This is a genomic window from Actinoplanes sp. NPDC048796, assembly GCF_040650035.1.
Classification (GTDB): Bacteria; Actinomycetota; Actinomycetes; order Mycobacteriales; family Micromonosporaceae; genus Actinoplanes.
Genome location: NZ_JBEZGO010000015.1, coordinates 112,335 through 153,861, shown reverse-complemented (window position 1 = coordinate 153,861; position 41,527 = coordinate 112,335). Strand labels below are relative to the sequence as shown.

Here is a 41,527-nt window from a genome sequence, read left to right as displayed (position 1 = left end):
ACGAGACCGCAACCATCGCCCCGCTGTTACCGTCCCTCAAAGCAGCCTGAAAGGATCAACACATCAACCCTGTCCGTCGAATCGGGTCAGGCCCAATCCCGGTTGAACATGCCATCGCTGAGCACAAGTGGTGGCGCGTACTGCAACGCTTCACCGGCCGCCGCGAACTACGACCCGACACCCTCAACGCCGTCGCCGGACACTTCTCAAAGACACGAAGATCGGCCGGGGTGACAACCTCGGCCAGTGGTAGATCAACGCCAGCGGCGCCGGCCGGCCGTCACCGATGCCGGGTGATCGCACACTGCGGCCATGTGACCGCGGCCGCCCCGGACCGGCTCGGGATCGTCGACGCCACCCGAATTCCCTGCGGCGAAGGAGTGTTGTGGCTGGCCGCCGTCCGAGGCGTGTTCTCGAAAGCGGGTAACCACCGCTTTATCGAACCGGGGGAAGCTCACGGCGCCCCGTGGCATCTCCTGGCCGGGCGGCTCGTCGGATCCGGGAGCGGCCGGCCGGCGGTTCGGGCGGGGTGAACTGCAGGCCGGTGGACAAGTCGTCGACGGTGTGGGCCTGGATGTCGGTGACCGGGCCGTCGGTGACGGCCGCCGCGACGGTGCGGACGTGCTTCTGTGCTGTGGCGGCCAGGCCGTCGTAGACGGCGATGAACAGGTCCCGGGCGGGTTGCCGGGGCCAGCCCGCCGGTAGCAGGTGGAGCGGCAGGCGCGGGTCGAGTATGGGCAGGCGCCGGTAGGTGTCCATCACCTCGGTGCGGAACCGCACCGCCTCGGGGCCGGCCGGCTGCTCGGCGGCGATGTGGGCCGGCACGTGGCGCCAGCGCTGGAGGAATTTCTCGTACTCGTGGGCGATGGCGGCGATGTCCCACGCCTCCACCGGGTTTCGGTCGAGGCCGGCGCCGAGCTCGACGTGCCGGGCGCGGAACACCGTCATGGCGCCGGGAGCGATGAGGGCGAATTTCGCCCTGGCCTTCTCCGTCAGGTCGTGCGGCGAGATCCACAGGCCGTCGTACAGCGGGGCGTATCCCATCCAGCGCAGCCTGTTGCGGAGTTCCTGCCGCTGGGCCCGTGCCGCCTGGGGCAGCGAGAACGCGATCAGCGTCCAGTGCTCGTCCCACGGTTCGGCGCCGGTGGCCGCCGAGGCGATCCAGCTGCCGCCGACGGCGAGGAAGCCGGCCGCCTCGGGGGTGAGGCGGTAGGCGCTCCGCCGCCCGTGCCGCCGTACCTGCAGCACCCCGCGGCGGGCGAGCCGGCTGATGGCGGTGCGGGCACCGGCCGGGCTCACGCCGGCCTCGGCGAGCAGGGCCACGATGGCGGCCGACGGCAGTTCGGCCCGGGTGCGCAGGGTGTAGTCGGCCAGCAGGGTCACCGTCAGGTCCTGCGGCGAGTTGCCGGCCTGGCGGCGCGGCAGGCGCACCGCGTCCGCCGTGTCGTCCGGGAAGATCTCGTCGATGTCGTACGGGCTGGTCACGCGACGGCTCCGGCAGAGTCGAGGGCTGACGACTAGCGAAGATCTTCCCATGCCCGTACCGGGTTGACGAGGGTTGACCAGTGTGGACGGTACGCCACCGGGCCGTCCACACCGGAGCTCATGTCAGCCGGTGGTGCAGGCGGAGCCGTTCAGCGCGTACCCGGTGGGGGCGCCGTTGTTGCCGGAGTGGGTGGCCTGGAAACCGGCCGTGGTCGACGCGCCGGGCGCCAGGCTGCCGTTGTAGCCGACGTTGGTCGCCGTGACCCGCCCCGAGGCCGGTGCGTACGAGGCGCTCCAGCCGCCGGTGATGGTCTGGCCCGAGGGCAGGTCGAAGGCGAGCTGCCAGCCGTTGATCGCGGCGTTGCCGGTGTTGGTGATGGTGAGGTTCGCGGTCAGCCCGTTGTTCCAGGCGTTGACCGCGGCGGTGACCCGGCACGCCGAGGTCGCCGGCGGGCTCGTCGGGGGAGTGGTGGGCGGGGTGGTCGGCGGAGTGGTGGTCGGGGGCGTGGTGGGCGTGGTCAGGCCGAAGAAGGCGACGGCGGCGGCAGCCATCCCGCTGCTGGGCAGGGAGTGACCGGCGCCCTGGATGCTGTACGCCTCGACCTGTACCGTCCCCGTCGCATCGGCCCAGCGGCGGCGGTTCCAGCCCGGCTGCGGAGTGTCGCTGGACGTGGGGGTCGTGCTCAGCCCGAAGACGTTGGTCCACTGCTCGACCGATTCCTGCAGCAGCGAGTACGGCACGAGGGTGTCGCTGGTGCCGTGCCAGAGTTGGATCCGGGGGCGGGCTCCGCTGAAACCGGGGTTCACCTGGCGGACGGCGTCACCCCACTGCTGAGGTGTGCGGTTCATGCTGCCGCCCGTGCACTGGCCGCCCGGCGGGTAGTCGGCCGCGTTGGCGAAGCAGGTGAACGGCACGCCCATGAAGGACGCGCCGGCCTTGAACAGGTCGGGGTACAGGGCGAGCATGTGCTGGGTCATCATGCCGCCGGAGGAGCTGCCGGTGGCGTACACCCGGTTCTGGTCGCCGCCGTAACGCTGACCGGCGTAGGCCACCATGGAGGCGATGGAGACCGGGTCACTGCCGCCGTTGCGCTGTTTGGACGCCGCCGACCACGTGTCGAAGCACTTGCCGAAGCCGGCCTCCTGCATCGCCGACGGGTAGATCACGAGGAACCCGTACCGGTCGGCCAGCGAGGCGAACTCACTGCCCGAGTAGAAGCCGGGTCCGGAACCGCCGCAGCCGTGCATGGCGACCACGATCGCCGGGTTGGCCGGGCGGGAGTCCGGCACGTAGATGTGCATGCGCATGCCGCCCGGGTTGCTGCCGAAGCTGGTCACCTCGGTCAGCGAGGCCGCGAACGCCGCACGGGGCGCCGAGACGGCGAGACCGGCGACGGCCAGAAGGGCGGCCAGGGCGTACAGCAAATTTCGTCTGATCTTCATAGTCGTCACTCCTGGAGCACGCTGGGCCCCGCGCCGGAGATGCCACGCCCGCGCGCGGCCCAAGGGGGAAGACGGGGGATGCCGGCCGAGCCCGACGCCGTTGAGACGTGCGGGTGATCTGCCCTGTCCTCACCCGCACGGGCGCCGTGATCAGCGCCGACCGCCGTGCCACGGCCGTGTCGCGCACCGGCGGACACGCGTCGTATGGCACTTAGCGTGCACCCGGGATTCACAACTGTCAATCGAGCGTCAGGCCGTGGCCGTACCGGAAGAGGGGGTCCTCGGTGTCGTTCGGGACGTCCTCGCGGGAGGCGGCCACGGCCTCCATGGAGCGGGGGAGCTCGAACGGCAGCGTGCCCGACGGCTTGGTGCGGCCGAACAGGATGTCGAACAGAGCCTCGTCCGAGGCGCCGAAGTTGCCGGTCAGGGCGGCCGCCCGGGACGCCAGCGGGGTCAGCACGGCCGGGCGGTCGAGCAGGATGTCGACGACCGTCGGGACCGCGTCGGTGACCTGGAGGACCGGGGCCAGCTCGGACGGTGTGAAGTCGAGGCGGCCGGCGTGGAAGAAGGACTCGAAGCCGGTCGTGCGGGTGTCGTCGTACGGGGCGTGGCGGCGCACGATCGCGATGTCGGCTTCGGCCGGTGTGCCGACCACCTTGGCGTAGCGGGCGGCCACGTCCGGGTCGACGCCGTCGACGTAGACGTTGACGCCCTCGGACAGCGGCAGCACCGACGACTGCAGCACCACGATCGAGCGCCGCTGCGCTTCCAGGCCCGCGGCCACGTACGCCGGGCGGCCGATCTCCGTCGCGGCGTCCGATGTGGAGACGTAGCGGCGGTCGTCGAACAGGCCCAGGCGGAACTTGTCGCGCAGGATGCGCCGGGCCGACTCGTCGATGCGGCTGAGCGGGACCCGCCCCGACGAGACGAGGGAGACGATCAGCTCGGGGCAGTACTCGCCGCCGAGCTGGTCGGCGCCGGCCTCCAGGATGCGGTACACGCGGTCGAGGCGGGACAGGCTTTCCACGCCCCACGCGCGGGCCGGCATCGGCGCGCCGAACACGTCGTCGGCGTCCGTCACCAGGCCCCAGTCGGTGCAGACGACACCGTCGAAGCCGTACCTGCCGCGCAGCAGTCCCTCGATGACGCCCTTGTTGAAACCGAAACCGACCTCCTCGTACGCCGTGCCGACCGGCATCGCGTAGTACGGCATGATCTGGGCCGCGCCCGCCTCGAACGCCGCCTCGAACGGCTTCAGATGCTCGGCGAACCGTCCGCCCGGGTACACCTGCTCACGTCCGTACGGGAAATGGGCGTCCTCGCCGTTCATCTGCGGTCCGGCTCCGGGGAAGTGCTTCACCATCGTGGCGACGCTGTCCGGGCCGAGCGAAGAGCCCTGAAACCCTTCGATGTACGCCTTCAGCAGCTCCGCCACCGTGTCCGGGTCGGAGCCGAGCGTGCCGCTGGTGCGAGCCCAGCGCGGCTCGGTGGCCAGGTCGGCCATCGGGTGCAGGGCGACCCGGATCCCGGCCGCCAGGTACTCGCGACGGGCGATGTCGGCGAACTCGCGTACGAGGGAAGGGTCTTTGGTCGCGCCCAGCCCGATCGGCTCCGGCCAGACCGAGAATCCGCCGGCCGCGGCCGAGGTGGCCGGGTTGTCGATGAAGCCGTGGCGCGGATCGGTCGACACGGTGACCGGAATGCCGAGCCGGGTGTTCGCCGCGAGCTCCTGGATCCGGTTGTGCCACTCGGCGATCTTCGAAGGCGCGACGGGGCCCATCGTCAGGATGTTCACGTGGTTGACGAGCTTGTCCTCGACGAGCCAGCGCGTCGACGGGAACATGCCGCCGTCACCCGAGGGCTCGAAGAGCGTGCCGTCCGCGTTGACCGCGGCCATCGTGTGGAACATGAGGCCGGCCTTCTCCTCGAGGGTCATCCGGCCGATGAGGTCGCTGATCCGGTCCTCTGTCTTCACCGCGGGGTTCTGATACGGGTACATGGGTGCCTCCGGGAACAAGAGATCAGCGGGCGCCGCGGACGAGGCGGACCAGCAGGGAGCCGGCGATCGCGACGATCGCGCCGAGAAGGAAGAGCAGGCCGTAGTTCTCGCCGCCGGAACCGACGGCGAGGATCGGGGCGGCCAGGATCGGCACCAGCGACTGCGGCAGGGCGTTGGCGATGTTCAGCACGCCCATGTCCTTGGCCGCGTCGTCCGGGTTGGGCAGCACCTCGGTGGCCAGGGCCAGGTCGACGGCCAGGTACAGGCCCTCGCCGACGCCGAAGACGAGGACGGAGACCAGGAACAGCGCGAAGCTGTGGCTGACCGCGAGGCCCAGCAGGGAGATCGCGATGACGACGCCGGCGATCAGAACGAAAGGCTTGCGATTTCCCGTACGGTCGGACAGCCACCCGCCGATCGTGGAGCCACCGACCATGCCGGCCGTGGTGAGCAGGGTGGCGATCAGCACGGCGGTGGCGACGTTGCCGGTCGTGTAGCCGAAACGGTCGATCAGCAGGTACGACTGGTAGGTCGTGACGCTGGCGATGCCCATCCAGATGAGGAAGCGGCTGAGCAGGTTCCAGGAGAAGTCGGGAAAGCGGCGCGGGTTCACGTAGAACGTCCGCAGGAACTCCTTGAAGCCGTACCTCTCGTGCTGGCCGGCGTCGGCCGGGCGGTCCTTGAGGATCGAGATGAGCAGCGCCACCGTCAGGGTGCCGATGACGGCCGGCACCATGAACATCGCGAAGGTGTGCCCGGAGAGCAGGGCGGCCAGGGCGGTGCCGGCGAGAATGGCGATCGAGGTCATCAGGCCGAGAACGCCGCCGACGCGGCCCCGCTGATGGGCCGGCACCTGGTCGGGCAGGAGCGCGGTCAGGGTGGCGAGCGTGGCGTTCACGCCGAGCTGCGTGACGGCCCACCCGAGCGTGAGTACGGGGATCGAGCCGCCGGTGGCGACGATCGCGAGACCGAGCAGACCGGCGAGCATGCCGCCGATGAGCCAGGGCCGGCGGCGGCCGAAACGCGACCGGGTGCGGTCGCTCATGGCGCCGAAGAACGGGTTGCCGATCAGAGCGAGCAGCGCGCCCACGGAGAGCACGGCGCTCAGCGCCGACGCCTTGTTGTTCGGGGCGATCTCGGCCACCCGGACCGAGAGGGTCACCACGACCGGCGTCATGATCGTCAGGTACGCGCCGAACTGCGCCAGCGCCATCGCGGTGATCAGGCGCTTCGGGGCGTCCGGTGGCGTCAGCTTCAGCGGGACGCCGCTGATCGGGTTCACCTGGTCGTTCCGGGCGGGTTCGGCGGTTCGCAGGCCGGGCAACTCGGTCATCGCAACCTCCTGGGGTCACGCGAGGAATAGGGACAGGTACCTTGCCGGGCCCGGCTCGTTACGACCTGATATCTCGAAGGTAATGAGCCGATTAACGCCAAACCAGAGGTTGATCGGCCGTACGGAGGCCCTGATTCGTCTTCTTCCTCGGTTATTTTTGTGAGGTTTCGAGGCGGAAGCGTCAGGTGTTGCGGGCCATGGCGCGGTTAACCGAGAAAACGAGCAAAACCCGGGGGTACGCTTCGGCGATGGCGACCCGCCCCGCGCACATCTCCGGACGCGACCTGGTGCTGGCGACCGTCCGCGACGCCGGCCCGATCAGCCGCACGGACCTGATCCGCCGCACCGGCATGGCCCGCGAAACCGTGAACGGCCTGCTCACCAAGCTGCTGGCGGCCGAGGCCCTGTCCGAGTCGGAGCCGGTGGCGGCCGGCCACCAGGGACGCCCGGCCCGGCTGCTGTCGCTGGGCCCGGCCGCGGGCCACGTCGTCGGGGCGATCCTCGACTCGGCCGGCGGCGGCCCCGGGGTGGCCGCGGCACGGGTGGCCGTGGCCGCCCTGACCGGCGAGATCGAGGTGGAGCGCGACCGCGTCCTGACCGGGGTCACGCCGGGGGAGATCCTGGACGAGTTCGCGGCGCTCATCACCGAGTGCGTCCCGCCCGGCCGGCGGGTCTGGCTGACCGTCATCGGCCTGCCGGCACCGGTGGCGGGCGGCGTCGTCCACACCAGCAGCGTGCTGCCCGGCTGGGCCGGATACGCGGCCGGCGCCGAGCTGCGGCGCCGCCTGGGCCACGGGGTGGCGGTGCTGAACGACGCCGACCTGAGCCTGCTCGGCGAGGTCACCCACGGGGTGGCGAGGGGCCGTCGCGACGTCTGCTACCTGCGGATCGCCTCCGGCATCGGCTGCGGCCTGCTGCTCGACGGCGAGGTGCACCGAGGAGCGACCGGCATGGCCGGCGAGATCGGCCACGTCCAGGTCGACGAGACGGGCGCCCTGTGCCGCTGCGGCAACAGGGGCTGCCTGGAGACGATCGCCGCCCCCCGCGAGGTGCTGGCCGCGCTGTCGGCCGGCTACGGCGAGCCGGTGACCGCCGAACGAGCCTTGGAACTGGCCACCCGAGACGCGATAGCCCAGCGCGTCCTGTCCGACGCCGGCCGCATGATCGGCCGAGTGGTGGCCGACCTGGCCAACACGATCAACCCCGCCCTGGTAGTCCTGGACGGCCCCCTGATCACCGAAAGCGGCCCCGTAGTGGCCGGCGTCCGAGAATCCTTGCGCCGCTACGCCCAGCCGGCCGTAGCCGACCACACCGAAATCCACGCCGGCACTCTCGCCGGCCGAGCCGCCCTGCTGGGCGCGGTAGCCACCGCCGTGAGCCGCCTCCCAGCTTCCGCCCCGCCCGCCATGCCACCCTCGTCTCCGACGCCGCCCGCCTCCGGCTCCGCGCTCTCCGCTCCGGCCTCACCTTTCCTGTTCTCTTCGCTTTCCAACGCGTCCAGTTCGCCTTCCGCGCCGGCCTCGTCTTCCGATCTGTCCGTTTCGCCTTCTGCGCCGGCCTCGTCTTCCGATCTGTCCGTTTCGCCTTCCGCGCCGGTTTCGTTTTCCGATCTGTCCGTTTCGCCTTCTGCGCCGGCCTCGTCTTTCGACCTGTCCGTTTCGCCTTCCTTGCCGGCTTCGATTCCCGATCCGTCCGCTTCGCGGTCCGCGCCGGCCGCGTCCTCCGACCCGTCAGCGCTGCCTTCCTTGCCGACCGCGGCCTCCGGACCGTCCGCCTCGCCTTCGGTTCTGGCTTCGTCCTCCGAGCCGTCTGCCTCGCCTCTCATGTCGGACTCGCATTCCGTGCCGTCTGACCCGCCAGTCTCGCTTTCTGTGCTGGTCTCGCCGCCCGATAAAAGCCATAAATCGGAAATGTCCGGCGAGCGCCTTGTCGACGCCCAGGGCATCGCGGGCATCGCGGGCATCGCGGGCGCGGGTGGCGTGGACAACGGCGGCGCGGGTGGCGTGGACAACAGCGGCGCGGGTGGCGTGGACAACGGCGGCGCGGGTGGCGTGGACAACGGCGGCGCGGGCGGCGTGGACAACAGCGGCGCGGGTGGCGTGGACAACAGCGGCGCGGGTGGCGTGGACAACAGCGGCGCGGGTGGCGGGGGCCTCGTGGATGGCGGGGGCGGCGGTGTCGCGGGTGGCGGGGGCGGCCGTGGTGGAGCTGCTAGTGCTGGTGGCGTGAGTGGGGGAGGGCGGCGAGCTGCTGGGCGAGAAGGGGGCGGCAAGCTCAGCGTCTCGCCGCGGCGGCGGGAGCGGGCTGCGCGGCGGGAGCGGATCGCCGGGGTGCTTCGGGCGCATGGGGGGCTGGCCCGCAGTGATGTTGTGCGGCTGACGAAACTGCCTCGGGCCGCCGTTGTCGAACTGCTTGATGAGATGTGGCGGGACGGGACAGTCGAACCCTTCGAGCTGCCGCCCGAGCGGGGGCGGTCGGGGCGGCCGTCGCCCGGGTTTCGGCTTGTCACGCCGAAGGAGTTGTTGGCGGGGGCGGCGATCAGCGCGTACGGGATCCGGGTCGTCGTCGCCGATGGGGCGGGGGCCGTTCTGCATCAGGCCGCCCACCCGGTTCCGATGACGCCGGCCGGGGAGGCGCCGGTGCGGCTGGCCGGGGAGCTTGTCGCGCGGCTGCTCGCCGAGAACGGGCATGCGGTGGGGGATCTGCGGGAGGTCGGGTTGAGTGTTCCGGCACCTGTGGATCCGAGCACCGGGAACTTCGGGACCCGGGGGATTCTGCCCATGTTCTCCGGGTTCGCGCCGGCCGATGTGATCACCGAGGTGCTGGGGGTGCCGTGCCGGGTGGAGAACAACGCCGATCTCGCCGCGCTGGCCGAGACGCGGCGCGGGGCCGCGGCCGGGGCCCGGGATGTGCTCTATCTGCGGGCCGATCAGTTCACCGGGGCCGGGATCGTGGCCGGTGGGCGCGTGTACCGAGGGGCGCTCGGCTACGCCGGCGAGGTCGGTCACCTGAACGTGCGCGAGGTGGGGCCGCTCTGCGTCTGCGGCAGCCGGGGGTGCCTGTCCACGTTTCTGTCGCCCGCTTCGTTCGGGGCCGTGCTCGACGCCGCGCCCTTCGTGCGGGAGTCCGAGGATCCCGAGGAGCGGCTGCTCAAGCTGGCCGGGAGTGGGCATCGGCCGGCGCAGCGGGCCCTGCTCGACGCGGGGCGGCTGATCGGGCGGTCGGTGGCGCCGCTGACCAACATGCTCAACCCGGCCGTGGTGGTCGTCGGCGGGCGCTACGGGGTGGCCGGGCCGCACGTGGAGGAGGGCATCCGGGAGTCGCTTCTGCGGCACTGCACGCAGGCCGTCACCGCTGGTCTGACCGTGGTGCGCAGCGAGCTGACTGTCGACGCCGAGGTGCTGGGCGCTGTCGAATCGCTTCTCGGATGATCAGAGGTCCAGGATCTCCGACAGGCGGCCCAGGTCGGGGTAGCGCGCCGTCTTCAGCAGGCGCACCACCTCATCGCGGGTTCGGGTGGCCGCTTCCCGGTCTCCGGCGTCGCGGTGACACTCGTACAAACCGATCAATGGCTCGATGCGCAGGTCGGCCACCTCGCCGTACAACTCGATGGCCCGCTGGAAAGCGGCGACAGCCGCGGTGAGATCGCCCGTGTGCTGGTGGAAGCGGGCCAGCTGCATCCAGCCGCCGGCGGCGCCGTACGCGTTGCGCCAGCGCTCGTTGATGGCGATGCTCTCGGCGAACAGGCGCCGCGCCTCGGGCCGGCCGTCCGGCTGGTGGGCGTGGTACCAGGCGATCGGGTGCAGGGCGTTCGCCACCTCGACCGCGCCCTGCTCGTCGCCCATCCGCAGGTAGTTGTCGCGGGCCTCGACGGCGTACGGATACGCCGCCTCGGCCTGGGCCCGGGTCGGCACGTCGTGGGCCGACACTATCGAGACGGCAACGCTGAGCAAGCCGTGCGCCACCCGGCCCGGGTCGTCCATCTCGCGGCCGATGGCGATCGCCTTCTCCAGTTCGGCCCGCGCCTGTTCGGGCCGGTTCATCCGCAGCAGGCCGCGGCCCAGGATGTAGTGCAGGTAGCCGGCCCACCAGGGATCGTCCACGAGCCGCTGGGCCTGGGCCGCGAGGGCCAGCGAGTCCGCCAGATGGAAGCGGATGTCCTGTTGGTAGGTCGCGAGCGTCCACACGAAGAGCGGCACCTTCTCGGCGCGGCCGAGCTCCAGCAGGGCGTTGATGTTCTCGTACTCGTCGTCCAGCCACGCCGTGGCCGCCCGCATGTCGGCGAAGTGGACAGCGGAGATCCCCGGTGGCGGCGGGCCCACCATCACCGGGCGACGGTACGGCGTCTGCGCCTGCGCCGCGTTCCGCGACGAATGCAGGTAGAAATCCAGGAGCCGGGTCACGGCGGCGTCGCGCTCTTGCGCCGGGTCGACCCTTCCGGCCGTCTCCTTGGCGTACGCCCGTACGAGATCATGCTGGAGGAAACGCCCCGGCCGGTGTTCGGCGATCAGGTGCGCGTCGGTCAGCCGGCGCAGCAGCATCCGCGCCACCGGCGGTTCGGTGCCGGCCAGCGCGGCCGCCGCCGCCACGCTCAGATCGGGTCCCGGATGCAGCGCGGCGAGCCGGAACATCCGCGCCGCCAACGGCACCAGCCGCCGGTACGACCACGAGAACACCGCCCGCAGGTCGTGTTTGACGCCCGGCACCGCGAAACCGTCGAGCCCCTCGGCGTAGGCCAGCTCGGCGTCGATCTCGGCCAGCGGGAACGCGCCCCGGGCGCAGACCAGCGCCAGCGCCAGGGGCAGCCCGCCGCAGCGTTCCACGATGGCGTCGCGCGCACGCGGGTCGGCGTCGACCACCTCGTCGCCGAGGCGCCGGCGCAGGTAGGCCACGGACTCGGCCGGCCGGAAGGCGTCGAGGCGCATCGGGTAGGCGCCGTCGGTGACGATCAGGTCGATGAGGTGGCTGCGGCTGGTCACCACCACCGCGCAGTCCGGGTTGCCGGGCAGCAGCGGCCGCACCTGGTCGGCGTCGCGGGCGTTGTCGAGGAGCAGCAGCATCCGCCGGGCGGCGAGCACGCTGCGGAACAGGGCGGTCCGCTCCGGCGTCGACGGCGGGATCCGCTGGTCGGGCACGCCCAGCGCGCCCAGGAACGCGGCCAGCACGTCGCCCGGGTCGGCGGCCGCGTCCTCCGGGCCGTAGCCGCGCAGGTCGACGTGGAGCTGCCCGTCGGGGTAGCGGGCGGCCGCCTGGTGCGCCCACCGCACGGCCAGGGTGGTCTTGCCGACGCCGCCGGTCCCGGTCACCACGACCAGGGCCGGTGTGTGCCGGTCGAGGCGGCGCAGCTCGTCGGAGCGCCCGGCGAAGGCCGGCTGCGGGCGCGGCAGCTGGGCCGGGCGGACCGTGGCCGGCCCGGGGCGCAGTGCCGTCTCCAGCACCTCGGCCCGCTGCTCGCGGATGGCCTGCTCGAGGGCGGCCAGCGCCGGGTCGGGGTCGAGGCCGAGCTCGTCGGCGACGATGCGCCGGTGTTCGCCGAGCACGGACAGGGCCTCGCCGGAGCGGCTGGCCGCCCACAGCGCGAGCGCCAGCAGCCGCCACGGTTCGCCGCGCAGCGGGTCCTCGCCGGTGAGGGCCCGGGCGGCCGGGATGGCCTCGTCGGTGCGTTCCAGGCGCAGCAGGGCGTCGGCCGTGCGCTCGCGAGCGGTGTGGTGCAGTTCGGTGAGGCGGGCGATCTCGGCGGCGGCCCACTCGTCGTCGGCGAACTGCTCGTACGGCCGGCCACGCCACAGTTCGAGCGCGGCCCGGAGCCGGTCGAGCGCGCCGGCCGGCGGCAGCCCGTCGGCCGCCCGCAGCGCCTGCTCGAAACGGTCGGCGTCGAGCGACCCGGGCGGCAGCCGCAACGCGTAGCCGGCGGCCTCGCGCACCAGCAACTGGGCGGCGCCGCGGGGTGGCCGGCGCGGTTCCAGCGCGCGCCGCAGCCGGGACACGTGCGACTGCAGCACCGCGGCGGCCCCGGCCGGCGCGGTATCGCCCCACAGATGGTCGATCAGCCGGTCGGTGGCGACCGGGCGGCCGCGGGCGGCGGCCAGGATCGCCAGCACAGCGAGCGGCTGGTTGCCGCGGACGGCGATGGGCTCGCCGTCGAGGAGGACTTCGACCGGACCGAGAACCCGCATCTCGATCACGGTCACGATCCTATGTGGGCGGCAACCCGGGTTGAACTGCCGAGACGGTCGGGTAATCGACATCGAGGATCGTCCGGTTGAGGTTTCGCAGCTCCGGTCCCGGCGCCGCACCCAGTTCCGTGGCGAGTGTGTAACGCACCGTGCGGTAATGGGCCAGGGCCTCGGCCCGGCGGCCCGCGCCGTGCAGGGCGGTCAGCAGCAGGGCGTGCCCCGGCTCGTGATGCGGCCGCTCGGCCACCAGGTCCCGCAGACCCGGGATGGCCTCCTCGTGGCGGCCGGTCTCGACGAGCGCGGCGAGCAGGCGCGTGGCGGCCGTCCGGCACAGCTCGTCGAGGCGTTCCCGCTGCTCGGCGGCGAACGACCCGGTCAACCCTTCCAGCGGTACGCCTCGGCGAAGCGCGACAGCGGCCTCGAGCTCCGCCGTCGCGGCGTCCGGCCCGGCCGCCGCCGCCCGGGCGAGATGGGTGGTCAGCCGGCGGGCGTCGACCGACTCCGAGGGCACGTGCAGCGCGTGGCCGCCACCGAACCAGCCGAGCTGCACCGGGCCGCCGCTGAGCGTGCGGCGCAACCGGTAGACGTACGCGGGAACCTGGGTTTGATCTCCGATCGCCTCGCCGAGCTCGCTCAGGCCGGCGCGGGCGCCCTCGCGGAGCAGCAGGACCGCGAGGATCGTGCGCTGCCGGGAGTCGCCCAGGGGCAGCTCGACGCCGTCCCGCCAGGCGCGCACCGGGCCCAGCAGGGAGAAAGTGACGCCGGCGCTCACCAGGGCTGCGGCTCCCGGAGCCGGGACACGTGCCGTTGGTACTGGTGGCGGCCGATCAGCCACCACGCCATCCGGCCGGTGAGCGGCACCTTGGCCAGGAAGTGGCGGCGCTCGTCGGGGCCGGCCTCCTCCAGGATCGCGCCCAGCGTCAGGGTGGCCAGGCCCCGGCTCGCCACCCGTTCCCACTCGGCCCGGGTCAGATGCTCGGCGATCAGGGGCAGGATCAGCTCCTCCTCGTCGTCGAGGTGTTGCACGAGCGCGGCCCGGTGCGCGGCCAGCTGGTCGCTGAGCTCATCGCGTACGGCCTCGGCCGCATCCAGCTCCCAGCGCGGGAGAAGATCACCGATGGCCAGCAGGGTGTGCTCCAGCCGGCCGTGCTGGGTCTCCATGCGGGCCACGAGCTCGTCGTACAGGCGGGCCCGCTCGCGCACCAGCGGCCACAGCAGCTCATCCTCGGCCCGGTGGTGGCACAGCAGCTCACCGGTGTACCGCCGGACCGCCTCGGCGACCTGCGTGGCGCGCTCGGTGTCACCGGGACGGCACCCGGTGACGAAGCGCGGCAGCAGGGCGGCCTCGCGCCGGAACACCCGGTGGAGGGCCACCAGCTCGTGGTCCATGGTCATGTCGTTCACGATGGCGCAGTCTCGGGCACCTCACTTGCCCGCGACTTGACGGGCCTTAAGCCGGGGCCCCGGCCTGCCGATGCGGAGTGGGACGGAATCGACTCGCTACGGAAGGCGCGCATGTCCACTGATACTCGAACCCGCCTCACGCGGCCGGCCGCCGATCAGGGCTCCGGCCGCTGGTGGGCACTGGTCGTGCTCGCCATGGCCCAGCTCATGGTGGTGCTCGACGCCACCATCGTGAACATCGCGCTGCCCACCGCGCAGGCCGACCTGGCGTTCTCCGACTCCGACCGGCAGTGGGTCGTCACCGGCTACGCCCTCGCCTTCGGCAGCCTGCTGCTGCTCGGCGGGCGCCTGTCCGACTTCTTCGGCCGCAAGAAGATGTTCCTCATCGGCCTGGTCGGCTTCGCGCTGGCCTCGGCCCTCGGCGGTGCCGCCAACGGCCTCGAGATGCTGATCGTGGCCCGCGCCCTGCAGGGCGCGTTCGGCGCGCTGCTCGCCCCGGCCGCCCTGTCGCTGCTGTCCACCACGTTCACCGAGCCGGCCGAGCGCGGCAAGGCGTTCGGCATCTTCGGCGCCATTTCCGGCGCCGGCGGCGCCGTCGGCCTGCTGCTGGGTGGCGTGCTGACCGAGTACGCGTCGTGGCGCTGGTGCCTGTACGTCAACCTGGTCATCGCGGCCATCGCGGTCGTCGGCGGCCTCATGAAGCTGCAGGACGAGCCGGTCGACGGCAAGGGCAAGATCGACATCCCGGGCGTCGTCTCGGTCGTCGTCGGCCTGGTCGGCCTGGTCTACGGCCTCGGCAAGGCGGAGACCGACGGCTGGACGGCCGCGGCCACCCTCATCCCGATCATCGTGGGTGTCGTCTTCCTGATCGCCTTCGTGCTCATCGAGCGCCGGGTCGCGCAGCCGCTGCTGCCGCTGCGCGTGGTGCTCGACCGCAACCGCGGCGGCTCGTACGCCGCGATCGGCATCGCCGGCGCCGGCATGTTCGGCATCTTCCTGTTCCTCACGTACTTCCTGACCGCGGTCCTCGGCTTCACCCCGATCCAGACCGGCCTGGCGTTCCTGCCCATGCTGGCCTGCATCATGGTGTCGGCCACCCTGGCCGGTTCGATCCTCACCCCGAAGGTCGGCCCGCGCCCGCTCGTCCCGGCCGGCGCCCTGATCGCCGCGGTCGGCATGGCCTATCTGACCCGCCTGCAGCTCGACTCGTCGTACGCCGGCGGCGTCCTGCCCGGCCTGCTCATCATCGGCCTCGGCCTGGGCCTGGTCTTCGCGCCGACCCAGAACGCCGCCACCAGCGGCGTGCAGCACCACGACGCGGGCGTCGCCTCGGCGATGATCAACACGGTGCAGCAGATCGGCGGCTCGATCGGCACCGCGCTGCTGAGCTCGTTCGCCGCGACCGCCGCGACGAACTACGCCTCCTCGCACGCCCCGTCGGCCACCCTGGCCGCCGAGGCCCAGCTGCAGAGCTACCACACGGTGTTCTGGTGGTCGTGCGGGTTCTTCCTGGTCTGCGCGGTGGTCTCGGCGCTGATGTTCCGCACCGGCCCGCTCGACGTCGACCCGGACGCGCCGCCCGCGATGGCGCACTGATCGTCCGAGCTTTTTGTCAGGGCCCCGGCCGTTTTGGCCGGGGCCCTTTCACGTGCTTGATCATCTTTCCACCCGGGTGATCCGGATGCGCGGATCATTGGTAATAATGTCCATCAATGAGCGCGGACGAGTGGCAGAGCTGGCGGCACGAGACTTTCGGCGATCCGTCGCCCGGCGGGCCCGGCTTCACCGCCCTGCTCAGCGCCGCCCGCGCCGATCCTCGCACCGTCGAGCGGATGCTCCGGGCCGGGCTGGCCGCCGGTGACCCGCTCGCCGCCCAGTCGTTCAGCGTCCTGGCCGCCGAGGGCCGCGCTCCCGCCGACGCCGTGAGCTATCTGCGCGGCGCCCTGCACGGCGCTTCCGGCGAGATGCGCATCCGCACGGCCGAGGCCCTGTACGCCATCACCGGCGACCCGTCCTGGTCCCGGCCCATCGTCGGCGTGCTGAGCGCGGCCACCAGCGAATTCGCCCGCCTCGACGCGGCCATCGCCCTGGCCCGCTTCCCACCCGACAGCGTCCTGGTGACCGCGCTCGCCGCCGCCGTCGCCGACCCCGAATACCTGGTTCGCTACCACGCCGCCAGCACCCTGCTGCGCTACGCCGGCGACCGGCGCCCGCCGGAGAGCGACCCCACGCTGCACGACCGCCTCACGGCCGCCACCGAGGAGCAGTGGCGCTCGGCCGCCGACGAGTTGGCGGCCCGGGTCAGGAGCGCGTAGCGAGCCCGTCCAGCCGGGCCAGGGCGTCGCCTTCCACGTCGCCTGCGGCCAGGTTCTCGCGCAGGTGGGCGACCGACGAGGTGCCCGGGATGAGCAGGATGTTCGGCGAGCGGCGCAGCAGCCAGGCCAGCGCGGTCTGCTGCGGCGTGGCGCCCAGCTCGGCCGCCACCTCGGTCAGCACCCCCGACTGGATCGGGTTGAAGCCGCCCAGCGGGAAGAACGGCACGAAGCCGATCCCGTCCGCGGCCAGCGCGTCGACCAGGGCGTCGTCGTCACGCAGCACGACGTTGTAGAGGTTCTGCACGAAGACGACCGGCGCGACCGCGCGCGCCTCGGCCACCTGCTCCGCGGTCACGTTCGACAGCCCGAGATGCCGTACGAGACCCTCGCGCCGCATCTCCGCCAGCTCACCGAACCGGTCGGCCACGGCCTCGCCCTTCTCGACGCGCAGGTTGACGCCGTCGAGCGCGTCCAGCCCCAGCCGCTTCAGGTTGTCCTGAACCTGCTCGCGCAGGTTGTGCGGCGAGGGGTTCCAACTGCCGTCCGGACCGCGGCTGTAGCCCACCTTGGTGACGATGCGAAGGCTTTCCGGGTACGGGTGCAGCGCCTCCCGGATGATCTCATTGGTGACGTACGGGCCGTAGTAGTCGCTGGTGTCGATGTGCGTGACGCCGAGCTCGACGGCGGTACGCAAAACCCGTACGGCCTCGGCCCTGTCCCTGGGCGGCCCGAAGGCGCCCGGCCCGGCCAGCTGCATGGCCCCGAACCCGATGCGGGACAGAACGAGGTCGTCGGCGAGCTTCAGTGAGTCGTTCATGCCCACCAGCCTGCCCCGGACGAGGCGGCCCTGGGAGCTACAGCCTGTACCACCCACGGGCGGCGCGCGCGAGGCACCATGGGCCTCATGAATCAGCTCGGCGCCGCCGTGCGGGCCTGGCGCGGCCGGACGGAACCGGCCACCGTCGGCCTGCCCGCCAACTCACCCCGCCGCGTGCCCGGCCTGCGCCGCGGTGAGCTGGCCATGCTGGCCGGCATCTCGGTCGAGTACGTGGTACGCATCGAGCAGGGCCGCGCCCCGACCCCGTCCGCCCAGGTGTGCGCGGCCCTGGCCCGGGCCCTGCGGCTGACCGACGAGGAACAGGCCCACCTGCTGCGCCTGGCCGGCCACGCCGCCGACCCCGACCGGGTGCCGAGGATCATCCCGGAAAGCCTGCAACGCGTCATGGACCAGCTCACGGCCAGCCCCCTGGCCGTCCACGACGCCACCTGGGCCCTGCTGGCCTGGAACCCGCTGTTCGCCGCGGTCTTCGGCGACCCGAGCGCCTACCGCCCCGACGAACGCCACATCCTGATCCGCCAGTTCGAGGGCGGCTTCGGCCGGGCCCGGCAGACCCCGGCCGAGCGGGCCGCGTTCGAGGAGTCCCTGGTGGCCGACCTGCGCGCGACAACCAGCAGGTACCCGAACGACCCGTCCATCGCCGCCCTGATCACCCGGCTGCGCCGAAGCCCTCGCTTCCGCGAGCTGTGGGCGCTGCGCTCGGTCGCCGACCACCACAGCGCGACGAAGGTCATCGAACACCCCGAGGTCGGCGACATAGCGCTGGACTCCAACGTCCTGACCACGCAGGGCTCCAACCTGCGCCTGGTCGTCTACACCCCGCGGGCCGGCACCGACGCCCGCGGCAAACTCGACCTCCTCACGGCGATCGGCCTTCAACAGCTGTCGCGAACGTAGAGCCGCATCGTGGCCGGAGTCCCATCGGCATGCACGTTCGCAGCGTGACCTCCATACGGCGACCTTGCGAACCGCGGGGTGAGCCTGTTCGGTTTGAGCTGTTCGCTAGCCTGCTTCCGTGTGGTGGATCTGGGGGGCCGGTGGCGTCGTGCTGTTCGTCAGCGGATTCGCGGTGGTCGCCGGCCCTCGCCGGCGGCAGCGGGCGACGGAGCGGCGGGTGGCCTGGTCGGCGGCGCGGGCGGCGATCGCCACGGCCGCCGTGAGCCGGGACGCGGCCGGGACGCGGGCCGAGCGGGACGCCGAGGCCACGGAGCTGTTGCGCCGGGCCGAGGCGATCGCGGCCGCGCGCGGTGGCCCGGACGCGGCGCACGAGGCCACCGAGCTGGCCCGGGCCGCCGAGCGGATGTGGCGGGCCGATGATTAAGCAGCTCTTGGGGTGGGTCGCGCTCGCGGTGGCGGCCGTCACCATGGTCGTGTTCCTCACCAGTCAGCAGAGCGACTTCAAGGTCACCTATGCCGGGTCGCCCGGCGGCAGCACGACGCCCAGCGGCGGGCGGGGCTCGGCCACCGTGCCGGACACCGCCGAGCTGACCCGTCTGCTGCGGACGTCACCGGTGGTCCGGCTGCCGGGCGCGATCGCGCAGTGGGACACCACCGCGGTCGGCGCCGCGATCGGCGACAGTGGACTGCGGATCCTGGTCACGCCGCCCGGCCTCGACGACGCCTCCACCCAGCGGGTCCAGCAGCTCAAGGACGCTGATCTGCGGGTCATCGGGACGGCCGTCTCCACCGGGACGTACGCCGTCACTGGTACCGAACTGGCCGACTGGCGGGACCAGTTCGCGACCGGTGACGTGACGAACGACCTGTTGCTGCTGATCGCCCACTTACGCGAGCGGCCGGAGCCCGTACAGAAGCATCTGTTCTCGTGGCGGGCGCCGACCGCGGCCGAGACCGCCGTGGTCGCGGCCGACCTGCGCTCCAGTGGTTTCCACCGGGGCCGAGGGTCGACGGTCACGTCGGCGCCGCGGAGCTCACCGGCTTTTCCGAACGGGCGCGCGCTGTACGTGACGCTCCCGTTGCAACCGTTCGGCCGGCCGGTCCCGGAATACGGTCCCGCCCTGGTGAAGCTGTTCCCGGACACCCCGATCGTGGTCATGTACGGCGCCTGGATCGAGTACTACGGACCGCACGCGGCCGACTTCGCCGAGATCGCGGCGGCCACCTTCTATTCGCAGGCCGAGCGGGTGCTGGATCGTCTGGCGTACTCGCAACAGGGCGTGCTCGACACCTACCTGAACCGGGTCACCGACGTACGGTTCGCCGGCCTGTTCGACCGGCCGCTGCCCTACGAGCCGCCCGACCCGCTGCGGGTCACCCGGCCCGCCCTGCCGTGGGTCTTCGTGGCGTGCGTGGTGTTGTTCGTGGCGTTGTCGCTGCGCCCGATGGTGCGCCCGGTGTGGCGCCGAAGCCGGGCCGTCGCCGCGGGAACGCCGGCCCAACTGGCCGCGCTGACCGCCCTGGCCGTGGAGATGTCGGCGCTGACCGACCGGCGCAGCGAGCCGGCGCTGGCCCGGGCCCTGGTCACCCTGACGGCCGCGCGTGACGCTTCCCGCGACGACCTTCCCGACGAGCACGTACGCGCGTTGCTGCGCGACGCCGAAGCCGAGCTGGACCGGTGCGCGCGGTTGTTGCCGTACCGCGGCTACCGGCCGGCCGAATACCTGAACGGGCGGATCGCATGACCTGGCTCTTTCCGCCGTCGCCGGCCGGCCCGCCGTCCCGGCGCGACCGGTGGCTCACGCGGGCCGCCCAGATCCGCAGGTCGCTGGTGTCGCCGTTCGGGCTGGCCTCGATCGCCTGTCTGGTCCTGGCCGGCTGGGCGCTGTGGACCGGTGGTGTGTTCGAGGGCCCGATGGCCCGGCAGGTCCGCACGTCGTCGGTCTACGCCGCCCCCGGCACCGGCCTGGACGTCGCCGCGGCGGAACGGATCATCGGCAACCGGCGGCTGGTCCTGGTGATCGTGGATCCGGCGGCGGGGCGTCCCGGCCCGATCTGCGACGCTTTGGAACGGGCCGCCGACGGCACTCTGGTGCTGGTGCTGCGGCCCAAGCCGGGCGGGGGCTGGAACAAGTACGGGTGCGCGATGTTCCCCGGCGGCGGCGAGCTGATGGCGATCGAGGGGGCCATCAGCACCGGCATCCAGCAGTTCGGTGACGACCCGCTGTCCATGGTCAAGGTGGTCGCCGTCAACTACGACCGGCTCGTCCGCGCCGGGATCATGACGGACGGCCCGCGCACGATCCACCCCTACCTGCCGCGTTATCTGGCCGCCGGCGCGGCGGTCCTTGCCGTGATCATCGGCTCGCTGGTGCTCTGGGTCGCCGGCCGCCGCACGGCGAAGGCCACCCTCGACCGGCAGGAGCGCCTGCAAGCGGCCACCGACGGCCGTGCCGCCCTGAGCGCCGCCGCGGCCGCGGTGGCGCAGCAGATCATCGACCTCGACGCCAAGTATCGGACCGGCACCCCGCAGTTCCGGCGCCGCTACGTCGCCCTGACCGACGATTACGTGACGTTGCTCGACGACCTGGACGACCGCGCCGCGATGCCGCGGGTGAAGGAACTGCTCGCCCGGGCCCGCCGCCTGGCCGCGTCTGACGCGCGGTGACGCAACTGGCCGGGCGACCGGCTGTACGCCTCTGTGTTACGCGCGGCCCTGCCGGTCGTCGAGTGACGGGGGAGTGGTGAACAGGGCGAGCAGGTCGCCGATGCGTCGGTCGGCCTCGGCCGGGTGCCGGAAGTGGCCGGCCGGGTTGACGGTGTACCGGTTGCGGCGCCCGACGCGGGTGTGCTCGAGGTAACCCGCCTTCTCGAGGTCGGCCACGATGGCTTGGGCGGCGCGTTCGGTGATGCCTACGGTCTCGGCCACCTCGCGCAGCCGGGCGTCGGGTTCGCGCGCGATGGCCAGCAGTACGTGCGCGTGGTTGGTCAGGAAAGTCCAAGCCGCCATCGGTACGCCTCCCCTTGTCATACGAACCATACTTCGTGAATAATGTTTCGTAGTTCGAGGGGGAGTACCCGGCGTGCGACGCGTCGTCGTCAGTACGGGCCGGCCATCCGGCCCCGGCGGCGCGGCCACCTGAAGTGCGGTGGTGCGGGGAGACCTTCGGCCCGTCCGGTCGAAGGGAGTTCCCTGATGTTCGTGCCGTTGTGGGCCTGGGCGCTGGTGATGGGCGCCGTCGCGGTGATGCTGGCCGTCGACCTGTTCCTGCACCGCGACAACCACGTGATCGGCTTCCGGGAGGCGGCGACCTGGTCGGCCGTCTGGATCGGCGCCGGTCTGCTGTTCGGTGTGCTGTTGTGGGGCTGGCAGGGCGGCGACGTGGCCGGCACCTACTACGCGGGCTACCTGATCGAGAAGGCGCTGTCGATCGACAACGTCTTCGTCTTCGCGCTGATCTTCTCGGCGTTCGCCGTGCCGCCCGCGCTGCAGCACAAAGTGCTCTTCTGGGGCGTGGTCGGCGCGCTGGTCATGCGGCTGGTGTTCATCTTCGTCGGCGCCGAACTGCTCGAGACGTTCTTCTGGACGGCGTACGTCTTCGGCGCCTTCCTGATCTGGACCGGCTACCGGATGGCGTTCCGCCACGGTGACCAGAGCCCGCCGGAGAACAACCTGGTCGTTCGCCTCGTGCGCCGCGTCGTGCCAACCGACCCGGCCTACCACGGCGACCGGTTCTTCGCCCGCGTCGACGGCCGCCGGGTGGCGACCCTGCTGTTCGTCGTGCTGATCGCCGTCGAAGCCACCGACCTGATCTTCGCCATCGACTCGGTCGCCGCGGTCCTCGCGATCACGACCAGCACGTTCCTCGTCTGGACGGCGAACGCGTTCGCGCTGCTCGGCCTGCGCAGCCTGTACTTCTGCCTGGCCGGCCTGTTGCGCCGCTTCGTGCACCTGCACTACGGGCTGGCCGTACTGCTGGCCTTCGCCGGCGTCAAGCTGATCCTGTCCGAGACGCCGATCGGCAAGCTCCCGATCCCGGTGACCCTCGGCGTCATCGTCGCGACCATCGCGGTGTCCATCGGCTCGAGCCTGCGCAGCACCGCGTCCGGCAGCACGACCTTGCCGCCGTCGTGACGGCCGGCGATCGCGTCAGCGGCCGCGGTACCGCGCACGACGACGACGGCGAACTCGGCCCGGCGAGGAACCGCAGCCGTAGGCTCTCCGGGCTTGCCTCGCCGTACAGCCGGGCCAGGGCCGCGCGGTCGTCCGGCGGCACCGGCCGGATGGTGATGATCCGCCGTCGGAGGTGAGGGCGTCGAACGCGATGGTGACCTCCTCAGGCCGGTCGCGGCCGGGTGACGTAGACCGGGGCACCGGCGTGGTGCAGCAGCTGCAGGGTGGTCGAGCCGAGGAACGCGCCGGCCAGCAGCCCGTGGCCGCGGTTGCCGACGATGACCAGGCGGGACCGCCGGGATTCGCGTTCGAGCGCGAAGGCGGCGCTCTCGTGGGTCACCACCGTCGTGAACAGCACGTCCGGGTACTTGGCACGCCACGGGGCCAGCTGCTCGTCGAGCCGCTCGTTCTCGGCGGCGTCCTGCTCGGGCGTGTCGACCGTCGGCGGAGCCACGTCGGACAGCCACAGGGGAATCACCGGAAGGTAGGCCCGGACGATGGTGAGCGGGCAGTCGTGTTCGGTCGCGGCGGTGAAGGCGGTCTCCAGCACCAGGTCGGCGGTGGGGGAGTCGTCGACACCGACCGCGATGGGTCCGCCGGCGGTCGTACCGTGGCCGCGAACGACGACGACCGGGCAGGGGGCGTGCGTGGCGACGCGCTGGCTGACCGAGCCGAGCAGCAGGCCGGCGAAACCGCCGCGGCCGCGGCTGCCGAGCACCAGCAGTTCCGCGTCGTGGGCCACCTCGAGCAGCCGCGGAGCGGCGTGCCCGATCAGCGTTTCGGTTGCGATGGTGATGTCGGGTGCGATGTCGCGGGCCTGGTCCCAGGCCGCGGCCACGACGGCCTCGGCGATTTTCCGGGCCAGGTCGACGACCTCGGTGCCGACGTTGTAGCGGGCGCCCTGCCACTCGAAGTCGAAGGCGTGCACGATGCGCAACGGCAAATGGCGGCGCTGGGCCTCGTGGGCCGCCCAGTCGACGGCGATGGTGCTCGGTTCGGTGCCGTCGGTGCCGACGACGATGGGCTTGGTGTTCATGGCCTTGCCCCTTTTCTTCTCTCCCTTCATCGTCGGCTTCATCGATGCGATGGGGCAGGGCGTCAGGTCCTCGCCCGGCGGGCCGAAAGTCCCGCCGGCAAGTCGTGGACGACGCGCAACGCGAGGCCTCGGCAGCTGTCGACCCGCCTGGAGCATTACGGACAACAGCGTTGCCACCACAGCGGACGAGGGAGTGGCCTCGCTCGCCGCGGCCGTATCTCAGAACACCGTGAGCCCATGGCCGCGGAACTGGTCGCGCACTCGACGCAGGAGCTGGTCGTCCGGCGCCGGCGTATCCGCCAGCGGGAATGGCAGGCCTAGAGCGGCGTACTTCTGGGCGCCGAGGCGGTGGAAGGGCAGCACCTCGACGCGTTCGACGGTCGGCACGGAAGCGGCGATCGCGGCGACGGCGTCGACGTTGGTGGGGTCGTCGGTGAGGCCGGGAACGAGCACGAAGCGGACCCAGATGGGCGTGCCGCGGTCGGCGAGGCGGTGCGCGAAGCGGACGGTGGGCGCGAGTCTTCCGGTGCGGGTCACCTTGCCGTACGTCGCGGGATCGCCGGACTTGATGTCGAGCAGCACCAGGTCGGTGGCGTCGAGCAGGGCGTCGTCGGCGCGGTCGCCGAGGAAGCCGCTGGTGTCCAGAGCCGTGTGCAGCCGCAGCTCCTTGCAGCCACGCAGGACCTCGCGCGTGAAGGCCGGTTGTTGCAGCGGTTCGCCGCCGCTGATGGTGACTCCGCCGTGGGCGACTTTCAGGAAACGCTCGTACCGCCGGATCTCGGTGAGCAGGTCCGGCGCTGTCCACCCGGTGCCGTACCGGCGGTACTGGGTGTCCGGGCTGTGGCAGTACTGGCAGCGCAGCGGGCAGCCGGCGAGGAACGCGACGAACCGGGTGCCCGGCCCGTCCACTCCGGTCGAGAGGTCGAAGGAGTGGACGGAACCGGTCACCGGCGCCGTGACGAGGGGGGTCATCACAGCGATCCGTGGAAGGTGCGGGAGATGACGTCGCGCTGCTGCTCGGGGGTGAGCTTGACGAAGTTGACCGCGTAGCCGGAGACCCGGATGGTCAGCTGCGGATAGTTCTCCGGATGTGCCATGGCGTCTTCGAGGGTGGCGCGGTCGAGGACGTTGACGTTCATGTGGAAGCCGCCGCCGTCGGTGTAGCCGTCGAGTACGCCGGCCAGGTTGCCGATGCGCTCGTCGCGAGAGTGGCCGAGGCCGTCGGGGGTGACGGTGATGGTCAGCGAGATGCCGTCGCGGGCGCAGCGGTACGGCAGTTTGGCCACCGACAGCGCGGCGGCGACCATGCCGTGCTTGTCGCGGCCGTTCATCGGGTTGGCCCCCGGCGCGAAGGGCTCGCCGGCGCGGCGGCCGTCGGGCGTGTTGCCGGTGTGCTTGCCGTAGACGACGTTCGAGGTGATGGTCAGAACCGACAGCGACGGCTCGGCGCCACGGTAGGTGGGCTGCCGGCGGATCTTGGCCATGAACCGCTCGACGAGGTCGACGGCGATCGTGTCGGCGCGGTCGTCGTTGTTGCCGAAGGCCGGGAAGTCGCCGTCCACGGCGTAGTCGACGGCCAGCCCGTTCTCGTCCCGCAGCACCTTGACCTGAGCGTGCTTGATGGCGCTGAGGCTGTCGGCGGCGACCGACAGGCCGGCGACGCCGGTGGCCAGGAACCGGTGGACCGGGTAGTCGTGCAGGGCCATCTCGAGGCGTTCGTAGGCGTACTTGTCGTGCATGTAGTGGATGACGTTGAGGGCGTCGACGTACGTCTCGGCGAGCCAGTCGAGGGTCTTGTCGTACGCGGCCATCACGGTCTCGTAGTCGAGGATGTCGTCGGTGATCGGCGTACTCACCAGAACCTGTTCGCCGCTCAGCTCGTCGCGGCCGCCGTTGATCGCGTACAGCAAGGCCTTGGCCAGGTTGGCTCGGGCGCCGAAGAACTGCATGTCCTTGCCGACGCGCATGGCCGAGACGCAGCACGCGATCGCGGTGTCGTCGCTGTAGGCGGGGCGGATCAGTTCGTCGTTCTCGTACTGGATGGAACTGGTGTCGATCGACACCTGGGCGCAGAACCGCTTGAAGCCCTGGGGCAGCGTAGGTGACCAGAGCACGGTCAGGTTGGGCTCGGGGGCCGGGCCGAGGTTGTAGAGGGTCTGCAGGTAGCGGAAGCTGGTGCGGGTCACCAGCGGGCGGCCGTCGCAGCCGATGCCGCCCAGCGACTCGGTCACCCAGGTCGGGTCGCCCGAGAAGAGTTCGTCGTACTCGGGGGTGCGCAGGAAGCGGATGATGCGCAGCTTGATGACGAAGTCGTCGACGAGCTCCTGCGCCTGCTGCTCGGTCAGCGTCCCTTCGGCGATGTCGCGCTGCAGGTAGATGTCGGCGAAGCTCGCCGTGCGGCCGAGTGACATCGCAGCGCCGTTCTGCTCCTTGGTCGCGGCCAGGTAGGCGAAGTACAGCCACTGGATCGCCTCGCGACCCGTCGTCGCCGGGCCGGAGATGTCCTCGCCGTACCGGTCGGCCATGAACCGTAGTTCTTCCAGCGCCTTGATCTGCTCGGCGAGCTCCTCGCGGTCGCGGATCACGTTCTCCGAGGACAGCTGCCCGTCGAGCGACGCCTTGACGGCTCGGCGTTCGGAGATGAGCCGGTCCACGCCGTAGAGGGCGACCCGCCGGTAGTCGCCGATGATCCGGCCGCGGCCGTAGGCGTCGGGCAGCCCGGTGATGATGTGCGAGCGCCGGGCGGCTTTGACGTCGGCCGGGTAGGCGTCGAACACGCCGTCGTTGTGGGTCTTGCGGTACTGGCTGAAGATCGCCTTCACGTGCGGGTCGAGTTCGAACCCGTACGCGGCCAGGCCGTTCTCCACCATGCGCAGGCCACCGTTGGGCATGATCGCCCGGCGCAGCGGCGCGCTGGTCTGCAGACCGACGATGAGCTCGTGGTCGCGGTCGAGGTAGCCGGGCTCGTGCGCGGTGATCGTGGAAGGGGTGTGCGTGTCCACGTCGTAGATCCCGCGCCGGCGCTCCTCGACGAACATCCGCTGCAGCTGCCGCCAGATCCGCTCGGTGCGGTGCGTCGGCCCGGTCAGGAACGACGCGTCACCCTCGTACGGCTCGATGTTGTCGTGGATGAACCCGCCGACGTCGATCGTCTCGCGCCAGCCGGTGCCGCGGAATCCGCGCCAGGCGTCGTGGGATGTGGTGTCCATGACCTCTCCTTCGTCTGTCCTCAGCCTGGCCGAGCGACGACCGGACGGGCAGGGCCAGAGGTCCCGGGCGGCCGGGACCGTCCGAGACCCCGAGCGGTTCACGGAATCAGTACGAGACGTGCCGGCACGCGGCTGGCGAGGACGTCCTCGATGGCGTCGTTGATCTGTTCGAGCGGTCGGGTCTCGTAGAACACCTTGGTACGCCCGGCGGCGTGCAGCCGGAACACCTCGGTCAGGTCGGCGCGGGTACCCACGATCGAACCGATCACCTTGATGCCTTTGAGGACGGTCTGGAAGATCGGCAGCGACATGGCGTTGTCCTTGGGCAGCGACACCAGGATCAGCCGGCCACCGCGTCGCAGCGACGCGTGCGCCTGCTCGAGCACCTTCGGGTCGGCCGCCAGCACCACGGCGACATCGGCGCCGCCGAGCGCCTCGATCGCGGCGACCGGGTCGGTGGTGGCGGCGTTGACGACGTGGGCGGCGCCCAGGTTCTTGGCGAGTTGAAGCTTCTCCTCGGTGACGTCGACCGCGATGGTCTCGCCGCCGAAGATCTGCGCGTACTGCTGGGCGAGGTGGCCCAGCCCGCCGATGCCAAAAATCGCGACGCGATCGCCGGGCGTGACCCCGCCGACCTTGACAGCCTTGTAGGTGGTGACGCCGGCGCAGGTCAGCGGCGCGGCCTCGGCCGGGTCGATGCCGTCCGGCACCGCGACGGCGAAGCGCGCGTCGGCGATCAGGAACTCCGCGTGGCCGCCGTCGATCGCATAGCCGGTGTTCAGCTGAGCCTCGCACAACGTCTCCCAGCCGGTGACGCAGTACTCGCACGAGCCGCAGGCATGTCCGAGCCACGGGATCGCGACGCGGTCACCGGCACGGTGCAGCGTGACGCCCGGACCGACCTTGTCGACGACGCCCACGCCCTCGTGGCCGGGGATGAACGGGGGAGTCGGCTTGACCGGCCAGTCGCCGCGGGCGGCGTGGATGTCGGTGTGGCACAGGCCGCTGGCCTCGATGCGGACCAGGATCTGCCCGTCACCGGGTTGCGGGATCGGGACCTCCTGGACGGCCAGTGGTTCGGTGAAGCTGGTGACGACGGCTGCGCGCATGACGTTCCCTTCTTTCTCTGTGCCTTCAAGGCTCGTCCGGCGCAAGTCGCGGTAGTAGGGCCACTCGTCCCTGATACGCAGGACCGTCAGCGTTCCTCCGTGAGGCGGTGCGCACGCAAGAGACGGGCCCACCACGGTCTCGCAGTTCCACCTGCCCTCAGCGCCGGCCGCGCACTGTGCTTGAGGCTGACCCAGCCGCCGGGACCCATCGTCACCGTGCCGATCGCGGGCCGCCGGCGCAGCGCGAGGCCGACGGACACGCTCGCGGTGGCCACCGCCGCAGTGGCCAGCGCGGCCAAAGCGACGGTGGTCGCATCCACGGCGGGGATGAACCGGCCGTCGACGTAGGCGCCGATCTCCCGGTCACCGCGCCGGACCGGCGTCACCGTGGTCGTCATCGTGACCTCCTCATCGGCTGTCCGAGCCGGCCGCCGCGCTCGCGGCGCGTCCGGCCTCGAGCCGGGCGATCGGCACGCGGAACGGCGAGCACGACACGTAGTCCAGGCCGGTGTCGTGGAAGAAGCGGACCGAGGCCGGATCGCCGCCGTGCTCGCCGCAGACCCCGACGGTCAGGCCGGGCCGGCTCGCGCGGCCCCGTTCGACGGCGATGCGGACGAGCTCACCCACGCCGTCGCTGTCGATGGTCTCGAACGGCGACGCCGCGAAGATGCCGAGCTGTAGGTAGCGCCCGAAGAACGCGCCTTCGACGTCGTCGCGGGAGAAGCCCCACGTCAGCTGGGTCAGGTCGTTGGTGCCGAACGAGAAGAACTCGGCCGCGCCGGCGATCTGCCCGGCGGTCAGCGCGGCCCGGGGAACCTCGATCATCGTTCCGATCCGGATCGGCGGCGCGCCCAGCACGCTCGCCAGCACCGCCTCCGCCTCCGCTCGTACGGTCTCCAGCTCCTGCACCGCGCCGACCAGCGGGACCATGATCTCCGGCCGTGGGTCGCCGCCCGCGGCAACCCGTGCGGCGGCGGCCTCGGCGATCGCGCGGACCTGCATGGCGAACAGGCCGGGGATCACCAGGCCGAGGCGGACCCCGCGCAGGCCGAGCATCGGGTTCTGCTCGTGCATCCGGCGCACGGCCGTGAGCAGCGTGCCGTCGCGACCGGGATCCTGACCGAGCGCCTCGGCCCGGGCGACCCGCGCGGTCAGCTCCTCCAGCGGCGGCAGGAACTCGTGCAGCGGCGGGTCGATCAGCCGCACGGTGACCGGCATACCGTCCATCGCGGTGAACAGCTCCTCGAAGTCGGCGCGCTGCAGCGGCAGCAGCTCGGCCAGGGCGCCGTCGTCGCCGAGGATCAACCGCTCGATCAGTACGCGGCGGTCGCCGAGGAACATGTGCTCGGTCCGGCACAGCCCCACACCGGTGGCGCCGAAGCGGCGGGCGCGGGCGGCATCGGCGCCGGTGTCGGCGTTCGCGTGCACGGCGAGCCGCGCCGTGTGGTCCGCGTGGATCATGAGCCGTTCCACCGCGGCGAGCAGGGGGTCGCCGTGGGCGGTGAGCTCGCCTTCGAAGTAGCGCACGACGCGGGAGGGCCGTACGGCTACGGCGCCGGGGTACACCTTGCCGGTGGTGCCGTCGAGGGAGATCACGTCCCCGGCGTGCAGCGTGCGTCCGGCCACGGTGACCGAGTCCTCGTCGATGACGAGTTGCTCGGCGCCGCAGACGCAGGTCTTGCCCATGCCGCGCGCGACGACGGCGGCGTGCGAGGTCTTGCCGCCGCGCGAGGTGAGGATGCCCTGGGCGGCGATCATGCCGGGCAGGTCGTCGGGGTTGGTCTCGCGGCGCACCAGGATGACCGGCTCGGTGGCTTCTGCGGCGGCGTCGGAGTCGAAGACGATCATGCCGACGGCCGCTCCGGGCGAGGCGGGCACGCCGGTGGTCAGCGGTTCGGGTGCGGCGGCGGTGTCGAAGCTGGGGAACATCAGCTGGGCCAGCTGTTCGCCGGTGACGCGCTGCAGGGCCTCGTCGAGGGTGATGGTGCCCTCGTCGACGAGCTGGGCGGCGATGACGAACGCGGCGGCCGGGGTGCGCTTGCCGACGCGGGTCTGCAGCATCCACAGCTTGCCGTTCTCGATGGTGAACTCGATGTCGCACAGGTCGCGGTAGCGCTGCTCGAGCCGCTGCATGATCGAGAGCAGCTGCCGGTGGCTCACCGGGTCGATGGTGGCGAGCTCGGCGAGGCTCATCGTGTTGCGGATGCCGGCGACGACGTCCTCGCCCTGGGCGTTGCGCAGGTAGTCGCCGTAGACGCCGCGCCGTCCGGTGGCCGGGTCGCGGGTGAAGGCGACGCCGGTGCCGGAGTCCTCGCCGCGGTTGCCGAAGACCATCGCCATCACGTTGACCGCGGTGCCCAGGTCCTGCGGGATGCGTTCCTGTCGCCGGTAGAGGGTGGCGCGCTCGGCGTTCCACGACCGGAACACCGCGCCGATCGCGAGGAACAGCTGCTCGTGCGACGCCTGCGGAAAGTCACGGCCGGTGTGGGCGTGGAAGACCTTCTTGTACGCGAGGACGAGGTCTTGCAGCTGGGCCACGCTCAGGTCGGCGCCGATGCCGCCGGCTGCCGCGAGCTCGTCGTCGAACGCCTCACCGGGCACGTCGAAGACGGTCTTGCCGAACATCTGGATCAGGCGCCGGTAGGAATCCCAGGCGAAGCGCTCGTCCCCGGTCTGCCGGCCGAGGCCGGCGACGCTCGTATCGCTCAGGCCGATGTCGAGGATGGTCTCCATCATCCCGGGCATGGAGAACTTGGCGCCGGAGCGTACGGAGAGCAGCAGCGGATCCTCGGGGTCGCCGAAGGTCTTGCCGATCTGGTTCTGCACCATCCGCAGGTGATGCTCGACCTCGCCCAGAAGGCCGGTGGGCATCGTGCCGGTGCGCAGGTATTCGCGGCAGGCGTCGGTGGTGACGGTGAAGCCGGGCGGCACCGGCAGACCCATCCGGGTCATCTCGGCCAGGTTGGCGCCCTTGCCACCGAGCAGGTCCTTGAGGTCCTTGTTGCCCTCGACGAAGTCGTAGACGTATCTGGTCACGGCCTTACTCCTCGCTGTCTCGGCGGTGGCTCCTTCCTCGTTGGTAAGCCCTGCGGGTGGTCGGGTTGTAGGGCCGGACGTCCCGATCCGACGGGCTCCCTCGCTTCTCCTGTTGCGCTCCCGCGACAGGGCCGGATGTCCCTACCCCTTCGGCAGTTGGACGACGAGCGTGGAGGGGACGACACCGAAGGGAGAGAGTCATGAAAGGCCTCGTGTACGGCGGTCCCGGAACACGATCGTGGACCGAGGTCCCCGACCCGCGGATCCAGGATCCGAAGGACGCGATCATCCGGATCGACGCCGTTACCACCTGCGGCACCGACCTGCACATCCTCGGTGGGGACGACTCGCCCTCGCACATCGTCGTCATCGACAAGGCGGAGAGCCGGTTGCAGGCGGCGAAGATGTTCGGCGCCGACATCACGGTCGTGGCCGGCGCGGACGACCCGCTCGGCACGGTCCGGGAGCTGACCGGCGGCCTCGGCGCCGACGTGGCGATGGAGGCGGTCGGCACCCCACAGACGTTCGAGCTGTGCGCCGCACTCGTGCGGCCGGGCGGACGAGTCGCCAACATCGGCGTGCACGGCAAACCCGCCACCCTGCACCTCGAGGACCTGTGGATCCGCAACGTCACCATCACCACGGGCCTGGTCGACACGTCCTCGACGCCGGCGCTGCTCGACATGCTCGTGGCCGGGCAACTCGACCCCGGCCCCATGGTCACGCACCGGTTCGGCCTGGACGAGTTCATGGCGGCGTACGACGTCTTCGCCGACTCGGCCCACTCCGGCGCGCTGAAGGTGGTGCTGTCGCGATGAAGGCCGCATTCCTGATCGCCGGCGCCGGCTTGGCGGTGGCCGTCTCCCCGTGGGCGCGCCGCCGGTACGTCACGTGGGGCGCCACACCGGAGGAGGTCGCCGGCGCCCTTCTTGGCGACGACCTGCTGCCGGACGCCGGCCTCATCTCCACCCGTGCGGTGACCATCGACGCCGTCCCATCGGCGATCTGGCCGTGGCTGGTGCAGATGGGCAGCGGTCGCGGCGGCGCCTACACGTACGACTGGATCGAGAACCTGTTCGGGCTGAACATGCACAGCGCCGACGAGATCCAGCCGCAGTTCCAAGATCTGGCCGTCGGTGACACTCTGCCGCTCGGCTCGAACGGGCCCGCCATGCGGGTGGAGATATGCGAGGCCGAACGCACTCTGGCGTTCCGCTCCGAGGACGGCGCCTGGGTATGGATCTTCCACCTGTGCCCGGACGGAGCCCGGACCCGGCTGATCAGCCGCAACCGCATCACCCCGCCGGGCGGCAACCGAGCGGTCCGAGCTCTGTACGACGCGGTGATGGCGCCCGGCAGCCTGATCATGGAACGCCGGATGCTGCAGGGCATCAGGCAGCGCGCCGAGGGCCTTTCGGCCCTGCCCGACCCGGTTTCCGCCTCGTAGCGTCGGCAGATGAGAAGCGAGGAGGCTGCCATGACAGCGTGGAAAGTGGACGACGTGATGACCAAGGCGGTCGTGTCGGTGGAGCCGGCCGCCTCCTACCGCGAAGTGGTTGACCTCCTGATCGGTCACCGCTTCAGCGCCGTGCCGGTTGTGGACGAATACCAGCATGTGACCGGCGTGATCTCCGAGACGGACCTCCTGCGCAAGATCGAGTACGCGGGCGACGAGCAGCCCCGGCTCTTCGAGGGCCGCCGCCGCCGGGGTGAGCGAGCCAAGGCGTACGCGGGCACCGCCGCCGATCTGATGAGCAGCCCACCGGTCGTGGTGCTCAGCAAGACGCCCATCGCCGCCGCGGCGCGGCTCATGGATGCCGAGAACGTCAAGCGGCTGCCGGTCGTCGACGACCTCGGCCGGCTGATCGGCATCGTCTCCCGCGGCGACCTGCTCAAGGTCCACCTGCGCCCGGACGGCGAGATCAGCGCGGACATCAACGAGAGCGTCCTCGACGCGCTGCTGCACGAGGGCGCCGACCAGGTGAGCGCCGCCGTCGACGGCGGCGTGGTGCGGCTGACCGGGGAGGTCGACCGCCGTTCCACCGCCAACCTGGCCGTCCGCCTCGCCCGGCAGGTGCCCGGCGTCGTCGAGGTGATCGACAAGCTTCAGGTCGCCTTCGAAGACACCGACACCACTGGCGCCGGCGTCTTCTACGTCGCCTGATCATCGCGCGGAGCCCGGCCGCCACCGGGCTCCGCGCCCTCTGCGGGGAGGTTTCATGCTGAGTGTCTTCGACCTGCTCGCCCTGAACGACTTCGTCGCTGACCTTCCAGCCGGCTGGCTGCAGCGGCTCGCGGTGGCCGGGCGACCGGTGTTCCACGGCGTCGGGCACCGGCTGTGCCGCGAGGATGCGCACGCCGACCGCTTCTGGCTGATCAGCTCCGGAGCGGTCGCGATCGACTTCTACGTACCCGGACGAGGCGACATCACGGTCGACCGGGCCGGGCCGGGCGCACCGGTCGGCTGGTCGTGGATGCGACCGCCGTTCCGCTGGCAGTTCGGTGCCGTGGTGGCCGACGACGTGCATGCCGTCGAGTTCGACGCCGCGCGGGTGCGTGCGCTGATCGCTGAGGACGCCGACCTCGGGCGTGAGCTGACCGGCCGGATGCTCGACGTCGTGTCGCACCGGCTGCAGGCTGCCCGTCACCGGCTGATCGAGCTCTACGCGTACCCGGAGGCGCCGGCATGCTGATCGGGAGCCCGTTGAAGCGTTGGATGTACCGCGGCGGACGCCCGCACGGTCTGGCCCGCCTGCTCAACCGCATCTCCGCCGCCCAGTTCCGGGCCGGATTCCTTGTGCCGCAGACCTGGGTCACGCTCGAGGTGCCAGGACGTCGCACCGGCCGGACGGTTTCCTGCCCACTCGTGGTCGTGCGGCTCCAGGGTCGTGAGTATCTGGTGTCGATGCTGGGAAACGACGCCAACTGGGTCGCCAACGTGCGAGCCGCCGGAGGCGACGCGGTCCTGGGCCACGGCCGTCGCGAGCGGATCCACCTCAGCGAGGTGCCCGTCGACCAGCGACCGCCGATCTTGCGCCTGTACCTCGCCAAGGCGCCCGGGGCGCGACCGCACATCCCGGTCGACCGGCACGCTCCGCTCGAGGCCTTTGCAGCGGTCGCGGCTGGCTATCCGGTGTTTCTGGTTACCCGCCTCGAAAGTCCTGCCCCGTAGGGTCGAAGGTCCCTTCGGCCGCGGCTTGCGGCCCTACGGGACCAGGCGACCGCCGCCTTACGGTGGATCCGACGACAAAGATCCGCTGAAGGGAATCGCCGTGACCGCGGTTGTGTCCGACCTGCTGCAGACTCTCGCCGAACCTGACGAGGCCGAACTGGCCCGCCTCGACGCCTGGTGGCGCGCGGCCAACTACCTCACCATCGGCCAGATCTACCTCAAGGCCAACCCGCTGCTGCGCAAGGCGCTGACCGCCGAGCACATCAAGCCCCGCCTGCTCGGTCACTGGGGCACCAGCCCGGGCCTGTCGCTGATCTACGCCCACGTGTCGCGGCTGATCCGGCACACCGGTCAGCAGGCGATCTACCTGGCCGGTCCTGGCCACGGCGGGCCCGCGCTCGTCGCCGCCGGCTACCTGGAGGGCACGTACTCGGAGATCTACCCGCAGATCAGCCAGGACGCCGAGGGCATGCGGAAGCTGTTCCGCCAGTTCTCCAGCCCCGGCGGTATCCCGAGCCACGTCTCGGTCACCACGCCGGGTTCCATTCACGAGGGCGGCGAGCTGGGCTACGTGCTCGTCCACGCGTTCGGCGCGGTGATGGACAACCCGGACCTGCTCGCGATCGCGGTGGTCGGCGACGGTGAGGCCGAGACCGGCCCGTTGGAGGGTTCGTGGAAGGGCGTGTCGTTCCTCAACCCGGCCCGCGACGGCGCGGTGCTGCCGATCCTGCATCTGAACGACGCGAAGATCTCCGGCCCGACCGTGCTCGGTCGCAAGCATGCCGACGAGGTGCAGGAGTTGCTGCGCGGCCACGGCTACGACGTCATCGAGGTGGCCGGGCAGGACCTGCCTGGCATGCACGTCCGCTTCGCCGCCGCCCTCGCTCAGGCGTGGGGGCGTATTCGCGAGATCCAGACCGCGGCCCGTACCGGGACGTGGGACGGCACCAGGCCGGTCTGGCCGTTGATCGTGCTTCGTTCGCCGAAGGGCTGGACCGGGCCGGCCGAGGTCGACGGGGTACAGGTCACCGGCACGTGGCGGTCGCACCAGGTGCCCCTGTCCGGTTTCCGGGACAACCCCGCACACCTCGCCCTCCTCGAGCAGTGGCTCAAATCGTACCGGCCCGAGGAACTCTTCGACGACACCGGCGCGCCCATCGGCCTGATCCGTGAGCAGGCACCCGAGGGCGATCTGCGCATGAGCGCGTCGCCACACGCCAACGGCGGCGTCCTGACCCGCGACCTCGACCTGCCCGACTTCCGCGACTACGCCGTCGAGGTGGCCGCGCCGGCCACCGGACGGGCCGAATCGACGCGCCGGCTCGGCGAGATGATGCGCGACATCTACGCCCGCAACGACGACCGGTTCCGGCTGTTCTGCCCCGACGAGACCAACAGCAACCGGCTCGGCGCCGTCTTCGAGGTTTCCGACCGGGCCTTCATGGAGCGCGTGATGCCGAGCGACGTCGCGCTCAGCCGCGACGGCCGGGTCATGGAGGTGCTCTCCGAGCACAACTGCCACGGCTGGCTCGAAGGCTACAACCTGACCGGCCGGCACGGCCTGTTCGCCACGTACGAGGCGTTCGCGATGGTCAGCGCCTCGCAGACCGTGCAGCACGGCAAGTGGCTGCAGGAGGCCACGAAGCTGCCGTGGCGGGCGAGGGTGCCCAGCTTCAACGTGCTGCTGACCTCGACCGCCTGGCGCAATGACCACAACGGCTTCTCCCACCAGGGTCCCGGTCTCATCCAGACCGTGCTCACCCAGCGCGGCGATGTCGCCCGGGTGTACCTGCCGCCGGACGCGAACACGCTGCTGTCGGTGGCCGACCACTGCTTCCGGTCGCGCTCGTACATCAACTTGATCGTCATCGACAAGCAGCCGCAACTGCAGTACCTGACCATGGACGAGGCGATCGAACACTGCGCCCGCGGCGCCGGCATCTGGGAGTGGGCCGGCACCGACGACGACACCAGCGACCCTGACATCGTGCTCGCCTGCGCCGGCGACGTGGTCACCATGGAGACCGTCGCCGCGGCCCAGATCCTGCGCGACCGGCTGCCCGGCTTCAAGGTCCGCGTTGTCAACGTCGTCGACCTGATGACGCTGCCGCGCCCCAAGGACCACCCGCACGGCATGAGCGAGACCCAGTTCACCGAGCTGTTCACCGACACCGTCGACGTGGTCTTCGCGTTCCACGGCTACCCCGGCGCGATCCACCAGCTGGTGCACGGCCGGCCCGACGCCGATCGGTTCCGCGTGCGCGGGTTCATCGAGCAGGGCACCACGACCACCCCGTTCGACATGACGGTCCGCAACCGGGCGTCGCGATACCACCTCGTGATGGACGCCATCAACAACGCCCACCGGCTGCCCCGTGGTGCCGCCGACCTCAAGGCTTGGTGCGAGGCGCAGCTGCGCCGTCACGAGGCCTACGTGGTCGAGCATCTGGAGGACATGCCCGAGGTTCGTGACTGGTCCCTCGACGGCGGAGCGAAGTAACCACAGCGCATCTCCGACGGCGGTTCCGCGTTGCGGAGCCGCCGTCAGGCGCTGGCTTCACTCCTGTTGGTGCGCTCAGCTCGCCGACGTCGGTTCGCCGTACGGCGGCGGCCATCTGCGCAGGTCAGAGGCGATGTCCAGGTGTCGGACGTTGCCGCGTGACAGCGCTTGATGTGGCCCGCTCAGCAGAGGCCGAGGGCAACGTCGTCGGGGTCGTCCGCGAGGCGTGACGATGCCGGCAACGGTCCTCACGATCCGGTCAGTCCTCGATCCGGATCACGTCGGTGGGCAGGCGGCGTGGCGTGGGAGGCACTGTGCCCGGCGCCTCGACATAGCCGAGCCGCACGATCAGGTAGGGCTCGCCCACCCCGGAAAGCAGTCGGCTCAGCAGACGCCGAGGCCAGGCCACCTCGACGGCCTCGCTGATGGGCGCGGTGGCCAGCCCTTCGGCGGTGGCCTGCAGCAGCAGGGCCGACATGGCCTCGCCGCCGCGCAGCAGATCGACCGGCTTGTCGCTGGTCCCAAAGATGATCACATACGCGGCGCCCTCGTCGTGGTCGGCGCCGGGAAGCATGCCGGGGGAACCGTCCGGGAGGAAGTTCCGGACGGGTACCCGGCGCAAGCTGGGCTGCACGGCGGTGGTGGCGGGTACGCCGTCCTCAGCCCAGGCCGGGCGATGCGTCCACTTGGTCAGTTCGCTGTGATGGGCGGGGTCGAAGTAGTTGGCGTCTGCGGCCTCGTCGACCGAGATGGCGAGCTCGGGCACCCGGTCATCCGGCACCACGTGCAGATAGGCGCCCTGAGCTTCGACAAGCCGGCGCAGGCGGTCCAGGGTCTGTTCGGTCACCGGCCGGTCGCCGAACGCGCGGCGATCGGTGCGACGCTGATGAATGACGGCGACCAGTTCCTTGGCCTGCGTGTCAGCCGTGGCGCGACCGACGACCCGGATGCGAGCCAGCAGGTCGGGACGCTGCTCGTCCGGAAAACGCCGCACCTCGGCGCGCCACCCGGCGGCGGCCAGCGACACCCGCGCATGATGCAGGGCGCCGCCGCAGCTGATCAGCAACAGACGGCCCTCGGCGTCCGTGACGCCGAGCCGGCGGGTCGGATCGGAGGACAGCTCCAGCGTGTCGCCGGTGAGGCGCCATTTCCACGGCTGGGTGTTGAAGACCGATGGCGCTCGCAGTGACTCCCGGGCCGCCACCTCGAGAGCGGTGCGCGCCTCGGCGCGGGTCACGTGTTCCTCGGAGCTGGTCATGGCAACCTCCGGACTCGTCCGACTTTCTCCACCGTCGCAAGCGAGAGCCCGAGCGGGTCAGGGCCGAAAGACCCGAATGGCGCCGGTCGACCGGAAACCAGATCGCGTCGGTTCACGGCGACGAGACCTGCCAGCCACATCAACGCTCCGGCACCGACCAGCACCAGGAGCGCCATCGGCGTGGAGTCAGCCGCCGCGACGTCGGGGACGTGCCCGAACAGACCGAGGTCCTGGATCCTCGGAGGCACCTTCAGCAGATCGCCGAGGAGTGCCGCTCCGGCGAGCAGAACGGTGCAGCCGGTGATCGCGGCAGCGGCCGGCCATGGGCCGGCGGTGTAGAGCAAGGCGCGGGCGGCGATGTCGTCTCCCTCGACGACCGCCGGCGCGATGAGAGCAGTCGATGCTGTCGGCCAGCCCGGCCTCGGTGAGTTTCTCGTACACCATGGCCGACTCGACGGGCATGTCACCGCGGTAGAACGCCAGCTCATGAAGTCCCGCTCCTGGCGGATGACCCGCCGCGTCGTCTCGTCGGCTGCTCGGGCCTCCACGCGGTCGTAGAACGACACCATCGCCGGTGGCATCGGCGACAGGTGCCCGTCCCGCTCGACGCCGGCGATCAGCCGCTGCATACGGTCGCGTTGACCCTGAAGCTCGAGCAGCTGGTGATCCAACGCGTCGACTCCGGCTCGCAGATCGGCCAGGACCGATTCCCGGCGAAGGTCCGGCGGCGCGGCGGCCGTTGGCGTGTGGCCGCCCAGCATTCCGGCGACGGCGGCCAGCGGGATGCCAGCTTGCGCGAGCCAGCGTGTCTCCGCTGTGACGGAACGTCACAGTCAAGGCCGGCACGTCAGCGCATCGTCGCGTGGGTCTTCTCCATCTCGTGGCACCGGCCGCATCTGCGGAACTGCGGCGAGTTGTACTCCCAGTTCGAGTACCGCCACGGACCCCAGTCGTGCTCGTCTCGGGAGTCCGTCGTGCCGCACCGTTCGCAGCGGCGAATCTGTTCGCAACGACGTTCCTCGACGTAGGCGAACTGGCCCCAGGTGTGGTGGGTCTCTTCGCTCGTCTTGCCGCATGCGGTGCAGACACGCACGCTCTCGCACCGGACACCGGGAAGAGACCATTGCCCCGTGTGCAGACCGGTCGCGCAGAGCAGCTTTCTGAGGACGTTCATCTCGGCTCCCGAATGAGGAGAACGGCCGTAGCCCTCAAGGCCAACGTAGGGCGCCGTTGAGCGGCCGCGGCAGGGCCGAAAGACCCGGGACGACAAGGAATACCGAATCGGGACGCAGGTCCTCCGACTCTGCTGCCGGCCCGGTGGATGCGGTGTTCTGAAGGTGTCACCACAGCACGTACTCAGGAGGAGGGCCATCATGTCGAAGCGCCACCTGATAGCGGCCGGGTACGCCGTGCTGCTGCCGATCTCCAGTACGGTCGTTGTCGTTCTGTTCGCCGCCGGCGTCGAGGGTGCCGTCTCCGGTGTGCGGCGTCTGGTCCATCGCTGACCGACGCTGCTGCGATGACGACCCGTCAACTGGGCAGTGCGCACTCCGCCCCTCCGATGGTCCGGCTCCTTCGGACGCCGATCCGTCACGTGCTGCCCAGATCCGTTCTGTTGCTCCGCTACGTCTCAGCGGCCGGCGCCACGATCATCCTGCCCATCCAGGCCGCCCAGGATGACAAGCTGCTCGTCGTACTTGCCGGACATGCGGAAGACAAGCGCTGGTGGCGGCACTTCCGCGACGCGGCACCCGCGCAAGTCTGGCTGGATGGCGAGTGGCACGAGGTCATCGGCCACGTTGCGGCAGCCGACAGCGAGGCGGCGTCGCTGTATCGCCGCCGCTTTCCCCGAGCCCCGGTGCAGGACTCCGCGACCTTCGTCGAGTTCCGCGGTGGCCCCGGCATTCCTGCGAGCCTGCGGGGCCGGTCACTGTTCATGAGGTGGCTGACAACCGTGACGGCGGGGGAGTTCACCGGCTTCGCCGTGCCCGCGGTCACCGGGGCGCTCACCGCCCGAGCGTCGGTCACCACGGGCATCGTGGCGATCCTGACAGCCGGCTCGGTGGAGGGCACCGTGCTCGGACTTTCCCAGGCGGCCGTTCTCAGACACGCGCTCCCGAGCCTGCCCGCGCGCCGCTGGGTGGCGGCCACCGCCATAGGCGGTGTTCTGGCGTACGTGATGGGGATGTTGCCCTCGTCGACGGCGGACCGGTGGACTGATTGGCCACCCGCCGTGCTCGCTCTCGCCGGGTCGGTCGTCGGTGTGGCGTTGCTGGCGTCCATCGGAACGGCTCAGTGGCTGGTGCTGCGCACGGCCCTGCCGTGGTCGGCGAGCTGGATAGCGACCACGGCCTTGGCCTGGCTCATCGGCCTCGGCGTGTTCCTCGGCTTCGCGACGCCGTTGTGGCAGCCGGGGCAACCGCTGGCGCTGATCGTGGCGATCGGAGCCGGAGGCGGTCTGTTGATGGCAGCGGCAACGTCGGCGATCACCGGCCTCGCACTGTGGCGGCGCCTGCCCTGATCGGTCAGACGGCGCGAACCGTGCTCACGATGCGACGCCGGAAGCGAGGTCACCGAGGACGACCCGCGCTCACCGCCGAGTTCGCCAGACGTCGGGCCGCGTATAGTCTCCTCGCCGTCGAGGAGGTGTCCCCATGGGAGGTACGGCGTTGACGATCCTCGTGGTCGATGACGACGACGCGGACGCCCTGATGATCGAAGAGGCGTTGCTGGGTGCCGCTGTGCCGCCGGTGGTGCATCGAGTCGCTGACGGGCTCGAGGCGCTCGAGTTTCTGCGGCGCCAGGGTGGCTACGGCGACGCCGTACGTCCGGACCTGGTGTTGCTGGATCTGAACATGCCGCGCATGGACGGCCGTGAGGTGCTGGCGGAGCTGAAAGCCGACGACGGCCTGAAATCCATCCCGGTGGTCGTGTTGACCACCTCCGGGGAGAGCACCGACATCACCGCCAGCTATGTCCGCCATGCCAACGCCTTCGTGACCAAGCCGATGGAGCTCGACGCTTTCGTGGCGGCCGTGCAGCAGATCGACCGCTTCTACCGTGATATCGCCATGCTGCCCCGGCCTGGCGGCACGGCGACGGGCTGAACGGCGACCAGTTCACCGGGCCGCGCTGGTCATCAGCGAGCTGGTCACCAATGCGGTGCAGCACGGCGGTGGCTCGGTGCGGTTGGACATCGAGGCCCACGACACGCAGGTGGTCCTTTCGGTGGCCGACGGCTCCTCGGTCATTCCCCGCCGGCGGGAACCGGACGGCCGTGGCGGGCGCGGGTTGACGCTGGTCGAGGCCTGCACGGTGCGCTGGTATGTCGAGGACTTCCGCGGCGGCAAACGGGTACGGGCTCACCTTCTTCCCTACCCGGGCTCTCCAGGGTTCCGACACCGCCTGAGGGTCATCAGGCCGTCAATGGCCACAGTGGCATCGTGAATTGCGCCCACACGTGTTTGACCTGTTCATCGGTGTACCACCCGGTGAGGTCGGCGAGTCCGTCGACAATACGCAGGCCCCAACCGTCGGTCGGGCCGGTGACGGGCACAGGGAACCGATGGATGTCGGCATCGGTCACGTCGACGATGAAAGCGCCGGCGTGACGCCGCAGGCTCACCCGGGTCGGCGGAGCACCGTGACACAGCGCGTTCGTGGCCAGCTCGCTGGCCGCCGTACTCATCTTGTCCGGAACGGCGTCAAGCATCCGCGCAGCGGGAATCCGCTGGCCGGCGAGCACGTCAGCCACGTCGGCGCGCAGCCGGCGCAGATCGTGGCTGCCAGCCAGCGTCCAGTCCGTCAGCAGCACGCTGCCCGGCGGCGGGAGGGAGGTTCGGTCGAACGGCACGACATGCGGGTGCCCGTTATTGCCCCATTCATGCGGCCCGTCGGGCGCTACAGGCTGGTACTGGGGCCGTCCTCGGTAAGCAACCCCAGCAACTCGCTGATCTCGAGCACCTGCCGAACGGGGCCTTTGGCGCCGGTCACCACGAACGTACAAGCCCGCGCCTCGGCCGCCTGCTTGGCCTCTACCAACACGCGTAAGCCGGCCGAACCGAGAAACGACACGGCCGCCAAGTCGACGCGCACCGCATCGGTGCCGGAAGCGTCGATCTCAAGCAGGAGCACGGCCAGTAC

The 41,527-nt window shown here is 71.1% G+C and carries 38 protein-coding genes (1 of these 38 running past the window's edge); 18 read left to right on the top strand and 20 right to left on the bottom strand.

The window, feature by feature from the left end; genetic code table 11:
* Positions 1 to 435 precede the first annotated feature (435 nt).
* From AB0C26_RS39135 to AB0C26_RS39120, 4 genes are all read right to left on the bottom strand, one after another.
* Positions 436 to 1,485 carry a PaaX family transcriptional regulator C-terminal domain-containing protein gene (locus AB0C26_RS39135; protein ID WP_360258275.1) on the bottom strand — a complete coding sequence of 350 codons (1,050 nt, stop codon included), beginning with the start codon at positions 1,483 to 1,485 and terminating at the stop codon, positions 436 to 438.
* Positions 1,486 to 1,608: 123 nt separating this feature from the next.
* The gene (locus AB0C26_RS39130; protein WP_360258273.1) at positions 1,609 to 2,928 is read right to left on the bottom strand and encodes a PHB depolymerase family esterase; all 1,320 of its coding nucleotides are present in this window, start codon (positions 2,926 to 2,928) and stop codon (positions 1,609 to 1,611) included.
* Between the two features lie 238 nt (positions 2,929 to 3,166).
* Positions 3,167 to 4,903, bottom strand: a complete 1,737-nt coding sequence (locus AB0C26_RS39125; protein ID WP_360258272.1) for a glycoside hydrolase family 3 N-terminal domain-containing protein — start codon at positions 4,901 to 4,903, stop codon at positions 3,167 to 3,169.
* A 46-nt stretch (positions 4,904 to 4,949) separates the two neighbouring features.
* Complete coding sequence (locus AB0C26_RS39120) at positions 4,950 to 6,260, bottom strand: MFS transporter (RefSeq protein WP_360258271.1); 1,311 nt, start codon at positions 6,258 to 6,260, stop codon at positions 4,950 to 4,952.
* Positions 6,261 to 6,508: 248 nt separating this feature from the next.
* Here AB0C26_RS39120 and AB0C26_RS39115 point away from each other — a divergent pair, with 248 nt between their 5' ends.
* Complete coding sequence (locus tag AB0C26_RS39115) at positions 6,509 to 9,691, top strand: ROK family protein (protein ID WP_360258270.1); 3,183 nt, start codon at positions 6,509 to 6,511, stop codon at positions 9,689 to 9,691.
* Here the strand turns inward: AB0C26_RS39115 and AB0C26_RS39110 are convergent, their stop codons facing one another.
* Genes AB0C26_RS39110 through AB0C26_RS39100 form a run of 3 tightly spaced genes read right to left on the bottom strand, consistent with a single transcriptional unit; the run spans position 9,692 to position 13,831 of the window.
* Positions 9,692 to 12,436 (bottom strand): BTAD domain-containing putative transcriptional regulator, encoded by a 2,745-nt coding sequence (locus tag AB0C26_RS39110; protein ID WP_360258277.1) that lies wholly within the window; start codon positions 12,434 to 12,436, stop codon positions 9,692 to 9,694.
* A 19-nt stretch (positions 12,437 to 12,455) separates the two neighbouring features.
* Positions 12,456 to 13,208 (bottom strand): bacterial transcriptional activator domain-containing protein, encoded by a 753-nt coding sequence (locus AB0C26_RS39105; protein WP_360258268.1) that lies wholly within the window; start codon positions 13,206 to 13,208, stop codon positions 12,456 to 12,458.
* The gene (locus tag AB0C26_RS39100) at positions 13,205 to 13,831 is read right to left on the bottom strand and encodes a hemerythrin domain-containing protein (RefSeq protein WP_360258267.1); all 627 of its coding nucleotides are present in this window, start codon (positions 13,829 to 13,831) and stop codon (positions 13,205 to 13,207) included. Before AB0C26_RS39100 ends, AB0C26_RS39105 begins: the two co-directional genes overlap by 4 nt.
* 120 nt (positions 13,832 to 13,951) lie before the next feature.
* Between AB0C26_RS39100 and AB0C26_RS39095 the strand changes: the two genes are divergently transcribed.
* Positions 13,952 to 15,436, top strand: a complete 1,485-nt coding sequence (locus AB0C26_RS39095) for an MFS transporter (RefSeq protein ID WP_360258265.1) — start codon at positions 13,952 to 13,954, stop codon at positions 15,434 to 15,436.
* Between the two features lie 116 nt (positions 15,437 to 15,552).
* Positions 15,553 to 16,155, top strand: coding sequence for a hypothetical protein (locus tag AB0C26_RS39090; RefSeq protein ID WP_360258262.1), 603 nt, complete (start codon positions 15,553 to 15,555; stop codon positions 16,153 to 16,155).
* Here the strand turns inward: AB0C26_RS39090 and AB0C26_RS39085 are convergent.
* Positions 16,142 to 16,972 carry an oxidoreductase gene (locus tag AB0C26_RS39085; RefSeq protein ID WP_360258260.1) on the bottom strand — a complete coding sequence of 277 codons (831 nt, stop codon included), beginning with the start codon at positions 16,970 to 16,972 and terminating at the stop codon, positions 16,142 to 16,144. The two genes, AB0C26_RS39090 and AB0C26_RS39085, sit on opposite strands and share 14 nt — an antisense overlap.
* Before the next feature lie 87 nt (positions 16,973 to 17,059).
* Between AB0C26_RS39085 and AB0C26_RS39080 the strand changes: the two genes are divergently transcribed.
* The 4 genes from AB0C26_RS39080 (at position 17,060) to AB0C26_RS39065 (ending at position 20,558) form a co-directional block, all read left to right on the top strand.
* Positions 17,060 to 17,890, top strand: a complete 831-nt coding sequence (locus AB0C26_RS39080) for a helix-turn-helix transcriptional regulator (protein WP_360258258.1) — start codon at positions 17,060 to 17,062, stop codon at positions 17,888 to 17,890.
* Between the two features lie 118 nt (positions 17,891 to 18,008).
* Positions 18,009 to 18,314: a DUF6403 family protein gene (locus AB0C26_RS39075; protein WP_360258256.1), complete on the top strand. Its 306-nt coding sequence runs from the start codon at positions 18,009 to 18,011 to the stop codon at positions 18,312 to 18,314.
* Positions 18,307 to 19,635 carry a hypothetical protein gene (locus AB0C26_RS39070; RefSeq protein WP_360258254.1) on the top strand — a complete coding sequence of 443 codons (1,329 nt, stop codon included), beginning with the start codon at positions 18,307 to 18,309 and terminating at the stop codon, positions 19,633 to 19,635. The genes AB0C26_RS39075 and AB0C26_RS39070 overlap by 8 nt, the downstream gene beginning before the upstream one ends.
* Positions 19,632 to 20,558 carry a hypothetical protein gene (locus AB0C26_RS39065; protein ID WP_360258252.1) on the top strand — a complete coding sequence of 309 codons (927 nt, stop codon included), beginning with the start codon at positions 19,632 to 19,634 and terminating at the stop codon, positions 20,556 to 20,558. Before AB0C26_RS39070 ends, AB0C26_RS39065 begins: the two co-directional genes overlap by 4 nt.
* Positions 20,559 to 20,594: 36 nt before the next feature.
* Here the strand turns inward: AB0C26_RS39065 and AB0C26_RS39060 are convergent, their stop codons facing one another.
* The gene (locus AB0C26_RS39060; protein ID WP_360258249.1) at positions 20,595 to 20,900 is read right to left on the bottom strand and encodes a helix-turn-helix domain-containing protein; all 306 of its coding nucleotides are present in this window, start codon (positions 20,898 to 20,900) and stop codon (positions 20,595 to 20,597) included.
* A gap of 186 nt (positions 20,901 to 21,086) precedes the next feature.
* Here AB0C26_RS39060 and AB0C26_RS39055 point away from each other — a divergent pair, with 186 nt between their 5' ends.
* Entirely contained in the window at positions 21,087 to 22,025 is a 939-nt protein-coding gene (locus AB0C26_RS39055; RefSeq protein WP_360258247.1) for a TerC family protein, read from the top strand.
* A 202-nt stretch (positions 22,026 to 22,227) separates the two neighbouring features.
* Here the strand turns inward: AB0C26_RS39055 and AB0C26_RS39050 are convergent, their stop codons facing one another.
* From AB0C26_RS39050 to ppdK, 6 genes are all read right to left on the bottom strand, one after another.
* Positions 22,228 to 23,100, bottom strand: a complete 873-nt coding sequence (locus tag AB0C26_RS39050; protein WP_360258245.1) for a universal stress protein — start codon at positions 23,098 to 23,100, stop codon at positions 22,228 to 22,230.
* Positions 23,101 to 23,319: 219 nt separating this feature from the next.
* Positions 23,320 to 24,072 carry a pyruvate formate-lyase-activating protein gene (gene pflA / locus AB0C26_RS39045; protein ID WP_360258243.1) on the bottom strand — a complete coding sequence of 251 codons (753 nt, stop codon included), beginning with the start codon at positions 24,070 to 24,072 and terminating at the stop codon, positions 23,320 to 23,322.
* Positions 24,072 to 26,309, bottom strand: a complete 2,238-nt coding sequence (gene pflB, locus AB0C26_RS39040) for a formate C-acetyltransferase (RefSeq protein WP_360258241.1) — start codon at positions 26,307 to 26,309, stop codon at positions 24,072 to 24,074. Before pflB ends, pflA begins: the two co-directional genes overlap by 1 nt.
* 98 nt (positions 26,310 to 26,407) lie before the next feature.
* Positions 26,408 to 27,418, bottom strand: coding sequence for an alcohol dehydrogenase AdhP (gene adhP, locus AB0C26_RS39035; RefSeq protein ID WP_360258238.1), 1,011 nt, complete (start codon positions 27,416 to 27,418; stop codon positions 26,408 to 26,410).
* 86 nt (positions 27,419 to 27,504) lie between these two features.
* On the bottom strand, positions 27,505 to 27,816 hold the full coding sequence (locus AB0C26_RS39030) for a hypothetical protein (protein ID WP_360258236.1): 312 nt from the start codon (positions 27,814 to 27,816) through the stop codon (positions 27,505 to 27,507).
* 10 nt (positions 27,817 to 27,826) lie between these two features.
* A complete protein-coding gene (gene ppdK, locus AB0C26_RS39025) occupies positions 27,827 to 30,454 on the bottom strand; it encodes a pyruvate, phosphate dikinase (RefSeq protein ID WP_360258234.1) in 2,628 nt (875 codons plus the stop codon).
* A gap of 200 nt (positions 30,455 to 30,654) precedes the next feature.
* On the opposite strand from ppdK, the gene AB0C26_RS39020 reads away from it, so the two are divergent.
* The 6 genes from AB0C26_RS39020 to AB0C26_RS38995 all read left to right on the top strand — a co-directional run bounded on the left by AB0C26_RS39020 (position 30,655) and on the right by AB0C26_RS38995 (position 36,126).
* On the top strand, positions 30,655 to 31,272 hold the full coding sequence (locus tag AB0C26_RS39020) for a zinc-binding dehydrogenase (RefSeq protein WP_360258232.1): 618 nt from the start codon (positions 30,655 to 30,657) through the stop codon (positions 31,270 to 31,272).
* On the top strand, positions 31,269 to 31,901 hold the full coding sequence (locus tag AB0C26_RS39015; RefSeq protein WP_360258230.1) for an SRPBCC family protein: 633 nt from the start codon (positions 31,269 to 31,271) through the stop codon (positions 31,899 to 31,901). Before AB0C26_RS39020 ends, AB0C26_RS39015 begins: the two co-directional genes overlap by 4 nt.
* A gap of 30 nt (positions 31,902 to 31,931) precedes the next feature.
* Positions 31,932 to 32,618 (top strand): CBS domain-containing protein, encoded by a 687-nt coding sequence (locus tag AB0C26_RS39010; protein ID WP_360258228.1) that lies wholly within the window; start codon positions 31,932 to 31,934, stop codon positions 32,616 to 32,618.
* A gap of 55 nt (positions 32,619 to 32,673) precedes the next feature.
* Positions 32,674 to 33,147, top strand: coding sequence for a Crp/Fnr family transcriptional regulator (locus AB0C26_RS39005; RefSeq protein ID WP_360258226.1), 474 nt, complete (start codon positions 32,674 to 32,676; stop codon positions 33,145 to 33,147).
* Positions 33,141 to 33,626, top strand: coding sequence for a nitroreductase/quinone reductase family protein (locus AB0C26_RS39000; protein ID WP_360258224.1), 486 nt, complete (start codon positions 33,141 to 33,143; stop codon positions 33,624 to 33,626). Before AB0C26_RS39005 ends, AB0C26_RS39000 begins: the two co-directional genes overlap by 7 nt.
* Before the next feature lie 100 nt (positions 33,627 to 33,726).
* Positions 33,727 to 36,126: a phosphoketolase family protein gene (locus AB0C26_RS38995; protein ID WP_360258222.1), complete on the top strand. Its 2,400-nt coding sequence runs from the start codon at positions 33,727 to 33,729 to the stop codon at positions 36,124 to 36,126.
* Positions 36,127 to 36,385: 259 nt separating this feature from the next.
* On the opposite strand, the gene AB0C26_RS38990 is transcribed toward AB0C26_RS38995, so the two are convergent.
* The 3 genes from AB0C26_RS38990 to AB0C26_RS38980 all read right to left on the bottom strand — a co-directional run bounded on the left by AB0C26_RS38990 (position 36,386) and on the right by AB0C26_RS38980 (position 38,558).
* Entirely contained in the window at positions 36,386 to 37,384 is a 999-nt protein-coding gene (locus AB0C26_RS38990) for an Acg family FMN-binding oxidoreductase (RefSeq protein ID WP_360258219.1), read from the bottom strand.
* Positions 37,381 to 38,145, bottom strand: coding sequence for a hypothetical protein (locus AB0C26_RS38985; RefSeq protein ID WP_360258217.1), 765 nt, complete (start codon positions 38,143 to 38,145; stop codon positions 37,381 to 37,383). Before AB0C26_RS38985 ends, AB0C26_RS38990 begins: the two co-directional genes overlap by 4 nt.
* Before the next feature lie 86 nt (positions 38,146 to 38,231).
* A complete protein-coding gene (locus AB0C26_RS38980) occupies positions 38,232 to 38,558 on the bottom strand; it encodes a hypothetical protein (protein ID WP_360258214.1) in 327 nt (108 codons plus the stop codon).
* 199 nt (positions 38,559 to 38,757) lie between these two features.
* Between AB0C26_RS38980 and AB0C26_RS38975 the strand changes: the two genes are divergently transcribed.
* From AB0C26_RS38975 to AB0C26_RS38960, 4 genes are all read left to right on the top strand, one after another.
* Entirely contained in the window at positions 38,758 to 38,889 is a 132-nt protein-coding gene (locus AB0C26_RS38975) for a hypothetical protein (protein WP_360258212.1), read from the top strand.
* A gap of 14 nt (positions 38,890 to 38,903) precedes the next feature.
* On the top strand, positions 38,904 to 39,905 hold the full coding sequence (locus AB0C26_RS38970; RefSeq protein WP_360258209.1) for a hypothetical protein: 1,002 nt from the start codon (positions 38,904 to 38,906) through the stop codon (positions 39,903 to 39,905).
* Positions 39,906 to 40,038: 133 nt separating this feature from the next.
* Positions 40,039 to 40,491, top strand: coding sequence for a response regulator (locus AB0C26_RS38965; protein ID WP_360258207.1), 453 nt, complete (start codon positions 40,039 to 40,041; stop codon positions 40,489 to 40,491).
* Positions 40,445 to 40,831 carry an ATP-binding protein gene (locus AB0C26_RS38960; RefSeq protein WP_360258205.1) on the top strand — a complete coding sequence of 129 codons (387 nt, stop codon included), beginning with the start codon at positions 40,445 to 40,447 and terminating at the stop codon, positions 40,829 to 40,831. The genes AB0C26_RS38965 and AB0C26_RS38960 overlap by 47 nt, the downstream gene beginning before the upstream one ends.
* On the opposite strand, the gene AB0C26_RS38955 is transcribed toward AB0C26_RS38960, so the two are convergent.
* Both AB0C26_RS38955 and AB0C26_RS38950 read right to left on the bottom strand, forming a co-directional pair.
* Complete coding sequence (locus tag AB0C26_RS38955; protein ID WP_360258202.1) at positions 40,800 to 41,237, bottom strand: ATP-binding protein; 438 nt, start codon at positions 41,235 to 41,237, stop codon at positions 40,800 to 40,802. The genes AB0C26_RS38960 and AB0C26_RS38955 overlap by 32 nt on opposite strands.
* A 47-nt stretch (positions 41,238 to 41,284) precedes the next feature.
* On the bottom strand, positions 41,285 to 41,527 hold the 3' portion of the coding sequence (locus tag AB0C26_RS38950) for an STAS domain-containing protein (protein ID WP_360258200.1). It continues 99 nt past the right edge of the window; only the last 243 of its 342 coding nucleotides appear in the window; the start codon falls outside the window, past its right edge — the gene reads right to left on this strand; the stop codon is at positions 41,285 to 41,287.

What these genes read in the sequence shown, in the direction of transcription:
- AB0C26_RS39130 (WP_360258273.1), bottom strand. Translation starts at nt 2,928, where the DNA reads ATGAAGATCAGACGAAATTTGCTGTACGCCCTGGCCGCCCTTCTGGCC.
- AB0C26_RS39120 (WP_360258271.1), bottom strand. Translation starts at nt 6,260, where the DNA reads ATGACCGAGTTGCCCGGCCTGCGAACCGCCGAACCCGCCCGGAACGAC.
- AB0C26_RS39115 (WP_360258270.1), top strand. Translation starts at nt 6,509, where the DNA reads ATGGCGACCCGCCCCGCGCACATCTCCGGACGCGACCTGGTGCTGGCG.
- AB0C26_RS39110 (WP_360258277.1), bottom strand. Translation starts at nt 12,436, where the DNA reads ATGCGGGTTCTCGGTCCGGTCGAAGTCCTCCTCGACGGCGAGCCCATC.
- AB0C26_RS39100 (WP_360258267.1), bottom strand. Translation starts at nt 13,831, where the DNA reads ATGACCATGGACCACGAGCTGGTGGCCCTCCACCGGGTGTTCCGGCGC.
- AB0C26_RS39095 (WP_360258265.1), top strand. Translation starts at nt 13,952, where the DNA reads ATGTCCACTGATACTCGAACCCGCCTCACGCGGCCGGCCGCCGATCAG.
- AB0C26_RS39090 (WP_360258262.1), top strand. Translation starts at nt 15,553, where the DNA reads ATGAGCGCGGACGAGTGGCAGAGCTGGCGGCACGAGACTTTCGGCGAT.
- AB0C26_RS39085 (WP_360258260.1), bottom strand. Translation starts at nt 16,972, where the DNA reads ATGAACGACTCACTGAAGCTCGCCGACGACCTCGTTCTGTCCCGCATC.
- AB0C26_RS39080 (WP_360258258.1), top strand. Translation starts at nt 17,060, where the DNA reads ATGAATCAGCTCGGCGCCGCCGTGCGGGCCTGGCGCGGCCGGACGGAA.
- AB0C26_RS39070 (WP_360258254.1), top strand. Translation starts at nt 18,307, where the DNA reads ATGATTAAGCAGCTCTTGGGGTGGGTCGCGCTCGCGGTGGCGGCCGTC.
- AB0C26_RS39065 (WP_360258252.1), top strand. Translation starts at nt 19,632, where the DNA reads ATGACCTGGCTCTTTCCGCCGTCGCCGGCCGGCCCGCCGTCCCGGCGC.
- AB0C26_RS39060 (WP_360258249.1), bottom strand. Translation starts at nt 20,900, where the DNA reads ATGGCGGCTTGGACTTTCCTGACCAACCACGCGCACGTACTGCTGGCC.
- AB0C26_RS39055 (WP_360258247.1), top strand. Translation starts at nt 21,087, where the DNA reads ATGTTCGTGCCGTTGTGGGCCTGGGCGCTGGTGATGGGCGCCGTCGCG.
- AB0C26_RS39050 (WP_360258245.1), bottom strand. Translation starts at nt 23,100, where the DNA reads ATGAACACCAAGCCCATCGTCGTCGGCACCGACGGCACCGAACCGAGC.
- pflA (WP_360258243.1), bottom strand. Translation starts at nt 24,072, where the DNA reads ATGACCCCCCTCGTCACGGCGCCGGTGACCGGTTCCGTCCACTCCTTC.
- pflB (WP_360258241.1), bottom strand. Translation starts at nt 26,309, where the DNA reads ATGGACACCACATCCCACGACGCCTGGCGCGGATTCCGCGGCACCGGC.
- adhP (WP_360258238.1), bottom strand. Translation starts at nt 27,418, where the DNA reads ATGCGCGCAGCCGTCGTCACCAGCTTCACCGAACCACTGGCCGTCCAG.
- AB0C26_RS39030 (WP_360258236.1), bottom strand. Translation starts at nt 27,816, where the DNA reads ATGACGACCACGGTGACGCCGGTCCGGCGCGGTGACCGGGAGATCGGC.
- AB0C26_RS39020 (WP_360258232.1), top strand. Translation starts at nt 30,655, where the DNA reads ATGAAAGGCCTCGTGTACGGCGGTCCCGGAACACGATCGTGGACCGAG.
- AB0C26_RS39015 (WP_360258230.1), top strand. Translation starts at nt 31,269, where the DNA reads ATGAAGGCCGCATTCCTGATCGCCGGCGCCGGCTTGGCGGTGGCCGTC.
- AB0C26_RS39010 (WP_360258228.1), top strand. Translation starts at nt 31,932, where the DNA reads ATGACAGCGTGGAAAGTGGACGACGTGATGACCAAGGCGGTCGTGTCG.
- AB0C26_RS39005 (WP_360258226.1), top strand. Translation starts at nt 32,674, where the DNA reads ATGCTGAGTGTCTTCGACCTGCTCGCCCTGAACGACTTCGTCGCTGAC.
- AB0C26_RS39000 (WP_360258224.1), top strand. Translation starts at nt 33,141, where the DNA reads ATGCTGATCGGGAGCCCGTTGAAGCGTTGGATGTACCGCGGCGGACGC.
- AB0C26_RS38990 (WP_360258219.1), bottom strand. Translation starts at nt 37,384, where the DNA reads ATGACCAGCTCCGAGGAACACGTGACCCGCGCCGAGGCGCGCACCGCT.
- AB0C26_RS38985 (WP_360258217.1), bottom strand. Translation starts at nt 38,145, where the DNA reads ATGCTGGGCGGCCACACGCCAACGGCCGCCGCGCCGCCGGACCTTCGC.
- AB0C26_RS38980 (WP_360258214.1), bottom strand. Translation starts at nt 38,558, where the DNA reads ATGAACGTCCTCAGAAAGCTGCTCTGCGCGACCGGTCTGCACACGGGG.
- AB0C26_RS38975 (WP_360258212.1), top strand. Translation starts at nt 38,758, where the DNA reads ATGTCGAAGCGCCACCTGATAGCGGCCGGGTACGCCGTGCTGCTGCCG.
- AB0C26_RS38970 (WP_360258209.1), top strand. Translation starts at nt 38,904, where the DNA reads ATGACGACCCGTCAACTGGGCAGTGCGCACTCCGCCCCTCCGATGGTC.
- AB0C26_RS38965 (WP_360258207.1), top strand. Translation starts at nt 40,039, where the DNA reads ATGGGAGGTACGGCGTTGACGATCCTCGTGGTCGATGACGACGACGCG.